The organism is Neorhizobium sp. P1_A6 (assembly GCF_056406795.1).
In genome coordinates this window covers 55,525-110,895 of the sequence record NZ_JBFTZM010000014.1, presented here as the reverse complement: position 1 = coordinate 110,895, position 55,371 = coordinate 55,525, and the positions used below count along the sequence as shown (strand labels likewise).

Here is a 55,371-nt window from a genome sequence, read left to right as displayed (position 1 = left end):
CCTCGCATCCCAGGCGCATCCTCCGTCTTGGGATAGATATTCCGGCTGAGGGCCGAGGCAAGCGCCCCGCTGTCCTTGCCTTCAAGAGCGGCGGCATAGGTCTCCACCCGGCCATAAAACATCCCGGCCAGCTTTTTCATGCGCTTCGGCACGCTCTGGTCGCCGATGCCGAGCTCGCGGATGGAGTGGTCGATATCCTGGAAAAAAGCGTCGACGATCTCCTGGGCCAGCTCCTGCCCGCTCGAATCGGACTTCGCGGTGCGCCGGAAGAACAGGATCATCACGATCGAGAGCATCTCGAAACGGCCCATGACCGTGTCCGGTACGTCCAGATCGCTATAAAAGAACGGTACACGCGCCATCGACGTCAAGGTCGAGTATTGGCGGTCAACAATCGCGTGGTTCTGGTTTTTCTTCTTGAAAAGGCCGAAGATCATCTGAATTCCCGTTATTTGCCTCCAGGAATGGGCCAGCCTGCCGCCGGCCATGTTGCATGGAAACGAAAGCTGGTTTACCGAAGCATGCACGAATTGCAATGCCGTTCCGCCGGATCAGCGAACGGGGTGGGATCTTCGCGGCCTTAACATCCAGGTCGGGATCGGTCTTATGTCCCTGAATAGCCACAATGGTAGGGTCAGCAGGGGCAGGTTGAGTTTGGGGGATGCCGTTGAACAAGCGGGTTTTCGGATACGAGATGACATTCTTGAGTAAAACCGCGATGGCAATGGTCGTCGCATCCATCACCGTCTCGGGTTGCACGTCCATGCATATCGGCGACACCATGTATAACGGCTACGTGGTCGACCAGAAATCGCTGGAACTCATTCCGGTCGGGTCGAGCCGCGAGCAGGTGCTGCTGACGATGGGCACGCCCTCGACGACGGCCACCTTCGATACCGAGGTGTTCTATTACATCTCGCAGAAACGCGAGCGTGCGGCGGCCTTCATGAAGCCGAAGATCGTCGACCAGACGGTACTCGCCATCTATTTCGACAAGGACGGCGTCGTCGCCCGTCGCGCCAACTATGCGATGCAGGACGGCAAGGTGTTCGACACGATTTCGCGCACGACACCGACCGGCGGCCGCGACCTCACCTTCCTGCAGCAGCTGCTTTCCGGCGGCGGCTCCGGCGCAGGCGGGGCAGCAGCCCGCAGCATCCTGTCCGGCTTCGGCAAGTAAGCACCAGAAAACGGATACAAAAATCCAAAAAGCCCGCGAGGATCACTCCTCGCGGGCTTTTTTGTCTGGCTTGGTTCAGAGATCAGCCGGCAAGCACCGCCAGTAGCAGAAGTGCCACGATATTGGTGATCTTGATCGCCGGGTTGACGGCCGGGCCCGCCGTATCCTTGTAAGGATCGCCGACGGTATCGCCGGTAACGGATGCCTTGTGGGCTTCCGAACCCTTCATATGGCGGGTGCCGTCCTTGTCGACGAAACCGTCCTCGAAGCTCTTCTTGGCATTGTCCCAGGCGCCGCCGCCCGAGGTCATGGAGATCGCCACGAACAGGCCGTTGACGATAACGCCGAGCAGCGATGCCCCGAGGGCAGCAAAGGCAGAAGCCTTGTCGCCGCCGGAGATCAGCAGAACGCCGAAATAGACGACAATCGGCGCCAGAACCGGCAACAGAGACGGAATGATCATCTCGCGAATCGCAGCCCGGGTCAGGATGTCGACGGCGCGGCCATAATCCGGCTTTTCAGTCCCCGCCATGATGCCCGGCTTTTCGCGGAACTGCTTGCGCACTTCCTCAACGATCGAGCCCGCGGCGCGGCCGACGGCGGTCATCGCGATGCCGCCGAACAGGTAGGGGATCAGGCCGCCGAAGATCAGGCCGGCAACGACATAAGGGTTGGAGAGGCTGAAGGAGATTTCGCCGATGCCCTGGAAGTATGGATATTGGGCGGGGTTGGCGGCGAAATATTGCAGGTCGTTGGAATAGGCGGCAAACAGAACCAGAGCACCAAGGCCCGCGGAACCGATCGCGTACCCCTTGGTGACGGCCTTGGTCGTGTTACCGACCGCATCGAGCGCGTCGGTCGACTTGCGCACTTCCGGCGGCAGGTGCGCCATTTCGGCGATGCCGCCGGCATTGTCGGTGACCGGACCGAAAGCGTCGAGCGCCACGATCATGCCGGCCAGGCCGAGCATGGTGGTGACGGCGATGCCGGTGCCGAACAGACCGGCGAACTGGTAGGTGGCGATGATACCACCGACGATGACGATCGCCGGAAGAGCGGTCGATTCGAGCGAGACCGCAAGGCCCTGGATGACGTTGGTGCCGTGACCGGTCACAGATGCCTGAGCGATCGAGTTCACCGGGCGCTTGTTGGTGCCGGTGTAGTATTCGGTGATGACGACGATCAGCGCCGTCACCACGAGACCGAGAAGGCCGCAGATGAAGAGGTTCGTACCGGTGATCGGCTTGCCGGCGACGGTGCCGATCGTGCCCCAGCCGATGGTGATCGAGGTGGCGATGGCAAGACCGACGATCGACAGCAGGCCGGTGACGATGAGGCCCTTGTAGAGCGCGCCCATGATCGAGCCGTTGGAGCCGAGCTTGACGAAAAAGGTGCCGATGATCGAGGTGATGATGCAGGCGCCGCAGATCGCCAGCGGGTAGACCATGACGGTTGCGAGGATCGGCGCGCCGGCGAAGAAGATTGCCGCAAGCACCATGGTGGCGACGACGGAGACCGCATAGGTTTCGAAGAGGTCGGCGGCCATGCCGGCGCAGTCGCCGACGTTATCGCCGACGTTATCGGCAATCGTCGCCGGATTGCGTGGATCGTCTTCCGGAATGCCGGCTTCCACCTTGCCGACGAGATCGCCGCCGACGTCGGCGCCCTTGGTGAAGATGCCGCCGCCGAGACGGGCGAAGATCGAGATCAGCGAAGCGCCGAAGCCGAGCGAGACGAGCGCGTCGATGACTTCACGCGAGCCGGTCGGATGGCCGAGGCCGGCGGTCAGAATCCAGTAATAAATCGAGACGCCGAGGAGAGCGAGGCCTGCCACCAGCATGCCGGTGATGGCGCCGGATTTGAAAGCGATGTCGAGACCGGCCGCAAGGCTTTGGGAAGAAGCCTGGGCGGTGCGCACGTTGGCGCGGACCGAGACGTGCATGCCGATGAAGCCGGCAGCGCCCGAAAGCACGGCGCCGATGACGAAGCCGACCGCAGCGGTGCCGGACAACAGAACCCAGGCAAGGATCGCCACGACGACGCCGACAATGGCAATGGTCATGTACTGACGCGTCAGATAGGCCTGTGCGCCTTCACGGATATATCCGGCGATCTCCTGCATGCGGATACTGCCCTGATCGGCAGCCAGCACGGAACGCGTCGCCCAAACGGCATAAATGATCGATAGCAACCCGCACACGATCACACCCAGAATTACAGTCATTCGCTTTTCCTCTCCCTTAGCGCCGGGTGGTCCATACCCTCCGGCCGTGCACCCCTGCAGCGGCGCACATCCACGGGATGAGCAAAGACCGCCGCAATACTCCACAGTGCGCATTCCCGCGCAGCCGACCGCTCCCCTCCCAAGGAATCCGGGATCGCCTGCGCGGACGGGAGATTGCGGTGGAGATGAATTGGCGTCAAGCCCCGAAGGGACAAGACTCTAGGCGGATTTCACGGAAGAGCGTTTGAACATCAGCGCCAGCACCAGACCGAGGCAGACGATCGTGACCGGCCAGATGATCAGATTCATGAACGACCAGCCATAGGCGGTGAAGATCTTGCCCGAGGAGAAGGAGGACAACGCGACGGTGGTGAACAGGATGATATCGTGAAAACCCTGCACCTTGTCGGCCTCGTGCGGACGGTAGCTGGAGGCGACGATCGCAGTCGAGCCGATGAAGGCGAAATTCCAGCCGATGCCGAGCAGCACCAGAGCGCCCCAGAAGTTCCAGAGCTCGATGCCCATATGGGCGATCACGGCGCACCCCATCAGGATCACCAGCCCGGCGGCGACGATCTTTTCGACGCCGAAGCGGGAAATCAGCATGCCGGTGAAAAAGCTCGGCGCGAACATGGCGAGCACATGCCACTGGATGCCGAGGGTGGCCATTTCCGACGGGAAACCGCAGCCGATCACCATGGCAAGCGGCGCGCCGGTCATCATGAAGGTCATCAGTGCGTAGGAGGAGATGCCGCAGATCATGCCGGTCAGGAACCGCTGGGTGACGACGATCTCGCCGAGCGGGCGCGCAGGCACCGAAGCAGTGTGACTGCCGCTCATCTGCGGCAGTTTCAGCGGCGACAGCATCACCAGCGCGATCAGATAGAGCGGAATGACGGCCACGAAGGCGCCGGCGAACAGCACTGGCGACAGCAGGTCCTTGGTCCAGATCGCAAGTTGCGGTCCGAGAACCGCCGAGACGATGCCGGCCGCGAGAATCCAGGAGATCGCCTTCGGCTTGTAGAATGAAGGCGACGCGTCGGCAGCGGCAAAGCGGATCTTCTGACTGAAGCCGTTGCAGAGGCCGATCAGAAGCAGGCCGGTCGCAAAGAGCCAGAAGTTCGCATGGAAGAGCGCGATCGCCGCGGTCGCGGCACCGAGCGCTCCGAGGACCGAGCCCAGCATGAAGCTCGTCTTGCGGCCGAGGAACCGCGAAGCGATGGCAACCGCGATAGCGCCCGCCGCCATGCCGATATTGAAACCGGTCAGCGGCGCCGTCGCCAGCGACTTGTCGTCGCCGAGCAACTGGTACCCGACGAGGCCGCCAAGCGCGAAGACCAGAGGCGGCGCCGAACCGAGGACTGCCTGGGCCCCGGCCAGCAGGGCGACGCTGCGCCGGGCGGTGTTCATCTGTGTCTGAAGACCGTTCACCGCACCGTCCATGCCTGTCCCATCCCGACTTGTTTTTTTAGTTTGTTATTTCTTGGTTTCGCCGCGTACCTGCTTGGCAATGCGATCGAGGACGGCGTTGACAATGCGGGGCTCTTCCTCTCCGAAGARGGCGTGAGCGATCTCGACATATTCGGTAACGATGACGGCTACCGGCACGTCCTTGCGCTCGAGGATTTCGAACGTACCGGCGCGCAGGATGGCCCGCAACGTCGAATCGAGACGCGACAGCGGCCAGTCTTCCTGCAGCGAGGCGCGGATCAGCGGATCGATCTTCACCTGGTCGCGCACGACGCCGGCAACGATCGAGCGGAACCAGGAGGCGTCGGCCTTCAGATAGGTGTCGCCGTCGAGTTCCTGGCCGAGGCGGTGCGCCTCATATTCGGCAACGACCTCCAGCACGCCGGTCCCACCGACATCCATCTGGTAGAGCGCCTGCACAGCCGCCAGGCGGGCGGCGCCGCGCTGGTTTGCCGGCTTGACCGGGTGTTCGCCTTCCTTTGCCATCAATCAACCACCGTTCAGCTTGTCACGCAGCGCGATCATGGTCAGCGCCGCACGGGCGGCGAAGCCGCCCTTGTCCTTGTCCGAACGGCGGGCACGCGCCCATGCCTGTTCGTCGTTCTCGCAGGTGAGGATGCCGTTGCCGATCGCCAGCGATTCCGACACGGCGAGGTCCATCAGGGCACGGGAGGATTCGTTCGAGACGATGTCGAAATGGTAGGTCTCGCCGCGGATGACCATGCCGAGTGCGACGAAACCGTCGTAATCGGTGCCGCCCTCTTCCGACGCATCGAGCGCCATGGCGATTGCCGGCGGGATTTCGAGCGCACCCGGAACGGTGACCACGTCATAGGTCGCCCCGGCCGCCTTCAGCGCATGGGTCGCACCGTCGAGCAGCGCATCGGACATATCGTCGTAGAAACGCGCCTCGACGACGAGGAGGTGTGGAGCGGTTTCGCGTGACATGATTCACCTTTGTTCAAATCGGCCCAGCATGAGATCGATATCGCCTTCAAAGCGGGCCGATATTCATATGGGTCTCGGGCAGGTGGCGGTCAAAACACGCTCTGAGGGGAATGGCAAGCAATTTTCGCTGAACGCAGCGATGCGAATCGGGAATACCTGAGCGAGCAGCGATAAAGATCGGTGCCATCCCGCACCATGGAGCCCGCCATGACCACCATCCCGACCCTCGAAACCGAACGGCTGATCCTGCGTCCTCATCGACTGGAGGAGTTCGAGACCTATGCGGAATTCTGGGCCGAGCCGGACGTGGTCCGCTATATTTCCGGTATCCCCTCGTCCCGCGAAACCAGCTGGAGCCGTATGCTGCGTGTCAACGGCATGTGGCACCTGATGGGTTTCGGGTTCCTGGCGATCGAAGAGAAGGCAACCGGGCGTTTTCTCGGCGAAGCGGGCTTCCAGGATATGCGCCGCGAATTTCAGCCCTCGATCGAGGGGACGCTCGAGACCGGCTGGGCACTCATCCCTTCCGTCCATGGCCGCGGTTACGCGACCGAGGCGGTGGGCGCGATGATCTCCTGGGGCGAAGCACATTTCCCCGATCGCAGGATGACCTGCATCATCAGCCCTGAAAACGGCGCGTCGCTGAGGGTCGCTGCGAAGCTCAGCTTTCGCGAGTTCGCCCGCGCCGACTACCATGGCCCGATCGTGGTGATGGCGCGCGAAAACTGAGCGGCCGGCAAGCCGTCAGCTTTTCGCCGGGAATTCCGCAAGCCGTGCTGCGTAACGCGCCATCGTGTCGACTTCGAAATTGACGAAATCACCCGCCTTGCGATCACCCCAGGTGGTGACGGCGAGCGTGTGGCGGATCAGCAGAACGTCGAAATCGGTGCCCTCGACGGCGTTGACGGTCAGCGAGGTGCCATCCAGCGCTACCGAGCCCTTCGGAGCCACAAATCGGGCAAGCGCTTCGGGTGCCCGAAGACGGATGCGGACCGCCTCGCCTTCATGTTCAATGCCGAGAATTTCCGCCTTGCCGTCGACATGACCGGAGACGATATGGCCGCCGAGCTCGTCGCCGATCTTCAGCGCCCGCTCGAGATTGACGCGCGTGCCCTCGGTCCATTCAGCGATCGTCGTCAGCCGCAGCGCCTCTTCCCAGGCCTCGACCTCGAACCAGCGCTCGTTGCTGCCTTCGTCCGGCAGGTTTGTCACCGTCAGGCAGACGCCGCCATGGGAAATCGAGGCGCCCATGTCGATGGTTTTCGGATCGTAGTTGGTGGCGATCCTGAGCTTGACGCCTTCGTCCATGGGCGTCGTTGCCGCGACCGTGCCGACATCGGTGACAATTCCGGTGAACATCAGAAACCTCTTTCGTATTCGAAGCAGCGATCCGGCCCGAAGCTTTCCTCGCGCACGAGCTTAAATCCTGCCGGCATATCGGATGGCGTCAGCGGCGATTCAAGCCCGCCCTCGCCGACAATGCCGGGCCCCTGGAACAGGAGGATGCGGTCGACGAGATTTGCTTCGAGGAATGTCTTTGCGATGGTTGCGCCGCCCTCGACCAGAAGCGAGGACATGCCGCGAACCGCAAGGATCGCCAGGAGGATGTCGAGTTCGGTGGCGTCCATGATCTCGACGCCGGCGGATTGGAGGGCCGCGGCCTTCGAGGTCAGATCACCTTTGGCGATGGAGCGCGGAGCCCCCCCCCCCTCTGCCCTGCCGGGCATCTCCCCCTCAAGGGGGGAGATCGGCAAGGAGCCTGCACCCTGCGCAATTCCAGGCGGCTCCTCTGCCGCCCCGATATCGGAGCTTGAATGGGACGGATGAGCCTGCCGCTGATCGATCTCCCCCCCTGAGGGGGAGATGCCCGGCAGGGCAGAGGGGGGTGTCGCCCCAGTCTCCAAGGAAGAAGGCGCCGCCACGACAATCACCGGCACGTCCCGCGCACTCTTCACCAGCTTGGAATCCAGCGGCAGTTCAAGCCGACGATCCAGCACGATGCGGATCGGAGAGCGTTTCTCCAGCCCCGAAATGCGCACCGTCAACTCCGGATCATCCGACAGCACCGTGCCAATGCCGACCAGAATCGCGTCGGCTTCGGCCCGCAGCCGGTGCACTTGCGCCCGCGCCTCGGGGCCGGTGATCGACACTTCCTCGCCGCGGCGGCCGAGCATGCCGTCGGCGGAAACGGCAAGCTTCAGAGTCACATGCGGGCGGCCCTTCGTCTGGCGGGTAAGGTAGGCGGCGAGCGCCCGGCGCCCCTCCTCCTCCATCAGGCCGGTTTCCACGACAATCCCGGCATCGCGCAAAATGGCGATCCCGCGGCCGGAGACGCGCGGATCGGGATCGGTCAGCGAGATGACGACGCGAGCGACGCCCGCCTCGACGAGCGCGTTGGCGCAAGGTGGGGTACGGCCATAATGCGAGCAGGGTTCGAGCGTGACATAGACGGTCGCTCCCCTCGCCTTCTCTCCGGCAATATCGAGCGCCTGGGTTTCCGCATGCGGCCGCCCGCCGGGCGCGGTGACGGCAGAGCCGACCACCTCGCCGTCCTTGACGATCACGCAGCCGACCGAAGGATTGGTGCCTGTCTGGCCGGTATGAAGCCGCGATAGGCGCAGTGCCGACGCCATGAACCACCGGTCTTCGGCAGCGCTCGTCATGGCTACGGCTCGATGCCGGGATCGCGGGCGATCTTGGCGTTGATCTCCTGGATCACCTTTTCGAAATCCTCTGCATGGGAGAAATCGCGATAGACAGAGGCGTAGCGCACGAAGGCGACGTCATCGAGGCTTTTCAATGCTTCCAGCACCTGCAGCCCGATCTCTTCCGACGAAATCTCGTTCTCGCCCGAGCTTTCGAGCCGGCGCACGATGCCGGAAACCGCCCGTTCGATACGGTCATTGTCGACCGGGCGCTTGCGCAGCGCGATCTGGAAGGACCGTACCAGCTTGTTGCGGTCGAACGGCACCTTGCGGCCGGTCTTCTTGGTGACCATCAATTCGCGAAGCTGCACGCGCTCGAACGTCGTGAAGCGACCGCCGCAATCCGGGCAGATACGCCGCCGGCGGATGGAGGTGTAATCCTCCGCCGGACGACTATCCTTGACCTGCGTGTCTTCCGAACCGCAATAGGGGCAGCGCATCGCCTCTCCTTAGGCTTGCAAGAGGGACCGCGAAATGCGGCCCCCATTGGTACCAGTTGGGATCACATGTAGGGATACATGGGGAAGCGGCCGGTGAGCGCCACGACCTTGTCGCGCACGGCGGCTTCGACGCCGGCATTGCCTTCGTCGGAATTGGCGACCTTCAGGCCGTCGAGAACCTCGATGATGAGATTGCCGATCTCCTTGAATTCCGCTTCCTTGAAACCACGCGTCGTGCCAGCCGGGGTGCCGAGACGGATACCGGAGGTGACGAAGGGCTTTTCCGGGTCGAAGGGAATGCCGTTCTTGTTGGTGGTGATGTAGCCACGGCCGAGAGCCGCTTCGGCGCGTTTGCCGGTGGCGTTCTTCTTGCGCAGGTCGACGAGCATCAGGTGGTTGTCGGTGCCACCGGAAACGATGTCGAGGCCGCCGGCCATCAGCGTTTCGGACAGCGCCTTGGCATTCTTGACGATCTGCGCGGCATAGTCCTTGAAGTCCGGCTGCAGCGCTTCGCCAAAGGCGACGGCCTTGGCGGCAATAATGTGCATCAGCGGACCGCCCTGCAGGCCCGGGAAAACGGCGGAATTGAACTTCTTGGCCAGTTCTTCGTCATTGGTCAGGATGACGCCGCCGCGCGGACCGCGGAGCGATTTGTGGGTGGTGGTGGTGGCGACGTGGCAATGCGGGAACGGCGACGGATGCTGGCCGCCGGCAACCAGACCGGCGATGTGAGCCATGTCCACCATCAGATAGGCGCCGACCGAATCGGCGATCTCGCGGAAACGCTTCCAGTCCCAGATGCGGGAATAGGCGGTGCCGCCGGCGATGATCAGTTTCGGCTTGGTTTCCTCGGCCTTGCGCTGCACCTCGTCCATGTCGAGCAGGTTGTCGCCTTCGCGCACGCCGTAGGAGACGACGTTGAACCACTTGCCAGACATGTTGACCGGCGAACCATGCGTCAGGTGGCCGCCCGAGTTGAGGTCGAGGCCCATGAACGTATCACCCGGCTGCAGCAGCGCGAGGAACACCGCCTGGTTCATCTGGGAACCGGAATTCGGCTGGACGTTGACGAAATTGACGCCGAACAGCTTTTTGGCGCGCTCGATGGCGAGTTCCTCGGCGATGTCGACGAACTGGCAACCGCCGTAATAACGCTTGCCCGGATAACCCTCGGCATACTTGTTGGTCATGATCGAACCCTGCGCCTCAAGCACAGCGCGGGAAACGATGTTCTCCGAAGCGATCAGCTCGATTTCGTGGCGCTGGCGACCCAGTTCCTTCTCGATCGCGCCAAAGATTTCCGGATCGGATTCTGCGAGCGGGCGGGAGAAGAAGACGTCGGTGTTCGACATGTGCGAGGCTCCTCAAAGGGGTGGGCATTGCAATGTCGCGTCTTAGCCTTACGCCTTGCGCAGAGCAATACGGGGAACGACATTTGCTCGCCGGAAGACGCGGAGATACTCTTAGAAAACGAAAAAGCCGCACCCTTGGCGGATGCGGCTTCTCATGGACGGAAAAAGAAGCAGATCTTATTGCGGCAGCAGATCGTCGTCGGCAGCGCCGGCCGGCTTTTCGATGCCGGTGGTCGTCTGCAGCGCCAGTTCCTGGTTGCCGTCACGCTCGTAGATGTCGTCGCGGAACTGCACGACGCGGTCCTTCGCAGACCAGGCGGTGATGTAGACGATATAGACCGGCACTTCGACGGCAAGCTTAATCGGGTTGTTCTGGCGCGTCGAGATCACCCGCTCGATCTCCTGGCGCGACCAGCCGGTTGTGTCGCGCAGCAACCAGGTGATGAGGTCGCGGACGTTCTGAACACGCATGCAGCCGGAGGACTCAAAGCGCATCAGCTTGTTGAACAGGCCCTGCTGGGGCGTGTCATGCATGTATTCATTGTTCGGATTGTGGAAGTTGATCTTCGTTGAGGCCATGGCGTTGATCTTGCCGGGGTCCTGCCGGAACATCAGATTCGGCGCCTTCGGCGCGAACCAATCAACCGTTTCCGGCGCCACTTCGTTACCCTTGCCATCGATCAGGCGGATGTTGTTGCGGGTGAGATAGGTCGGGTCCTTGCGCATCAGCGGCACGATGTCCTTCTCGACGATCGAGCGCGGCGCGGTCCAATAGGGGTTGAGGATGACCTCGTAGATCTTCGAGTTGATGGCGTGCGTCGGACGGTCGATGCGCCCGACGACGGCATTGGTTCGCAGCGCCACACGGTCGTTCTCCACCGCCTCGATATAGGCGGCCGGAATATTGACCATGACGTAGCGGGGGCCGAGATCGCCCGACATGGACTGCAGGCGCACCAGATTGGTACCGAGTTGGCGCAGGCGCACGTCGGCCGATATGTTCATCGCCTTGACGGTAAATTCGCCCATCACGCCATCGGCGGGCAGGCCATGACGGGCCTGAAAACGCTTCACAGCTCCGTCGACATAGCTGTCGAACGAGGAAGACATGCCCGCCTCGCGCGGCAGGTCGCCCGAAATCATCAGGCGCTGGCGCAACTGCTGCACGGACGGATCAACGACGCCTAGGCGCAGGCGCTGCTGGCCGGGATTGACCTCGGGCCAGCCGCCGTTTGCAACGATCTGCTGGTAGTCAACCATCGCCTGCTGGATGTTCGCCGGTCCGCCGGCGCCGAGCACCGGATTGTTGGAGACGACATTGACGGCGGTTCTGGATGCGGCCTTGGCGTCGAACTGGTCGTCCCAGGTGCCGCGGCGAGGCGCATTGATCAAATCATCCATCGCCGTCTGGGCGAATGCCGGCGCTGCAAGTGCGGCAACACCGGCAGAGACGGCCGTGCGAAGCAAGGCACGGCGGGAAAGAGCTTCAGATCCGATCTTCTTCGACATCATAGTACCCATCTGGTCCCGAGCAGCATCAAAGACGCCTACAGGGATATGGTTAAGAACGCGCAAAAAATTAGCGCAGCCGCAAAGGGCTTCGTCGTCATCGCAATGTTATGAAAGCGCGAATTCCCGCCAGCCCGTTGCATCCAGCCGGTCCCATAGCAATATGGCCAATTCGTGTCAGGTACTTGCGCGTCACAAAGCCGTGTTGGCACGTGATTTTTTCAAGCGGCATATGCGCCACACCCTGCGAGTGCAAGCGACCCCGGAAGTTCTCCCGGACCGTCGATCCGGGACCTGCTTTTTTTTAAGAAACCGGCCAAGCATTCCGGACACAAAACCCCCGTTTGAAAACGTAAAAGCCGTAAGCCTCGGACAAGCGGCTTGGCTAAAAGTTGCCCGTCAAAGTAAGGAATATGAGAATTGAACTGGTACCCGATCGAAGCCCTTGAGCCTGGAAAGCTGGCTGTCCTGCATTTTCGCGACGAAACCGCGCCGCAATGTGTCGGCTATGTCGGACAGGACGGCGTCTGCGGATGGCCCGAAAAGGTGACGGGCCGCAGGCCGGACGGGTGGCTCGACCTTTCCTCACTGTTTGCGGGCATGACAACCGAAATACGCCGGGCCCCGGCGGCCACGTTGTAGGCAGACATTACGCCGCAAACGGACGTAACGGCATGTATTCCGACGCCCACGGCAGAATACGGCTATCAACCCGGCCCCCATACTGGTAGGCACCCCATACATCACCCATTGGAGAGCTACCGTGACCCTGGACGAAAAATACCAAATTATTGTCAATGCTTTCCAGAACAACAAGTTTGGCGTCTCGCCGACCTCCACACGCGGGGCCGTCCAGAATTATTGCAAAAAGCACGGTCTCCAGGGCGAAGACTATACCGAGACCCTCGCCTCAGCGATGACTGCCGGCTTGATTGCCCAGATGGCGGATTCGGCCCTCACCATCCGAAACGCCGGCCGAGCCCTGCTGGCCCAGCGATAGGCTGCATCTGCCAGAAGGCGGCTTGGCTAGCACGCAAACAAGCGTAACGGCGCGTCTTCCGACACCCCGTTACGCTTTTGCGTAGCACCGCATGACTGGAGGTAATGGAGTGTTTCGCAAGCCCCCGGTGGATTAAAGGCGGTAAAGGATCTGGTCGTTCCAGAAGCGGTCGAGGCGCTGGAGCAGCTTGTTCATCTGAGAGAATTCGCCCTCGCCGATGCCGCCGACCTTTTCGATCGAGCCGATATGGCGCTCGTAGAGCTTGCCGACGGTTTCTGCGATCGCCTGGCCTTCCGGCGTCAGGCTGATGCGGACCGAGCGGCGGTCGATGCGCGAGCGCTGGTGGTTGATGAAGCCGAGGTCGACCAGCTTCTTGACGTTATAGGAGACGTTCGAGCCGAGATAATAACCGCGGGAGCGCAGTTCGCCGGCTGTCAGTTCCGAATTGCCGATGTTGAAAAGCAGGAGCGCCTGGACGGCGTTGACGTCGTCACGACCCTGGCGGTCGAACTCGTCCTTGATCACATCGAGAAGGCGGCGGTGGAGGCGCTCGACCAGATGCAGCGATTCCATGTAGAGGGCGCGAATGGTGTCTTCATGCGGATCTGCTACTGCCGGTGCCGCCTGCGGCTTCAGTTTCGTGTTCATCATGACTGCCTCATCCTGTTTTGTTTGGCGGTGTTTGTTTCTTCCCGCCTTGAGACAGACACTATCCAATACGCATAAAATTCGACTTAAAACATAGGCTTAACAAGCGCTTAACGCGTTCGTTCGAATCCCGGCCCGCCCTTGCCGGCCTGGGATGTGATCATTCAGATTTAAAATAAATCAATCACTTAGCGGCGATTTTCTGGTCAATTCAGGCCGTCAAAGCTTTAATTTCAAGGTGAATCAATTCTTACCCGCTCCGCCTTGCGGCGCGCCTCGACCCATAGTGAGAGCCGAAATACGACATAGAGCGCTGCGACGAGGCCGTGCATGAGGGGCACGAGCCGGTTGTGTCCGAAAATCTCCGGCCAGACGATATACATCGACACCTGCGAGATTGCAGCGATCGTCCAGAGCACAGGCCCCCAGGAAACGGTGAGCCACAGACCGAGCGAGGCAACTGGAAACAGCACGGCAAGCGAAGACGCCGCTACCTTCCAGGGAAGCGTCAGCAGATCGAAGCGGGCCATGCCCTTCAGCGAATAACCGACCAGCATCGCCCAATATTGCAGGCCAAACCAGAAACAGGCGATCGCGATCAGCCTGAGGAAGGCCACGTAGAGAATTTCGGTCAGCGTGCGCTTCGGCACCGTGAGTGAATCGGGTTCCATGGGACTACATTAGCCGCCACGGTCGCCGCCCGCCAGTACCAGCCTGTCGTCTGCACGATCGTTCAAGAGCCCTGCGCCTTGTCCTGATAGGGTTTGCCGCCAATCAAAGGAGAAGGCATGACCCAGCGGAACTTTTCACATACGCCGATAAACCTCGCTGAGAAGCTGGAACGGATACCCGATCTCTGGCAGCAGCGCGTCGTCGCCGAAATGAACGATTACCAGTTCAAGCTCGTCCGCATCGAAGGCGATTTCATATGGCACGATCACCCGGAGACGGATGAAGCCTTCATCGTTATCGAAGGCCATTTGCGGATCGACTTCCGCGACGGCAGCGTTGAGATCGGCCCGGGCGAAATGCTCGTGGTGCCGAAGGGCGTGCAGCACAAGCCGTTCGCTGAAAAGGAGGTGAAGATGATGGTGATCGAGCCGCGTGGCGTTTTGAACACCGGCAACGAGGGCGGCGAACGTACGGCTCAAAACGATCTCTGGATCTAGCCCGGGCCTCAACTGCGGCGATCGTTCCCATTCGCAAATGGCGTGCTGCATGATAATGACGCGCGCACGGGAAGAGAAGTTGGAGACTTTGCCATGGACAAGACGCATCTGGTCGACGAGATCACCGGCCACCGCCGCATGCGGCGCAACCGCAAGGCCGACTGGACGCGTCGGCTGGTGCAGGAGAACCGGCTGACGGTCGACGATCTGATCTGGCCGATCTTCATCGTTCCCGGCACCGGCATCGTCGATCCGATCGCCGCCATGCCGGGCGTCAGCCGCATGAGCGTCGACAAGGCGGTCGAGGCGGTGAAGGAAGCGGCCGATCTCGGTATTCCGGCGATCGCCACTTTCCCCGATATCGAGATGGAACTGCGCGACGAGACCGGTTCCAACAGCCTGGTCGCCAACAACCTGATCAACCAGGCGACCGCCGCTTTCAAGAAAGCCGTGCCGAATATCGGCATCATTACCGACGTGGCGCTCGATCCGTTCACCAGCCACGGCCATGACGGGATCCTCCGGGACGGCGTGATCGTCAACGACGAGACGGTCGACCAGATCGTCCGCGCCGCCGTCATGCAGGCGGATGCCGGCGCCGACATCATCGCGCCTTCGGAAATGATGGATGGCCGCATCGGCGCCATCCGCCGCGGGCTGGATGCAAGCGGTCACCAGGATGTCGGCATCATGTCCTACGCGACGAAATTTTCGTCCGGCTTCTACGGCCCCTATCGCGAGGCGATCAACACCAGCGGTCTCCTGAAGGGCGACAAGAACAGCTATTACATCTCGCCGGCCAACGGCACCGAAGCAGTGCGGGACGCCGCCCTCGACGTCGAGGAAGGCGCCGATATGCTGATGGTCAAGCCCGGCATCGCCTATCTCGACATCTGCTGGCGCATCAAGGAAGCGTTCGGCCTTCCCGTCTTCGCCTACCAGGTCTCCGGCGAATACACGCAGATCAAGGCGGCGGCCATGAACGGCTGGATCGACGGCGACCGGATCATGATGGAGACACTGCTCTGCTTCAAACGCGCCGGCTGCGACGGGATTCTTTCGTATTTTGCGATGGACGTGGCCAGGAAGCTGGCGAAAAACGGATAAGCCTTGTTGCCGCGGCGGTCTCTTCCCATATCATCGGGGAGAAACAGGAGATGTTGAAACGATGAGCCTCGACCCGAACCCGGCCTATGCCGCACCGGACGACTGGCGCGCCTATAGCGGCGTTCTTTCTCGCCGGGTGTTCGCCTTCATCATCGACTATGTGATCGTGCTCTTGCTGTGCATTCCGGCTGCCGTCGTGGTGTTTTTCCTCGGCATCATCACGCTCGGCCTCGGCTTCATGCTCTATCCGGTGTTGTTCGTGATCGTCGCGCTTCTCTATTTCGGGATGACGCTCGGCGGCTCGGCTCAAGCTTCGCCCGGCATGCGCGCCATGGGGCTCGCCATGGTGCGGCTCGACGGCCGGCGGATGGATTTCCTCACCGCTATGGCCCACACCGTGATCTTCTGGATCATCAATTCGGTGCTGACCCCGCTCATTCTGCTCGCGGGCCTGTTCATCGAGCGTTCGCGCCTCGTGCACGACCTGCTGCTCGGCACTGTCGTGGTGCGTACGTCGTAACGATTACGCTACTGGCCGAAAGTTTATGGCACTAGCCTGCCGCCTGCCGCAGCATATGGTTGACGTTTTACTTTTATGCGCCATGGTATGACATTACGACCCTAAAGACCGGACTGCCACGACGCAATGAATACCCAGGCAACGCCCTCACCGCAGTTCTACCTGACGGCCCCGGCAGTTTGTCCCTATCTCCCGGGTGAAATGGAGCGAAAGGTCTTCACTCACCTGGTAGGCGCTCGCGCCGCCGAGATGAACGACCTACTGACCCAGGGCGGTTTCCGCCGTTCGCAGAACATCGCCTATCGGCCGGCCTGCGAATCATGCCGCGCGTGCATTTCCGTGCGCATCCTCGCTCACGAGTTCGAGCCCGTGCGCTCGATGAAACGGGTCCTTGCCACCAATCGCGACGTGATCGCGACGGTCTACCCCGCGCAACCCTCCACCGAACAGTTCTCGCTCTTCCGTCGTTATCTCGACGACCGCCATCAGCGGGGCGGCATGTCCGACATGTCGGCGCTCGACTATGCGATCATGGTCGAGGACACGCATGTCAACACCCGCATCATCGAGTACCGGCGCCGCGAGCCGGGCTCCGGCATCAGCGTCGAGCCGAAGGGGGAATTGCTTGCCGTCGCGCTTACCGACATGATGAGCGACGGCCTGTCGATGGTCTATTCCTTCTTCAATCCCGAGTATGAAAAGCGCTCGCTCGGTACGTTCATGATCCTCGACCATATCGCCCGCACCAGGACGCTCGGCCTGCCGCATGTCTATCTCGGCTATTGGGTGAAGGGTTCGGCGAAGATGGGCTACAAGACCCGGTTCCAGCCCCAGGAACACCTGACCCCGCGCGGCTGGGAAATCTTCGATCCCGCCACGGACATCTGAAATCATCCCATGAACGATCATAAAAAGGGCCTCGTGCTCACCGCAATCGGCGGCCTTGCGCTCTCCTTCGACGTGCCGCTGGTGCGGCTCGGGCATGGCGAAATGTGGTCGACTGTCGTGCTGCGCAGCACCGCGACCTTCGCCGCCGCCATCATCCTGTGGCTGCTCGTCCGGCGCTTCGGCTCGACCCGTCCGGTGCTGATCCCCGGAAAGGCGGGTCTTGCCGCCGGCTTCTGCTACGGTATTTCGACGATCGCCTTCCTCGGCGCCGTGTTCAACACGGCGACCGCCAATGTCGTCTTCATCGTCGCCTTCACGCCCATGTATGCCGCCGTTCTCGGCTGGCTGGTCCTCAAGGAGCGCCCCTCGCCTTCGACACTCGTCACCATGCTGGTGATGTTTTTCGGCGTCGGCCTGATCGTCTCGGGCGGGCTTGCCGGCGGGCATATTTTTGGCGACATCCTCGCGGCGACCGCTTCGTTCCTGCTGGCTCTGGCGATCACGCTCAGCCGGGCGGCCCGCATCGACATGGGCTTCGTGCCGCTCGTCGCGACCATCATACCGGCAACGATCGGGCTCTCGTTCGTCGGCGCGTCTTCGCTTGCCGGCACGGGCGGCTTTTCAGTGGCGGATCCCATCTGGGTGATGTTCGACGGCGCGATCATGATGCCGCTCGCCTTCTGGTGTCTTGCAACCGGCCCGAAATATCTCTCCGGCCCCGAAGTCGGGATGTTCTACCTGCTCGAAACCATCCTCGCACCGATCTGGGTCTGGCTGATCTTTTCCGAGATCCCATCCTCCCGCACGCTCTTGGGCGGCTCGATCCTCGTGCTGGCGCTAATCGGTTATTCGGCCTGGCAGATGCGGCGGGTGGAGAGGTTGCGGGCCAGGGCGGTAGCCTCGCAAGCGATTTGATATTCGCGAGCGCCCTTATATGTGGTAGCGTCTCCACACTACTATAGGTGGCTGACGATGAACGCGAAAAGCACTGTTCAGAAGATCACTATTCAGAAGATCGGCGAAGACCACGGCATCGCCTTGCCCCAGGATATCCTTGACCGTCTTGGCTGGAAGGAAGGCCAAGTATTGGAGCTTCATATCGACGATACTGGGATCGAGCTTTTCGATCCCAAGACGATATCGGATAAGGATTTCCAGCGTCAGCTCCTCGCCGCCAAAATGGCGATGAGGAAATATCACGTAGCCCTCAGCGCACTCGCCAAAAGCTGATCACCCTGCGAACTTCCCGCTCCGCGGAAAGCCCTTCGGAACGGCGCGGCCGGCGGTGGCGCGGTCGGCGATCCATTCCAGCAGTTCGTCCTTGTTGCGGGTGAACGAGCGGCCGGCGCTGTCTTCCCAGGAAAGGCCGTCGGCCATGGTGAAGCAGCGGATGTCGGAAATGCCGCCGTCCTTGTAGCGCTGCAGGCGGACGCCCTTGCCGCGGGTCATTTCCGGCAGCTGGGTCAGCGGGAAGACCAGCAGCTTGCGGTTCTCGCCGACAACGGCCACGTGATCGCCCGAAACATGCACGACCAGTTTGGTCTCGTCGGGCATGGCTACGTTCATGATCTGCTTGCCCTTGCGGGTATTGGCGATCATCTCGCTCTCGGCGACGATAAAACCGTTGCCGGCGGTGGAAGCGACGATCAGCTTGCGCTGCGGATCATGGACGAAGGCGGTCAGGATGTCCTGGTCGTTCTCCATGTCGACGATGATGCGGATCGGCTCGCCGTGGCCGCGACCGCCCGGCAGCTTGTCGGCACCGAGCGTATAGACCTTGCCGCCGGTGGTGACGAGCAACAGCTTGTCGGTCGTCTGGGCGGTAAACGCGATCTTCGGCCCGTCGCCTTCCTTGAAGGTCAGCGTCGAGGTATCCGAGATATGTCCCTTCAGCGCGCGGATCCAGCCTTTCTGCGAGACCACGACGGTGATCGGTTCCTTCTCGATCATCGCCTGGTTGATCGCGTCGATATCGGCATCCGGTGCGTCGGCGAAGGTCGTCAGGCGCGCATAGGGCTTGCCCCGGCCCTTGGCGAAATTCTTGCGGACGTCCTGGATCTCGTGCTCGATGACCCGCCACTGCTTGTCCTCGGAAGCCAGCAGCGATTCGATATCCGCCTTCTCCTTGGTGAGGTTCTCGTGCTCGGTGCGGATCTCGAATTCTTCGAGCTTGCGCAAGGCGCGCAGCCGCATGTTGAGGATCGCCTCGACCTGGATGTCGGAAAGCGACCAGCGCTCCATCATGACGGGCTTCGGCTCGTCCTCCTCGCGGATGATGCGGATCACCTCATCGATATTGAGGTAGGCGATCAGCAGGCCGCCGAGGATTTCCAGGCGCCGGTCGATCGCCGCCAGCCGGAAGCGCGAGCGGCGCACCAGCACGTCGCGGCGATGCGCCAGCCACTCCAGCAGCACTTCGTTGAGCGCCATCACCTTGGGCACCCGGCCCATGGAGAGCACGTTCATGTTGAGCGGCAGGCGGGTTTCCAGCTCGGACAGCTTGAACAGCGATTCCATCAGCAGGGTCGCATCCACCGTGCGGCTCTTCGGCACCAGCACGACGCGCACGTCTTCGGCCGATTCGTCGCGCACGTCTTCCAGCAGCGGCAGCTTGCGGGCGAGCAGCAGTTCGGCGATCTTTTCGATCAGGCGCGACTTCTGCACCTGGAACGGAATTTCGGTGACGACGATCTGATAACCGCCACGGCCGAGATCCTCGATCACCCAGCGGGCGCGGACGCGGAAACCGCCGCGACCGGTCTTGTAGGCCTCGACGATCGACTCTCGGCTGTCGATGATGATGCCGCCGGTCGGCAGGTCCGGGCCTTCGATGCCGCCCTTGGCAGGCTCGGCCGGATCCGCCATCAGGTCTTCGATGGTCGCCGACGGGTTCTTGATCAGGTGCAGCGCGGCGTCGCAAAGCTCATGGACATTGTGCGGCGGGATCGACGTTGCCATGCCGACCGCGATGCCGGACGTGCCGTTGGCCAGCAGGTTCGGGAAGGCGCCGGGCAATACGACCGGTTCGGAATTCGATTCGTCGTAGGTGTCGCGGAAATCCACCGCGTCCTGGTCGATGCCTTCGAGCAGCAGTTCGGAGACCGCCGTCATCTTGCTCTCGGTATAACGCATCGCGGCGGGGCTATCGCCGTCGATATTGCCGAAATTGCCCTGGCCGTTGACGAGCGGATAACGCTGCGAGAAATCCTGCGCAAGGCGCGCCAATGCGTCATAAATCGACTGGTCGCCGTGCGGATGGAAATTACCCATCACCTCGCCGACGATCTTGGCGCATTTGCGGAAGGCGGCGTTGGGGCGCAGGCCCATCTCGCTCATCGCATAGACGATGCGGCGGTGGACGGGTTTCAGGCCGTCGCGCACGTCCGGCAGCGCGCGGTGCATGATGGTCGAAAGCGCATAGGCGAGGTAACGCTCTTCGAGCGCTGCTTTCAGATCGACAGGCAGGATGTTGTCGCCGCCGTCGCCGCCGGGTGGTGTCAGATTTTTTCCCATGGGCCTTGACTAGCGGAAAGCCCGATTCTCGGCAAGAAAGTACCGGCGACAGCCTGTGGATGAAGGCTTTTCCCGGACTAAAATCAGTGTTTGATTTACCCTGAATCGTCAGCCGCAATTTTGACGAAAGGAATGTGGAACAAAGCCATAAACCTTTTACCCGGCTTGCCTATAAGGTGCCGCGAACAAGCAGACCGAACTATCGACAAAACCCTAACGGAACGCGGGCCGGACCATCGCCCGCCAGGAGGAACTCCGATGCAATACTCCACCAAGGCCCGGCTTCTGCTCGCCGGCGCAGCGCTTTCGATTTTCGCCGGCCCGGCATTCGCGCTCGACGGCAACGATCTCGTCGCCAAGATCAACGGCGCGCTCTCGATCCAGGGCGGCGCCGGTTTCTCGGCTGAAAAGGCCACCGTCAGCGGGTCGAACGTGACGCTCGCCAACGCCAAGCTGCTGGTCCAGGCCGGCAAGCAAAACCTGCCGCTCGGCACGGTCAAGTTCGAGGGCGTCGAAGAGAATAATGGCGGCTACACCGTCGAGAAGGTCACTTTCGACAACGTCAACACCAGCCAGGACAAGACGGTCTTCACCGCCTCGGACATCGCGATCAGCGGCCTTACCGTCCCCGGCAATCCAAGCGGCGACGGCCTTGATGCGATCATGCTCTATGACGAAGCGCATATCGGCAAGATGACCGCCGCCGTCGACGGCAAGCAGGCCTTTTCGGTCGATGGGATGAACCTCACCACCGAGGTCGCCGACGACAGCTCCTCCGTCGGCTTCGACCTTCAGATCAACGGGGTCAAGAGCGACCTTAGCCTCGTCGACGACGCCCAGGCGAAGGACACGCTGCAGCAGCTCGGCGTCACTTCGATCGACGGCAAGGTGAACATGACGGGAAGCTGGACACTGGCGGACGGAAATCTAGAGATCGACGAATACGCGATCGATTTCGCCAAGGTCGGCAAGCTCAACCTCGCCTTCAGCGTATCCGGCTACACGCTCGACTTCATCAAGTCCGCGAACGAAACGGCCAAGGCGATGGAAGCCAATCCGAACAAGGAAGAAGCGCAGCAGGCCGCGGGCCTTGCGATGCTCGGCCTGATGCAGCGTCTCACCTTCAACAGCGCCGAAATCCGCTTCGAGGATGCCGGCATTACCAAGAAGGCGCTCGACTACGCCGGCAAGAGCCAGGGCACCACAGGCGAAGCCATGGCGCAGATGCTGAAGGGCATGACGCCGATGATGCTGGCGCAGTACAACGTGCCGGAACTGCAGAACATGGTGAGCGCTGCGGTCAACGCCTATCTCGACAAGCCCGGCAGCTTCACGATCACCGCGGAACCGGCCGATGCCGTCCCCTTCCCGATGATCATGGGTGCCGCAATGGGCGCGCCGAACACGCTTCCGAACGTTCTCGGCGTCAAGGTCACCGCCAACGACTGAGGACCATGCGTCCGCCAACAAAAAAACCGGCGATCGCTCGCCGGGTTTTTTGTTGCTCGAAAAGAGCCGGATGAAATTATTCCAGAACCTGGATGACGGTCCTGGTCTGTGGATTGACGACGACGCGGCGGTCATTGACGACCGTATAGGCGTAGTTGTCGTAGCCATCGACCGGATGCACCTCGACGGTATCCGGAAGGGCGGTCCCGACGGTGATGTCGCCCTGATAGGAAACCGACGGAACGCTCTGCTCCATGACATAGGTGCGAACTTCGCCCGGCAGAACGACCGCCGAATTGGTGGTGACCGGATCCTGGGTGATGATCGTCGTCTGGGCGTAAGCTGCACCGGAGAGTGCGATCAGGACCGCCGACGCGGCCAATAGGGTCTTGTGCATGTCGTAACTCCTATGCTTCTGCCTGCCCTAACAACAAAAGCGCACGGATATGGTTCCCCTATTCGCCCGACGCTCGGGAAAGCCAGGGGGCGGCGTCTTGACGCCACGGGCAGGCGCAAGCGACAAGATTGCGGTGATGAGACAGGGACAGCCCGACTTGCTGCCTAGGTCCATTTGATCGGCTCCCGGCTGGCGGCTGATCGAGAATATGAAACTGAACAGTTCCGTCGTCCGCGATCGCCTGCAGCATGTCGCCCAATGTTTTTTGTGGCCGACCGGATCGCCCCCTCGCCGAGGCGACCCTAGATAAAAGCGTCTTTAGCGAAGGTTTTGTCCCATGAATTTGCCAATCCATCCATCAGCCCAGATACCCTTCCCCACGATCGAGGCCGCGATCGACAGCGCGCTCGCCTCCAGGCGTCTCGTCGGTGCTGTGGTGATGATCGCCAGGGACGGCGAGATCGTCTACCGCCGCGCTGCCGGATTGGCGGACCGGGAAGCGGGCCTCATGACCCAAGAGAACACGATCTTCCGGCTTGCCTCGATAACCAAGCCGATCGTCACCATCGCCGCCATGCGGCTGATCGAACAGGGCCGCATCGGCCTCGACGATCCGGTGACGAAATGGCTGCCGGACTTCCGGCCGCGCCTTGAGGACGGCTCAGAACCGGTGATCCTCATCCGGCATCTTCTCACCCACACGTCCGGCCTCAGCTATTGTTTCCACCTGGAAGAAGGACCTTACGTCCGCGCCGGCGTCTCCGACGGTGTCGACCGGCCGGGCCTTTCGCTCGACGAGAACCTGCGCCGCATCGCCTCTGTGCCGCTGCTCTTCGCCCCCGGCACTGGCTGGCAATATTCGGTGTCGATGGACGTGCTCGGTGGCGTCATCGAAAAAGAGACCGGCAAACGCCTCGGCGAGGCGGTCACTGAACTGGTGATGCGGCCGCTCGGCCTTTCCGATACCGGCTTCACCGTTGTCGACCGCAGCCGGCTCGCGGCGCCTTACGTGGACGGTTCGCCCGAACCGAAACGCATGGGCGAGACGGAAAAGGTCCGTGCGCTCGACGGATCGGTGACGTTCGCGCAGGATCGGATCTTCGATCCCGCCTCCTTCCATTCCGGCGGCGGCGGCATGGCCGGCACCGCCTCCGACGTGCTGACCGTGCTCGAAACCATCGCCAAGGGCGGCGCACCGCTACTGTCGGAAAAGACGATTCGGCAGATGACGACCAACCAGATCGGCGATCTGCTGGAGCCGACGCGGCCCGGTTTCGGGTTCGGCTTCGGCTGGGCGATCATACTCGATCCAGCAAAGGCCGGATTGCCGGTTTCCCCCGGCTCGCTGCAATGGGGCGGCGTCTACGGCCACCATTGGTTCATGGACCTTGCGAAGAAGATCACGCTGGTGGGGCTGACCAATACCACGCTCGAAGGCATGTGGGGCCAGTTCACGCTGGACCTGAAAAAGGCCGTCGCTGCCGACCTTTAGGCCGGTCATCCTCCGAGATTGAATCAAAAAGCCCGGCGCTTGGCCGGGCTTTTCTGTTGTTCAGAGAACTCAGTCCTTCTTCGGCGTCGGCACGACGCGGATGGCGAGTTCGCGCAGCTGTTGCGGGGTGGCCGGCGACGGGGCGCCCATAAGCAAGTCCTGTGCCTGCTGGTTCATCGGGAACAGCGTCACTTCGCGCAGGTTCTTGGCGCCGACAAGCAGCATGACGATTCGGTCGATGCCGAAGGCAGCGCCGCCATGCGGAGGCGCGCCGTACTGGAAGGCGCGGTACATACCGCCGAAGCGATCCTCGACATCCGCCTGGCTGAGGCCGACCTTTTCGAAGGCCTTGACCATCAGTTCGGGCGACTGGTTGCGGATCGAACCCGAAGCGATTTCGAAGCCGTTGCATACCGCGTCATACTGGAATGCCTTGATCGTCAGCGGATCCTGGTTTTCCAGCGCCTCTATGCCGCCCTGAGGCATGGAGAACGGGTTATGGGCGAAATCGAGCTTCTTGTCTTCCTCGCTCCATTCGTAGAACGGGAAGTCGACGATCCAGCACATGTCAAAACGGTCGCGGTCGACCAGGTTCAGTTCCTCGCCGGCGCGGGTGCGGGCTTCGCCTGCAAACTTGTAGAACTTGGCCGGATCGCCGGCGACGAAGAAGCAGGCGTCGCCGTCATCGAGGCCGAGTTGGGTGCGGATGGCTTCGGTGCGCTCCTCGCCGATGTTCTTGGCAAGCGGGCCGGCGCCTTCGAGCTTGTCGCCTTCCTTGCGCCAGAAGATGTAGCCGAGGCCCGGCTGGCCGGTCGACTGCGCCCAGGCGTTCATGCGGTCGCAGAAGGCTCTGGAACCGCCAGTCTTGGCCGGGATCGCCCAGACTTCGACCTTCGGGTTCGAAGCGATCATGCCGGCGAACACCTTGAAGCCGGAGCCGGCGAAATGTTCGGTGACGGCCTGCATCTCGATCGGGTTGCGCAGGTCCGGCTTATCGGAGCCGTACTTGCGGATCGCCACGTCGTAGGGAATGCGCGGCCAGTCCTTGGTGACCGGCTTGCCTTCCGCGAACTGTTCGAACACGCCGGTCATCACCGGACCCATCGTGTCCCAGACGTCTTCCTGGGTGACGAAGCTCATTTCGAGGTCGAGCTGGTAGAATTCGCCCGGCAAGCGGTCGGCGCGCGGGTCTTCGTCGCGGAAGCAGGGGGCGATCTGGAAATAACGGTCGAAACCGGCGACCATCAACAGCTGCTTGTATTGCTGCGGCGCCTGCGGCAGGGCGAAGAACTTGCCCTCATGGATGCGGCTCGGCACCAGGAAGTCGCGTGCGCCTTCCGGCGAAGATGCGGTCAGGATCGGCGTCGAATATTCGGCAAAACCGATCTCGCCCATGCGGCGGCGCATGTCGGAGATGATCTGTGTGCGCTTGACGATGTTCCGGTGCAGGGTTTCGCGGCGCAGGTCGAGGAAGCGGTACTTGAGGCGCACGTCTTCCGGATAGTCCGGCTCACCGAACACCGGCAGCGGCAGTTCCTTGGCGGCGGAGAGCACTTCGATCTCCTGGGCGTAGAGTTCGATCTCGCCGGTCGCCATGCCCTTGTTGACGGTGTCTTCCGAGCGCGCCTTGACGAGGCCGTCGATGCGGATCACCCACTCGCCGCGGACGATCTCGGCGGTCTTGAAGGCGGGGCTGTCCGGATCGGCGACGACCTGCGTCATGCCGTAATGGTCGCGAAGGTCGATGAACAGCACGCCGCCGTGATCTCGCACGCGATGCACCCAGCCGGACAGGCGGACGGTCGATCCGACGTCGGACTTCTTGAGGGCGGCACAGGTATGGCTGCGGTAACGGTGCATTTCAGTATCCTGGACTGGTAGGTTTTGCGGTCTTTTGGCGTGCATGGCACGGCCTGCCGGCTTTATGGAAAATCGGCGGGAAAAGCGCATGATGGACATGCTTTGTCAAGGTAGAACCGACCTTGGCCGCAAAACGCCGTGAAGGATCGGGGGGATTCCGGGCGGCAGGTCAGGACGCCGAGGCGGTTCCGAACAGGCCGCGCATCGCCCTCTCCTCCTGGACGATGCGGACGATCAGGATCACCAGATAGACCGGTAGCCCGGTCATAAGCGTGAGCCAGGCATGGAAGATCAGCGCGTAACCGACGAGTTCCGGCAGGATGTTCAGAAAATAGTTCGGATGCCGAAGGTTACGGAAAAGCCAGTGCCGGCTGACCGGATGGTTCCTGGCGATCATGATCTTCACCGTCCAGACAGGGCCGAGCAGCCGGACGATCCAGACAAGCATCGCCAAGGCGGCAACAAAGATCGCGAGGCCGATCGCGGACAGGCCGTCGAATTCGGCGTGCCTTACCCAGCCTTCGCCGAATGCCGCGAGATAGAACAGGCCGTGGGCAAGTGCCAGCAGCCGGGTGTTCAACGCACCATGCTCGACGGCGCCCTCATCGCGCAAAATCCGCTCGTGGCGTTTCGAGACGACGACGCTCGCGATTCGAGCCGCCGCTGCCGCGAGAAAGATGACGATGAGGATGGGACTCATGTTCTGGCGCCTCCGTTTCCCTCCGATTAGGGCAACAGCGGCGGCAAGGCCAGAGCCGGTGAGCTAGTCGGCAGGCTTCAATACCTGCGCGACCTCCCAGACATGCCCCGAAGGATCGGCAAAGGCCGCGGTCCGGCGCCCCCAGGGCCGATCTGTCGGCCCATTCAGCAGGGAGACGCCAAGGTCCCCCAGCCTTGCGCAGACCTCGTCGGCATCGTCTACCCGTATGGTGAGGAGGAAGCTCGCGCCGGTACGGAGCGATGCAACCGGCATCGGCTCGACCAGCTCAGGCGCTTGCGTCACCTGCAGCAGATTGATCATCAGGTTCGAAAATTCAAGAACGGAGGAAACCGCGTCCTCATAGACGATCCTCGGCGAAAAGACCTTTCGATAGAAGGTCCTCGCCTCATCGATATCGTCGACGAAAAGGGTAATGACTTCGAGCGTATCGGGCAGCATGGGCATCCTTTCAGGTCAGACGAACAACGGTGGCACGAAATTGACGTTTGAGGCTGCACCGTTCCGACAGTCGCCGACGAGAAAATTGCAGAAGGCACCGCATTTTGCGGCCTGCCCTCTATAAAATTCGTAGGTGTCGCTTATCGCTGTGCCCCACCGGCCGTTCGGGATATAGAACGGGTAGAACCGCCCAAAACCGTTCCCGATTCCCGCGCAAAGCCCTCCCCCGATGAGCCATATCCGTCCGTTGATCCCCCTCCTCGTCACCGCAGGCATTTTGATCGGCGGCAACGGGTTGCAGGGCACCTATATCGCGCTGCGCGGCTCGGCTGAGGGCTTTTCGCCCTCGACGATCGGCATGATCGGCGCGGGCTACAGCATCGGGTTTGCCTTCGGCTGCATGTACGTGACGCGGCTCTTGCGCCAGATCGGCCATATCCGCACCTTCTCGGCGATGGCCGCGGTGACGGCGTCCGCGTCGATCGGCATGTCGATGATCGTCGACCCGACCTTCTGGTTCGCGATGCGCTTCGTGACCGGCATCGCGGTCGCCAGCCTGTTTGCGACGGTCGAGAGCTGGATCAACGCCAAGGTCACCAACGCCAACCGGGCCCGCACGCTCTCCATCTACCGTTTCGTCGATCTCGGCTCGGTGACGGTGGCGCAATACATCATCCCGACCGTCGGCATCGAAGGCCCCTTCATCTTCAACATCATCACAATCGCGCTGATCCTGTCGCTGGTGCCAATCTCGATCGCCGACAAATCCAGCCCTGCGCCGCCGCAGGCAATCGCCTTCGACCTCAAGGCCGTCTGGCGGATTTCGCCGCTCGCGGTGGTGGGCGTCACCTCGGTCGGCCTGTCGATGGCGGCCTTCCGCAATATCGGGCCGATCTATGCGGCGGAGATCGGCATGAGCATCACCTCGATCGCCACCTTCATGAGCGCCGGCATCATCGGTGGCGTCGTGCTGCAATATCCGCTCGGCATCTATTCCGACCGGCTCGACCGGCGCCGCGTCATCCTGTGGACCACGATCGGCTCGATCATAACCGGCGCCTACCTCTCCTTTGGGGCGGGCACCAGCGAGACCGCCAATATCGTCAGTGTCTTCCTGTTCGGCGCCTTTTCGATGCCGCTCTATTCGCTGTGCTCGGCGCATGGCAACGACTACGCCAAACCGGGAGAGCATGCGCTGGTTTCGGCCGGCCTGCTGTTTTATTGGTCGGTCGGTGCGACGATCGGGCCGCTGCTCGCCTCGATCCTGCTGCAATATTACGGACCCCGCGCCTTTTTCGCCTACACCTCGTTCATTTTCCTGGGCTTCATGATCTTCACGCTGAGGCGGATGCGGGCGCGCGCCTCAGTGCCGCCATCGGAGCGTTCCTGGCGTTTCCGCTCGCTGCTTCGGACGTCTGCCTATTTCAACAGGCTTGCCGGCCCGCCCGAGAAAGACGAGCGCCAGTAAAGGTTAAGCACCGTTCCGTATTGACATATGCGGCCGGAAGGAGAAGGAAGGTTGATCACCCTCACGTGAATGAAACGATGATCCAAACGACCGCCGCACTCGAAGAAGCCTGCATCCAGCTGGCCCAATCGGACTTCATCACCATCGACACCGAGTTCCTCAGGGAAACGACCTTCTGGCCCGAGCTGTGCCTCATCCAGATGGCGAGCCCGACTGTCGAAGTCCTTGTCGATCCGCTCGCCAAGGGCTTGAACCTGAAACCCTTCTTCGAGCTGATGGCCAATCCCGCCGTCACCAAGGTGTTTCACGCCGCCCGCCAGGATATCGAAATCGTCTACCATCTCGGCAATCTGGTGCCGCATCCGATCTTCGATACCCAGGTCGCCGCCATGGTCTGCGGCTTCGGGGATTCGGTCTCCTACGACCAGCTCGTCAGCCGCATCAAGGACGTCCATATCGACAAGTCGTCGCGCTTCACCGACTGGAGCCGCCGGCCGCTTTCCGAAAAGCAGCTCGAATACGCGCTGGCCGACGTTACCCATCTGCGCGACGTCTATCTCTTCCTCAAGACCCAGCTCGAACGGGAAGGCCGGGCGCTGTGGCTGACCGAGGAAATGGCCGTGCTGGAATCGCCCGGCACCTATGACCTGCATCCGGACGACGCCTGGGCGCGCCTCAAGTCGCGCCTGCGCAAGCCGACCGAACTCGCCGTTCTGAAATTTGTCGCTGCCTGGCGCGAGCGCGAAGCGCGCAGCCGCAACGTGCCGCGTTCTCGCGTGCTGAAGGACGATGCGATCTACGAGATCGCCCAGCAGCAGCCGAAGGACGTGGAAGCCATGTCGCGGCTCCGCACCATTCCCAAAGGCTGGGAGCGCTCCGCCTCCGGCGCCGCCATCATCGAAGCGGTCAACGCCGCGCTCGCCCTGCCGAAGACCGAGATGCCGCATGCGCCGAAACATGTGCATGTCCCGGAAGGCACCGCCGCCGCCGTCGAGCTGCTCAAGGTTCTTCTGAAGCTGATCTCCGACAAGCAGGGCGTCGCCGCCAAGATCATCGCCAATACCGACGATCTCGAAAGGATCGCCGCCGAGGGTGAGGCCGCCAATGTCGGCGCCCTTTCCGGCTGGCGCCGCGATCTCTTCGGTGAAACAGCGCTCAAACTGATCAACGGCGGCGTGGCACTGCGCTTCGTCAACAAAAAGGTCGAGGCGGTGGAGCTTTAAGGGTATGCGACGATCGCTTGCCCCAATCTTCGCGACGCTGGGGGCCTGAGCGACTGATGCGCTATCCGACATCGAATGTCCTCATCGCAGTCGTCGTCCTGCTCTCGCTATTGCTCGTCCTCCTCATGGAAGCGCCGGGCCTTGGAGCCTTTTCGCCGCTCTGGGTCCGCCCGATCATCCGGGTGATCTGCACCGCTAACCTGCTCGTCGCCTTGCCGGGCCTGATGACGCCGAAGCACGTCGGCTGGCTGAACTACCTGCTCCTCAGCATCACCGCCTATGTGGTGGCGTCGACCACGCCGATCGCGGCGCTATGGGTTATTCCGAGGACCATGTTCTTCGCCGTCAGGTATGCATTTTCGAGCCTTTGGTGATCTTGTCGACGATCTTTTTCCCGGCCCGGAGTGCAATGCCCACCAGCTTCGCATCCTCCGGCGCAAACTGCGCGAACACCTCGCGGTTGGCCGCGTCATGGCCGGTCGAGAACATTTCCTCGATATAGGCCGATGTCGTCACCTCCCGTTCCAGCGATCGCCGGTGAATGGTGCGCAGCGTCTCCTGGTTGGCGGTCAGCACAACGATCGGCTGGATGCTCATCGGATTATAGACATGACCTGCCGCATCCCGATATGCTTCACCGATGATCGCGGGATTTTGCGCGATGATGCCGCTCGTCAGAAACGCGGTCACGTTGAGCTCCTGCCAGGGGGCGAGGTCATCGCGAAGCACGATCGCGATCTTGGTATCGAACATGAAAAACAACTCCGTCGAAGGTTATGCCAAAGGCCATGCAAGGACCGACGAGATAGCGGCAGCGGATGCGGCCGGTCTTGAACGTTCGTGCAACTCGGGAGCCACAGCCGACGGCAGCGCAAGATGCGCGCCCGACGGCAGCGCAAGCGGCGCTCCTGACGGCATCGTCCAGGCGCCCTCCTCGCGCGGCATCGAGCGGATCGAGGCCCGCTTCCATGGGCTCGGTTTCGAGCCGCATCGCCACGACACCTATGCGATCGGGCTGACGCTTTCCGGCGTGCAGACCTTCCAGTATCGCGGCGCCGCCCGCGCCAGCCTGCCCGGCAACGTCATCGTGCTGCATCCGGACGAGGTGCATGACGGGGCGGCCGGCACCGATGCCGGGCTGCGCTACCGCATGCTCTACCTGCCGCCGGAACGGCTGATCGAGGCGGCAGGCGGTTCGCGCGGCCTGCCCTTCGTGCCGGATCCCATCATAGCGGATGCGGAATTCCAGCAGTGTCTTACCGAAGCCCTGGACGATCTCGAAGCCGAGCCGCAGGACCTGCTGCTCGACGACCTGATCGGCCGCATAGCCACAAGTCTCTGGCACCATGCCGACGGCAAGGGCAGCGTTGCCGGCACGCCGCGGGCACAACAGGCGGTTCTGCGCTGCCGCGATTACCTGCAGGCGAACGCCGACCGGACGGTTTCTTCGGAGGAACTGGAGGAAGTCAGCGGTTTCGATCGCTACACGACCGCAAGGCAGTTCCGAAAGCTTCTCGGCACCAGTCCGCACCGCTATCTCGTCATGCGCCGGCTCGACCGAGCGAAGGTCCTGCTGTCACAAGGCGGCAGCCTGGCGGATATCGCGGCCGATACGGGCTTTGCCGACCAGGCGCATTTCACCCGTCATTTCAAGAAGACGTTCGGCATGACGCCGGGCCGCTGGATGGCGCTTCGCAGGAGCGCCTGAGGCCGCCGGCCTTTGTGAAATTTCAGTCATCAAAGCTTCATCGAAGCGTCAATCTTCCATCACCTCACCGTCATGCACTCACCTTAACCGGTTGGCGTCTTTGACACGCCAACCAACAGGTGATCCCATGACCAAAATTCTGTTCGCCACCGTAGCGCTTGCCGCGCTGATCGGCGGCTCCGCTTCTGCTGACGACAAGGTTTTTCCGGCCAAGCTCACCGGCCAGGCAATCCTCCCCGCCAACACGGTCGTTCCGGCTCCGGCCGATGCGCCGGCGTTCCTCAAGACCTCCGGCAAGTTCACCACCGCCGACCGTAAGCGCACCAACGCCCTCGGCAGCCTGCCGGGCAAGGACGGCGCCCGCATCACCGACGTCAAGCTGCCGCTCGACGGCCAGCCGATCCAGGGCTTTTCCGGCATCAAGACGATGGCTGACGGCACCTTCTGGACGCTGTCGGACAATGGTTTCGGCTCAAAGTTCAACTCGTCCGACTCGATGCTTTTCCTGCACCAGATGAAGTTCGACTGGGCCGCTAACAAGGCTGAAGTCGTCAAGAACGTCTTCCTCTCCGATCCGAACAAGATCGCTCCGTTTCCGATCGTCACCGAAGCCACCGAAACCCGTTACCTGACCGGCGCAGATTTCGACATCGAGTCCGTGCAGCCGGTCGCCGACGGCTTCTGGCTCGGCGACGAATTCGGCCCCTACCTGCTCAAGTTTGATACCCAGGGCCGCCTGACTGACGCCATCGCCACCACCGTCGACGGCAAGCCGGTGCTTTCGCCGGACAACCCGCTCATCCAGCTGCCGGGCAACCCCGCTGCCAAGATGCCGGTCTTCAACTTGAAGCGTTCCGGAGGCTTCGAAGGCCTCGCCATGGCGAAGGATGGCTCCAAGCTCTACGGCCTGCTCGAAGGCCCGCTCTACAAGGACGACGGCCAGGTCGAGCAGGCTGACGGCAAGACCGCCATCCGCGTCATCGAATTCGACGTCGCCTCCAAGAAGTGGACCGGCCGTTCGTGGCTGTATCCGTTCGCCGATAAGGGCGCCGCGATCGGCGATTTCAATATGATCGACGCCTCGACCGCCCTCGTCATCGAGCGCGACAACGGCGCCGGCACCAAGGACAAGGCCTGCGCCGATCCGAAACAGCCGAAGCCGGATTGCTTCGACGTTCCGGCCGAGTTGAAGCGCGTCTACAAGATCGAGTTCAACGACGCCAATGTCGGCAAGGCCGTCCGCAAGATCGGTTATATCGACCTGATGAACATCCAGGACCCGGACAACAAGAAGAAGGCCGGCAACGTCGCGGGCGTCTACGACATGCCGTTCGTGACGATCGAGAATGTCGACGTGACCGACGCCACCCACATCATCATCGGCAACGACAATAACCTGCCCTTCTCGGCAGGCCGCGCCGTCGACAAGGCCGACAACAACGAGTTCAGCGTGCTCGAAGTCGGCGAATTCCTGTCTGCCAAGTAAGCAGCAGGCGTCCCAACAGCGAAGAGCGTCCGGCGAAAGCCGGGCGCTCTTTTTGTTTGGGAGACGGGATAGAGCAATGGCTCACCGGCGACCATTCATCCATTAAATGGCATTATGTTATGCATTTCGCACATCTACAGCAATAAATCGTGTTGAGATAGGATCTCCGTCATTGAAGTGGCGGCATGGGCTGACAGCTCTTGCCGCAACGTGAGCTTGCCTGCGTAGTTCGCAGCCAGTGACTGGAAAGGTTTAAACTCAAAGATGTCCACAAACGAAAAGCCACTTATCGCGATTGTCGGGGCAACGAGCAAACAGGGGCGAAGCGTAGCCGCGGCACTCCTTCGTAGCGAACGGTTCCGTGTCCGCGCTTTAACCCGGAAAAAGGACTCAGCTGCGGCTTTAAGCCTGGAGAAACTTGGCGCCGAAATCGTGACAGTCCCTCTTGAACCTGGCTTTCAGAAGGATCTCATTGCTGCATTCAAGGGCGCGGATGGCGCATTTCTGATGACGCCACCCATCGCCCCACCGCAGACAACCGAGGCTCCTCTCGGCCGTGAACTGGCGGATGCCGCAGTTGAGGCAGGCGTGGGGCATATTGTTTTCAGCACCCTTGAGAATGTCGACAAGATCTCCGGCGGGACGAAGTATGCCCCGCACTTTACCGATAAGGCGTGCGTTGCAGACTACATTCGTGGCCTGCCGATCTCTCATTCCTTCATAATGCCGGCATTCTTTTACACGAACCTTCTCGAATATTATGTGCCGCGCTTGGAGGGGGATACTCTGCTCTTGCCGGTTTATCTTCCTGAGGATTTCCCGGCGCCTTTTGTCGATCCGCTCACGGCGACAGGACCGGTTGTCCTCGACATTTTTTCAGATTCCGGGCGTTACAATGGGAAAACTCTGCCGATCGTTGGCGATATCATTTCTCCGCGCGAGATGATCGAAACTTTTCAGCGCGTGACCGGCCTTAAAGCTGAGTATCGAAACGCGTTCACCAGGGATGGCCTTCTGCAATATTTTCCGGAGTTTGCCGCTAACGAACTTCTCGTGCGAGAGATTCTGGGGATGGTCGAGTACGCTGTCGAATACGGTTATTTCGGCAAAGAGCATGATCTCGAATGGAGCCGTCGTCTGAACCCCGACACGCTCAACTGGGAGCAGTATCTGCGGACGACGGGGTGGCGTGGCTATAGGCGATCTTTCGGCCTCTAGTTCACGATGGCCGGATTCCCGGTACTTCAGAAACCTTGGCGACAAGAAAGTCGGCGAGAAGCCGGACGCGTGCAATGGCTGCACGCTCTGGAACGATCAGCAAGCTCACCGGGACCGGTGGAGGACGATAGTCCCCAAGCACGATCTCGAGCTGACCGTCGTCCAGAAGATCGTGGACCAGCCAGAGATGTGCAGGACCAATGCCGCGTCCGGCGGCAAAGGCTTGGCGCGCCGCAAGCCCGTGATCGACGCGCAACGTCCCACCGACCGGTATCATCAGACTTGTGCCATCGTCAGAGAAAAGAACGATCTGATCGCTCCCCGCAACATTCGACATCACGACCGTTTCGAACCGTGACAGATCGGCCGGGTGCTCAGGCCGTCCGTGAACGGACAAATAATTCGGAGCCCCCACCAGCAGCCGATGACTGTTTCCGAGCGCATGAAGCTTCATCGAGCTGTCGGTGAGAGGCCCAAGACGGAGCGCGATGTCAACGCCTTCGCGAACCAGGTCGATACGCTCGTCGGTCAGGTTCAGATCGATCCTGATGTCCGGATGCTTATCCTGGAATTCAAAGATGAGGCGGGTGATATGCATCACGCCGAGCGCTGCAGTACAGGAAAGCCGAACTGTACCCGCCGAGGCCTGACGGGCATTTCTTACCTCTTCGGCAGCCTGTTCGACCAGGCGCAATATCTGACGGCAATTCGTATAATAACGGCTACCTTCGTCCGTAAGGATTACGCGACGCGTGGTTCGGCTGAGCAGAGAGACGCCGACTGCGTCCTCAAGCTCATTCAGGTGTCGTGTCACGGTCGATTGACCGACACCGAGTTCTCTTGCGACCATCGACAGGTTGCCGCGTTCGGCGACGCGAACAAAGGTGCGCATCCTCTCAAGAGACAGTCCCGCGTTATCCATTTTTCAGCACAGCGATCCTCATTCTGCCCCTATAAGGAATAATCTCGCCTGTGCCTAGTTCGAAGCGCAAAACCGGCCTTTTCGAACACAGCGCGTTCACAGCTCTCCCACTCACCCCTAAGTGAGCCGAGCGTCTCGCCGAAGTCTGGATATCGCGTCGGCATCGATGGCCCTTATCTGATCTGCGATATCCGATGAAGCTTCCAACGCCTTCACTGTCGCGGGGTCGGCGGTCATGGGCGATCCGGCGAATGGAGGTTCAGGCGCATATTCCATCATCAACTGGATTTTCCGCGCGACATCTTCACCTGCCAGTTTGGCGGCCATGACCAAGCCAAGGTCGATACCCGCCGTCACGCCGCCGCCGGTGGCTCGCGTCCGGTCAAACACGACCCGCCGATTTACCGGCATTGCTCCGAAAGCTGAAAGCCTATGCAGCGCCGTCCAGTGAGTGGTGCACTCGTAGCCCTGAAGCAGACCAGCGGCGGCAAGCACCAGCGTGCCTGTGCAGGCGGCCATCAGGAACTGACAGCCGGGCTCCTGGCGCTGTAGAAACGAGAGAAGACGTTCGTCCTGCATCGCATCGAGATGACCGGGCCCGCCCGGAACAACAACGATGTCGAGTTGACCGCATTCTTCAAGCAACATGCTTGGGACGATACTCAGTCCGCTCGCACTTCGAACGGGAGCGCGTCCCTCGGCCAGCAGATGGCAACGCGTATTCGGCAGCCGCGTCAGAACTTCCCAAGGCCCGGTCAAATCAAGCTGGGTCAGCCCGGCAAACAGGACAAAGCCGATCTCACGAGGGGGTGCGCTCACAGACATCCAAGCTTGCTCAGCCAGTTGGCGGATAATATCGGTTTCGCGAGCATGCACATGAAAATGCCGGTGGACGCAACCGAAAAATCCACCGCCGCTCCAATCGCGAGCGATTGTTTATGGCAGGTTGGAAATCTACTTCGAGGTTCGCCGCAGGCAGGCGCGGGCCTCCAGCAATTCGCTACTTTGCTCGATGCGAAGGACGCTGGACATCTCCTTACCCGACAATGTGATCTTGAATTGTATATGGAAACATGCGCGACTGACTGATGACCTAGCCCTCGTCGCCGAGGTGGGCAATTACAGGTGTTTTTGGTTGTGCGGAGAGAGACGTGCGCCTCGCTTTTAAACTGATTTCGTTCGCTTTCTTTGCTTTATTATCTTCGCAAGAAGTGAGGTCGCAGGAAGTCCAGCTCTCCGGCCGATGGCAGCAGATTCCTCCGACGCGGGATCATGCGCAACTTGTTTTGTTGGGATCGTGAGGCAGGGCACAGTTCTTATCGTCAGCGCAAACAACGGTTGGTCTGCAACAGTACAAGCGGATCGAAACGGCCCTGCACACTTCGCCACCGGCCGGGGGCGGTGGAAAATGCGGCCCGGCACGATCTACAGCAACAAGGTTTTCGATGTTCTTTTCGCCCTTCGTGACGAGCAGCTGATGATGTTCATGGTCGTTGATCTCGGGAATGGTTCGAAACGGACCATTACAGCTGTTTTCGCCAGACCGGTCCCGAAACTCCCCGTGACCAGGGCCTAATGCACGTCTCCGGCTCCTCACCCGCGATAATTGAACAGCCATTTGATGAATGCGGCCGATATCGTCACGAAGGCCATCAGTCCCGCCCAGGTTTCCAGATAGAAGGGCGGCGGGGCGAGCAGCTTTCCTTCGATATTGAAGTAACCCAGCGTCATCAGCGTTGCGCAGACGACGAACGCGAGCGTGGCCCAGATCCAGATATGCAGATATGACATCCATCTCCTCCCTTTTGGCGGCCCGTAAAATAAATCAACGGCGTCGCCAGGGAAGTCGTCCAATCGGAGTATGCTCTCAGGTCGGATGAGGGTGCTGAAGGCGGCCGGCATGGTGACGGCACTTGCCTGGTCCCAGTTCCATGCGTCCCTGCCCGGCCTACTCGAACCGGAACGCCAGCCGTTTGCCCGTCAGCCTCGCCAGCTGCTGCAGGCGGCCGTCCAGACGCTCGCCGGCGAAATCGCGGTAGGCGGAGGGCACGACGAATTCGAGATCAAGATCCGGTTCGAAGGACGGGCGGAAGGTCAGGTGGTGGACGAGACCCGGCATCGAGGCCGAGAAGAGGTAGACGACCCGGAGCAGACCGCCGAGCAGCTTTGCAAGATCGAGCAGCCGTGGCGTCGCGATCGTCGCGAGCGGGCCGGTTTCGCCGTCGTCGTGCAGGCCTTCGAAACGGTAGTAGTTGGCGAGCGCCAAATAGGCCCGGCCGGCATGGGTGATGCCGACGAAGGAGGAGTGGGCGATCAGGTTCAGCGCCTGCAGGCCACGATAATCCGGATGGGCGCGCCAGCTGATATCGGCGAGCAGGCAGGCGGCCTGGCGATAGCGGCTTTCCTCTTCCGTCTCGACGATCCCGAAGGCCGGCACCATGCGGCCGGTCCAGTCGGCAAGCTCGCGGGCGTGTTCGGGCGATCGGGCGCGCAGGATCGCGAGCTGGTCGGCGGCAACCAGCAGCGGATCGCTTGCCTTCTCTTCGTCGGAAAGCAACGAATAGAGATAGCCTTCACGAACGCCCTGCGCCGAAAAGCTCACCCTGGCGGGCTTCATCACCGCCAGCACTTCCTGCATGGCGATCGCACCGAAGGGCAGCAGCGAACGGCGGCTCTTCGAGACGGCCTGCCAGGCTGGGTCCTTGCTGTCCTTGGCCGCGATCACCTCGTCGAGGAATTTCTGCATGTCCTCGAGAGACAGTTCGTAGCCCTGCATCATGTGCAGCGGATACTTGCTCATTTCCATGTGCAGCTTGGCGATGTTGCGCCAGGTGCCGCCGACGGCATAGAAGGTGCGGCCCGCGCCGTTTTCCAGGAACCGCGCGGTGTTCACCTGCTTGCGGGCGAAGGTGCGCGCCTTGGAAAGCGAATTGCCGGAGGATTCCGACAGCCGCAGCCCCCCGAGCGGCAGGGTGATGCCCTTGCCGAACTCCTTGCCCTTGATGTCGATCAGTTCCAGTGAACCGCCGCCGAGGTCGCCGGCGATGCCGTCGGGATCATGGAAGCCGCTGATGACGCCGAGCGCCGAATACCGCGCCTCCTCCTCGCCGGAGAGAAGCTGCACCTGCTGGCCGAGGATCTCCTCCGCCTGGCGGATGAAATCCGGCCCATTGGACGCTTCGCGAGCAGCAGCGGTCGCCAGCACATAGACTTCGGTGGCGCGGGCCTGGGTGGAAAGCGCGCGAAACCGCTTCAGCGACAACAGGGCGCGCGCGACACCCTCGTCGTCCATGCGGCCGTTCGAACCCAATCCCTTGCCGAGGCCGCACAGCACCTTCTCGTTGAAGAGGACGGTCGGCGCGCGGGATAGGCCTTCGTAGATAACGACGCGGACGGAGTTCGAGCCGATGTCGATGACGGAGACAGGAGCGATCCCCGGAAGGCGCCCCTGGGCTTCTGATCGTACCATATTGCCTATTTCTTGCGTCCCGACACAAGGCCGGCGATAAGTTTCGGAGCGCTGGACTTCAGGGCTTCACCGCGCCCCGAGAGGCTCGGATTGGTCATGAAATAGTGCTGCGCGTTAAAAGGTTCCTCGCCCTTGCGCACTTCCATGCGCCGCGACGTGCCGTCGGCCAATATCTCGTAGCTCTGCTGGTTGTCAATCAGGTTGCCGAGCATGATCTGGGATAAAACCTGCTCGTGCACGGTCGGATTGAGGAGCGGCACCAGCGTCTCGACCCGGCGGTCGAGGTTGCGCGGCATCATGTCGGCGGAGCCGATATAGACCAGCGCCTTGTCGGACGGCAGGCCGAAACCGTTGCCGAAGCAGAAGATCCGGCTGTGTTCCAGGAAACGGCCGACGATCGACTTGACGCGGATATTGTCGGAGAGGCCGGTCACCCGCGGGCGCAGGCAGCAGATGCCGCGCACGACGAGATCGATCTCGACGCCGGCGCGGCTGGCGCGATAGAGCGCGTCGATGATCTCCGGGTCGACCAGCGAATTCATCTTCATCCAGATCGCCGCCGGCTTGCCTTCCTGGGCGTGGCAGATCTCTTCCTCGATATGGCGCAGGATGCGCGGACGGAGCGTATAGGGCGAAACCGCCAGCTTCATGCTTTCCGCCGGCTCGCCGTAACCGGTGATGAAGTTGAAGATGTTCGCCATGTCGTGGGCGATCTTCGGGTTGCAGGTGAAGAAGGACAGGTCCGTATAGATCTTGGCGGTGATCGGGTGGTAGTTGCCGGTGCCGAGATGGCAGTAGGTCCTGAGCTTGCCGTCCTCGCGGCGCACAACCATCGACATCTTGGCGTGGGTTTTCAATTCGATGAAACCGAAGACCACCTGCACGCCGGCGCGCTCCAGGTCGCGGGCCCAGCGGATGTTTGCCTCTTCGTCGAACCGGGCCTTGAGCTCGACCAGTGCCGTCACCGACTTGCCCATTTCGGCCGCGTCGATCAGCGCCCGGACGATCGGACTGTCGTTCGAGGTGCGGTAGAGCGTCTGCTTGATGGCGAGCACGTCCGGATCACGCGCCGCCTGCAGAAGGAACTGCACAACCACGTCAAAGGATTCGTAAGGATGATGGACCACCATGTCCTTTTCGCGGATGGCTGCAAGGCAGTCGCCAGCGTGTTCGCGAACCCGCTCGGGAAATCGGGCGTTGTGGGTCTCGAAGCGCAGGTCGTCGCGCGGCGCCTTGGTGATTTCGGACATGGTGTTGAGCGCCAAAAGGCCCGGCAGAACCGCGACGCGGTTTTCCGGCACGCCGAGTTCCTGCACCACGAACTGACGGAGCGACGCCGGCATTTCCGAATCGGTCTCGATGCGGATGACCTTGCCGCGGCGGCGGCGCTTCAGCGCCGTCTCGAAGAAGCGCACCAGGTCTTCTGCCTCTTCCTCGACTTCGATATCGCTGTCTCGAATGATGCGGAACGTGCCGGCGCCCTTGACCTCGTAGCCGGGGAAGAGCCGGTCGGTGAACATGCCGACCACATCCTCCAGCGTGATATAGCGGATCGCGTTGTTGAGGTCCGGCAGGCGGATGAAGCGGTCGAGCGTGGTCGGCAGGCGCAAGAGCCCGGTCATCGGCTCCTTGCCGTGCTTGCTGTGCAGCTGCAGGCCCATCGAGAAGCCGAGGTTGGGGATGAACGGGAACGGATGGGCCGGGTCGATCGACAGCGGCGTCAGGACCGGGAAAAGTTCGTCGTCGAAGGAGTTCGCCAGCCAGTTGCGATCCTCGGCGGACAGTGCCGCGGGCCTGACGATCAGGATGTCTTCCTTGGCGAGATACTGCTGCAGCACGGCGAGCGAGGCCTGCTGCTCCATCTGCAGGTTGTCGATCTCCTGCAGGATATTGTCGAGCTGTTCGGCCGGCGTCTTGCCATCCGGCGAGCGGATGACGATGCCCTGGCGCACCTGGCCTTCGAGGCCGGCGACGCGCACCATGAAGAATTCATCGAGATTGGCCGCCGAGATCGACAGGAAGCGGACCCGCTCCAGAAGCGGATGGGCGGTATTCAGCGTTTCCTCGAGAACGCGGCGGTTGAACTGCAGCCAGGAGAATTCACGATTGATGAACCGGTCCGGACTGCTCATCAGGTCGAAATCGGTATTGGCCGCTTCCAGACCAGGCTCGCGCGTTTCAGTCGTGATCGAATCCATCTCATCCATCCCATGCTACCCCTTAGGGCCGAATACAGTTTGACGAGGGAACTGTCACAGTCAATCGTCAGCGCCGGCAGCGGTCCCGGAATTCCCAAAATCGTTCAGCACTTCCGCCGCCAGCGGACGGGTTATCCTGGTACCGCGCGCCAGCGCCAGGCGGTCCAGCCGCTCGACGATCGTCTGCGCCGCACCGAGCGACCGTTCCATCCGGTTGACGATGTAGCCTACCAGTTTGTCGTCGATATAAAGCTGGCGGTCGGCGAACAGTTTAACGATCACCTGGGCCAAAAGGTCCTCGTCAGGCTCGCCGATTTCCACGACGGTCGCCGCCTTCAGCCGGGACTTGAGGTCCGGCAAGGTAACGCCCCAGGAGACCGGCCACAGGCGGGAGGTCATCAGCAGGCTATGGCCGTTCTCGCGCACGCTGTTAATGACGTGGAAAAGTTCGGTTTCGTCGAAACCACGGCGTTCGGCATCCTCGAACAGGACAGGTCCCGCTGCGGCAACCGCCGCGGCATTCGAACCGGCGACCGGATGGATCTCGACGGCGCATGCCTTTTCCCGCCAGATATGCGCCAGGTGCGATTTTCCCGACCCTACCGGACCCGCCAGCACCACGACCGGCGACGGCCAGGCCGGCCATTCGTCGACGATCGCCACGGCCGCAGCCAGGCGTTCGGAAACCAGGAGGTCGTCCCGGGTTCTCGCCGCATCATGAGTGAATTGCAGCGGCAGCTGCTCTTGTCTGCGCCGCTCGCGCTCGCTGGTCTCGGTCATTGGTCTTTCAAATGCTCTTCTGAGAGTCATTCGCTTGAGGATCATCCGGCGCTTGAGAATTATCCGGCGCGTGAGGATCATTCGGGGCGGTTATCTCTGCGCCGTTTTCGGCATGTTCCAGCACATGCCGCGGTTCGGCCTCCTCCCAGGGAAGAGCGGCCGCTCGGCCGTAATAGATGTCGCTGTCAAGATACCGCGACAGCACGAAACGAACAAGCACGCCGACAACGGCCGCAGCGGGCACGGCGATCAGCAGGCCGACGAAGCCGAATATGGCACCGAAGGCAAACAGCGCGAACATCAGCCAGACCGGATGCAGGCCGACGCTTTCGCCGACAAGCTTCGGCTGCAGGATGTTGCCCTCGATGAACTGGCCGACGAAGAAGACGCCGGCAACGGCCATGATCCACGGATAATCCGGCCAGAACTGCACCAGCGCCACGCCGACAGAGAGCACCAGGCCGATCAGCGAGCCTATATAAGGAACGAAACTGATCATGCCGGCGATGAAGCCGATCAGAAGCCCGAAATTCAGGCCGACAACGGACAAACCGACCGCATAGAAGATGCCGAGGATGAGGCAGAGCGAGCCCTGGCCGCGAATGAAACCGGCGACCGATTCATCCATTTCCCGGGCGATCTCGCGCACCGTCGCCACCTGGTCGCGCGGCACCCAACTATCGACCTTGGCAACCATGCGGTCCCAGTCGAGCAGGATATAGAAGGCGACGACGGGCGTGACGATCAAAAGCGACACGACGTCGATGATCGCCTTGCCGGAATTCCAGATCTGGGTGAGCAGCGAACCGACGAAGCCGGCGCCCTGGCTCAGCACTTCGGAGAAATTCTGCTTGACCGTCTCGATCTGGGCGCTGATCCAATGCGGCAGGAACGAGCTTTCCGGGCTTGATATGATCTGCTGCAGCTGGGAAATATAGCCGGGCAGCGCGGCGGCGAACTCGGTGAACTGGTTGATGATGATCGGGATCACCAGCATCAGCGACAGGGCGAAGACCAGCACGAAACAGACGAGGATCACCACCGTCGCCATCAGCCGGCTCAAGCCCCGTCTTTCCAGCCAGTCGGCCACCGGATCGAGGAAATAGGCGAGCGCCATCCCGGCCACGAAAGGCAGGAGAATGGAGCGGAAGAACCACAGAAACACCACGAAGACGACAAGAACGCCGACCCAGAAGAAGATGTAGCGCTTCAGGCTCGCGCCGCTGATATGATATGCCATCGCCGCTTCCTCTGAATTGCCCGGGCGAAAAAGGGATAGGGAAGCCGGTAACGCAGGTCAAGGGTTTGGAAGCGGTGCAGCAAGACCTGTGAAAAGCCTTCAAAACCGCGTCCAACGCTTGCATCCGGCGTCATGTCGTGCAATTGCGGGCCGCTACAACGATCATTGGAGATGAACGATGAGCGAGGCGGGCAAGAACGGTCTCACCTATAGCGATGCCGGCGTCGATATCGACGCGGGCAACCTCATGGTCGAGAAGATCAAGCCGGCCGTGCGCTCGACCCGCCGCCCCGGCGCAGACGGCGAAATCGGCGGCTTCGGCGGCCTCTTCGACCTGAAGGCCGCTGGCTTCACCGATCCGATCCTGGTTGCCGCCAATGACGGCGTCGGCACCAAACTGAAAATCGCCATCGACGCCAATTTCCACGACACCGTCGGGATCGACCTCGTAGCCATGTGCGTCAACGATCTCGTCGTCCAGGGCGCCGAGCCGCTGCTCTTCCTCGACTATTTCGCCACCGGCAAGCTCGACCCGAACCAGGGCGCGGCGATCGTTTCCGGCATCGCCGCCGGCTGCCGCGAGGCGGGCTGCGCGCTGATCGGCGGCGAGACCGCCGAAATGCCCGGCATGTATTCCGACGGCGATTACGACCTAGCGGGTTTTGCAGTCGGTGCGGCCGAGCGCGGCCAGTTGCTGCCGGTCGGCGATATCGCGTCCGGCGACGTCATTCTCGGCCTCACCTCCTCCGGCGTTCATTCGAACGGCTTTTCGCTGGTCCGCAAGATCGTGACGCTTTCCGGCCTCGCCTGGGACGCACCCGCTCCCTTCCGTGAAGGCATGACTCTGGGTGAGGCGCTTCTGACGCCAACCCGCATCTACGTGAAGCCGCTGCTGAAGGCGATCCGCGAGACCGGCGCCCTGAAGGCCCTCGCCCACATTACCGGCGGTGGTTTTCCGGAAAACATTCCGCGCGTGCTGCCGAAAAACCTGGCGGCCGAAATCGATCTCGACTCCATTCCCGTCCCGCCCGTCTTCTCGTGGCTCGCCAAAACCGGCGGCGTCGAGGCGAAGGAAATGCTGCGCACCTTCAACTGCGGTATCGGCATGATCGTCATGGTCGCGCCCGAGAACGCCCAGGCGGTCGCCGATATCCTTACCGGTGAGGGCGAGATCGTCGTGCCGCTCGGCCGCATGGTCGAGCGCGCCGAAGGCGGCCCCGGCGTGATCTACCAGGGCACGCTCGGACTATGAGCGCACCGGCGGCAGAAACGGCGCGCAGAAAGCGCGTCGCCGTGTTCATATCCGGTGGCGGCTCCAACATGCTGGCGCTCGCCGATGCCTGCGCCGCGCCGGATTTCCCGGCCGAAATCGTCGCAGTCTTCTCCGACAAACCCTCGGCGGGCGGCATCGAGAAGGCGCAGGCGCGCGGCATCAAAACCTTCGTCTTCGAACGCAAGGGTTTTGCCGGCAAGGCCGAACACGAGGCGGCGATCCTCGCGGCCCTCGACGAGGTCCAGCCGGACATCCTCTGCCTCGCCGGCTACATGCGGCTCTTCTCCGCCGAATTCATCAGCCGCTACGAAGGCAGCATCCTCAATATCCACCCTGCCCTTCTGCCGCTCTTCCCGGGTCTTCACACCCATGAACGCGCCATCGAGGCCGGCGTCAAGATCGCCGGCTGCACCGTACATTTCGTCACCGAAGGCATGGACGAAGGCCCGATCGTCGCCCAGGGCGCCGTCCCCGTGCTTGCCGACGACGCCCCCGAGACCCTGGCCGRCCGCGTGCTGACCGTCGAACACAAGCTTTACCCGCTGGCCCTGAAGCTGCTGGCGGAAGGCATGGTGCGGATGGAGGGCGGCCGGACGATCACCTCGCCCGGCACAACGACCGATATCGCGGATCAGCGGATCTTCTCGGCGGGCAGATAGAGCCGGGACTCGACATGGAGCGCCAAACGTCCTACATTCTGTACGTAATCTTCGTACAGGAGACCGGACATGGTTGGTAAAACTCAGCGAATTCTCGATTTAGGGATGCCGTCGATGGAAGCCGAAGCCGTCTCTATCCGCCTTGGAATTTCGAAACGCGAACTGGCTGAGACGGCCGGGCTTTCCGCCAACACGCTCCAGCGCAAGGAGCGAGCGCAGTCTCCTGCAGCGACCACCCGTATCGGTGAAATGGCGGAGATCATCCACCGCGTCAGCGAATGGGCAGGAAGCGAACGGCAAGCCTTCGCCTGGTATCGTGCCGAGCCCATTCCGGCCTTTGGCGGCCGGACAGCAGAGAGCATCGTCAAGAACGGCAAGGCAGCCGCCTTGCGCGACTATCTCGATCATCTGGCGATCGGCGGCTTTGCTTGAGGTTCCAGGGCGTCTGCTACCGCGCCCATGATCCGCGCTGGACGATCAGCCCGATCTCCGGCGAAGGTGCTGCCATTCGCGGTGCCCGCTTCAATCCCAAGGGCATACCGGCACTCTATCTCTCTACTTCGATCGAAGGTGCGATCACCGAAGCAAGCCAAGGGTTTGGACACAGGATCCATCCGTTGACGATCTGCTCCTACGATATCGATTGCGACGATATCGCCGACCTTACGGACGAGGTTTCGCAAAATGCGTTTGGCATATCGCTTGATGTCATGGCGTCCGCCTGGGCGTCCGCACTCTCGGAAAGCAGGCGACCGGGATCGTGGGTAATTTATGACAATCTTTCCCGTACTTATGCCGGCATCCTCGTCCCCTCCTTCGCCCACCGGGCCGCAACCTCGGTCAGCAATCTCGTGCTGTGGGACTGGGGAGCCGACCTGCCGCATCGCGTCCACGTCATCGACCCGACAGGCAGGTTGCCGAAGAATCAGAAGTCCTGGGAGGAGTAACCTCCGAGCCTTACGCCGCCAGTGCCCGCAGCGGATGCAGCGTACCGTCGCTATAGACGAAGCGGCCGGCGCGGAAGGTGGCGCGGATGCGGTGCACGTCGCCCTTTTCCACCACCACCAGATCGGCGCGCTGACCGATGGCGATTTCGCCTCGGTCCGTCAGGCCGGCGGAGCGGGCGGCATTGCCGGTCGCCATGGCGACGGCTGCCGGCAGGCCGCCTGCCGATGCCTCCGCCAGTTTGAAGATGCCCGGCACGAAGGCGGCCGGATGGTAATCGGCGGCAATCACCGTCAACAGACCGGCTTTGGCGGCGTCGAGCGCGCTCAGATTGCCGGACATCGACTGGCCGCGCAGGGCGTTCGGCGCGCCCATTAGCGTCCATAGCCCGCGTCGGCGCGCCTCCTCGGCGGCCGGCAGCGTCACCGGAAATTCGCTGATCGTCACGCCGAGATCGAACATCTCGGCCACCTTCTCGACGCTGTCGTCGTCATGGGAGGCGAGCGACAGGCCGTGTTGCAAGGAGAGCGAAACAATTTCCTTCAGCTTCACCTCGATCTGCGGATCTTCTCGCATGGCAATGCGCTTCTGAACAATCTCGGCGGCCATTTCCTGTGAAATCGCCCGGCGTTCCGAAATGCTGGCAACGTAGGCTGCGATGTTGTTGTACTGGCCCTGGCCCGGCGTGTGGTCGGTCAGCGATACCATGTCGATTTCGTCGGCCTTCAGCAGCCGTTCCAGAGCGGGCGCCGCGCCGACATTGGTGATCTCGTAGCGGGCGTGGACGCGGTGGTCGATCAGCAGGTTGTCGCCCAGGCGGTTGATGCCCTCGATGATGGCCGAGGTCGTCTCCAGCGAGCGGACATGCCCGTAGACGCTTTCGGTGGCGAAGGAAACCGCCGCATAGGCCGTGGTGACGCCGGCTGCGGCAAGCTTCTTGTCCAGTTCGTGGATGCCGAAATCGATCGGCATCTGGGCGTTCGGTCGCGGCGCGATCTCGCGCTCGATCATGTCGCCATGCAGATCGACAAAGCCCGGCATCAGCAGTCGCCCGCCGCCGTCGATCACGGCGCCGGCGACCGGTTCGGGGCGGATCTCGGCGATCACGCCATCTTCAATCCGCACAGAACCTGAGTTCACCACCTCGTTCGGCAGAACGAGGGTGAAATTGCCGAGCCACATGGCTTTCTCCTGACCATATAAGGATGATTATCAAGAGGCAGCGCTTAGCCGCCATTCGTGACATTCATGTGAAATCCAGGCGGCTCGAGGTCAAATCACAATCACGCGGCGTCTGAAACAACAGGCGAACGCACTGATCGGCGTTTCGAGCCTGCGCGGCGACATCGTCCAGACATCAGGCTGTGAATGATGCCCGATTGATCACCGCCCATTGCAGCATCATGATCGTCTTCGCATCGATGATTTCGCCATTGGCGATCATCGCGAACGCCTCGTCGAGCGGCAGTTCGAGAACCTCGATATCCTCGTGCTCCTCGGCAAGCCCGCCGCCACCGTTCACCCGGTCGGAGAGATCGATCGGCGCATGGAAGAAATGCACGAGTTCGGTGATCGCGCCGGGCGACATGAATGCCTTGAAAACAAACCGCACATCCCGCAGGCGGTAGCCGGTTTCCTCCATCGCTTCGCGCCGGATCGCCTCTTCCGGGTGGTCCTCGTCGAGCAGCCCGGCCGGCACTTCGACCATCCATGCCGGCTTGCCGGTCAGATAGGCGGGCAATCGGAACTGCTTCACCAGCACGACCATGTCGCGCTTCGCATCGTAGAGAAGGATGCAGGCGGCCTCGGACTTGTGGTAGATTTCGCGATGCAGGCGGTGCGTCTCGCCACTGCGATCGGCGTAGTCGAGTTCGTAGCTCGAAAGCCGCGTCCAGCCGTCCGACAACGTCTTCTCGCTGACGAGCTTCACCCGATCATTCCGCCCGGTCATGCTGCGTCCTTGCGGAGCCATACCTTGTTGTCGTGGAAGGCCGCCCCGCCATAGGGCGCCACGGCGTCGGCGCCGGTCAGCACGTTGATACCCTCGCCGTCGAGGTGTTTGCGGTTCGGCCACAGCCCCTCGGCGATCAGCACGCCCGGCCTCGCGCCAGCCACCAGCCTTGCATGTAGGCGGATTTCGCCGCGGGTGTTGCCGAGCCGGACGATATCGCCGTCGACGATGCCGAGGCGCTCCGCATCGGTCGGCTCGATCATCACTTCCGGCCGCCCTTCCCGCTCGTACGAGCTCTTGGTCTCGGTGAAGGAGGAGTTGAGGAAGCTGCGAGCCGGCGAAGTCGCCAGCCGGAAGGGATGCGCCTCGTCCGCCACTTCGATGACATCGACCTGGTCGGGGAAGACCGGCAGTTCGCCGATCGGTCCCAGCGGCCCGACATTTTTCGGCGGCTTGTCCGGCGACGGGCCGTTCGCCCAGTCCGGCCTGAAGCGGAATTTTCCGTCCGGATAACCAAACCCCTTGATGTAATGGGCGGTTTCGAAATCCGGCTGCGCATCGATCCATTTGGTCCGCGCCAGATCCTCGTAGGCGCCCCAGTGGCTGGCCTTCAGAATGCGGTCGATATGCTGGCGTTCGTCGAGGCCGAAACCAGGAAAATGATCGACGCCGAGGCGCTTGGCCAGTTCCTCGATGACGAAGAGGTTGGTGCGCACCGTCGACGGCGGCTCGACCAGCTTTGGCCCGAGCAGGATATGCTGCTGGCCACCGGAGCGGTAAAGATCGTCATGCTCGACGAACATGGTGGCTGGCAGGACGATATCGGCGACCTCAGCCGTATCGGTCATGAACTGCTCGTGCACCGCGACGAACAAGTCGTCGCGCAAGAAGCCCTGGCGGACGAGGCGCTGTTCTGGGGCGACGTTCATCGGATTGGTGTTCTGGATCAGCATGGCCGTCACCGGCCCACGGTCACGCAGCGCTTCCGCGTCGCCGGTTAGCACCCGGCCGATCTGCGACTGGTCGAGCTGGCGGATATCGGGATCGGCATAGGCCGTGCCCATCAGCTCGGACTTGTTGAGCCTAAAGATCTCGCCGTTGTTGTGAAAAGCGCCGCCGCCCTCGTATTGCCAGCAGCCGAGCACGGTCGCGATCGACAGCGCCGCATGCATGGCGACGGTGCCGTTGCGCTGGCGGGCAAAACCGTAGCCCAGCCGGAAGAAGGTCTTTTGGGTCGTGCCGACGAGGCGGGCGAAGGTCTCGATCTCTTCGACCGACAGGCCGGTGATGGCGGAGGCCCATTCCGGCGTCTTCGCCTTCAGATGGACTTCGAGACCGACCGGATCGTCGGCATATTGCGCCATGTAGGCGCGGTCGGCATATCCGTCGCGGAAGGCGATGTGCATGACGGCGCAGGCAAGTGCTGCATCGGTGCCGGGGCGCACGGTCAGCGCCATATCGGCCTGTTTCATCGTCGGGTTGTCGTAGATGTCGATGACGACGATCTTGGCGCCGCGCTCCTTGCGCGCCTTCACCGCGTGGGTCATGACGTTGACCTGCGTGGAGACGGCGTTGGTGCCCCAGATCACCACGCAATCGGACTTTGCCATCTCACGCGGATCGGGACCGCGCAGAGCGCCGGTTCCCATCACGTAACCGGTCCAGGCCATGTTGGTGCAGATCGTGCCGAAGAAGCCGGAGTATTTTTTCGCATGCCGCAGGCGCTCGATCGAGTCGCGCTGCACCTGGCCCATCGTGCCGGCATAAAAATAGGGCCAGATCGCTTCCGATCCGTATCTCGCCTCCGCCTTGACGAAGGCGTTAGCGATCTCGTCGAGTGCGGCCTCCCAGGACAGCTCCTGCCAGTTCCCCTCGCCCTTGGCGCCCAAGCGGCGCTTCGGGTGCATCAGCCGGCCGGGATGGTAGAGCCGCTCGGAATAGCGGGCGACCTTGGCGCAGATGACGCCGGCCGTATAGCTGTTGTCGGCAGCCCCGCGCACGCGGCCGATGCGGCCGTCGGCGGTGAGATCTATGTCCAGTGCGCAGGCCGACGGACAGTCGTGCGGACAGACGGTGTGTCCGACGGAATTGTGGCCGGACTTTTCTGGGGCGATTGGGGTTTTCGCGGTAATCGGGGTCGCAACGTTCATGGCTTTTCTATATTGCAAGCTGACGTCCGCAAAAAGCGTGATTTGCAGCCCATCAATTTAATTCAAGCGAGACACCAGCAACGATGAACTACCGGCACATCTATCACGCGGGCAATTTTGCCGATGTCCTCAAACACGCGGTTTTGGCGCGGTTGATCCGCTATGCGCAGAACAAGGACAAGGCTTTTCGCCTGCTGGATACCCATGCCGGCATCGGGCTTTACGACCTTTCCTCCGACGAGGCGCAGAAGACCGGCGAATGGCGCGACGGCATCGGCCGGCTGATGGACGCGGAACTGCCGTCAAAGGTCGCGGACCTGCTGGATCCCTATCTGACGGCGGTCAGGGAGTTGAACCCGACCGGCGCGCTCAAACTTTATCCCGGCTCGCCGAAACTTGCCCGTATGCTGTTCCGCCCTCAGGACCGGTTGTCGGCAATGGAACTGCATCCGGAAGACTTCAATCGCCTGCACAATCTGTTCGAGGGCGATTTTCAGGTACGCGCCACCGAACTCGACGGCTGGCTGGCGCTCGGCGCGCATCTGCCGCCGAAGGAAAAGCGCGGAATTGTGCTCGTCGATCCGCCTTTCGAGGAAGAAGGCGAATACAGGCGCCTGGTGAAAGGCCTGTCGACCGGCTGGCGCCGCTTTCAAGGCGGCACCTTCTGCCTCTGGTATCCGATCAAGAAGGGCGCGCCGCTCAGGGCCTTTCACGATGAGCTGAAGGCGCTGGACATCCCGAAAATGCTGTGCGCCGAGTTGACCGTTCAAAGCGACCGCGAGACGACCGGGTTGTCCGGCTCCGGCCTCATCATCGTCAACCCGCCCTTCACGCTAAAGGAGGAGTTGCACACGCTTCTGCCGACGTTGAAAACCATCCTGGCGCAGGATCGGTTCGCCTCGCAGCGAGCCTTCTGGCTGACCGGCGAGACCGTCGACAACGACCTCGATTCGGAGTCTTGACCAGGCGTGGCTTCCCGCCCATGGTGCCGCGCATTGCAGGGGGCCGGCCGATGACCAACCGTTTTATCGCTTTCCTTTTTCTCGCGCTTTTCGCATCCACCGCCTCCGCCCAGGAGCGCCGATCGGACAATCGGCAGGATCACGCGGGACAGTTCGATTTCTACGTCCTGTCGCTTTCCTGGTCGCCAACCTTCTGCGCTTCGCAGAGCGGCGGCAAAAACGACCAGCAATGCAGCACGGACAAGGACTTCCGCTTCATCGTCCACGGGCTGTGGCCGCAATATGAAAAAGGCTATCCGGATTTCTGCGAAACGAAGGAACCGGGCCGCGTGCCGCAGTCGCTCGGCAAACCGCTGTTCGACATCATGCCGTCGATGGGCCTGATCGGGCATCAGTGGCGCAAGCACGGAAGCTGCACCGGGCTCAGCCAGGGTGACTATTTCGAGAAGGTCCGCGAGGCCTTTTCGCGGATCAAACTGCCCGCCGACCTGTCCCGCGGCGATTCGGCCCTGACGCTGTCAGCCGACCAGATCGAAGAGAAATTCGTTGCCGCCAATCCGGGCATGAGCCACCGCGGCATCTCGACGAGCTGCGAGGGCCGTCAGCTGGAAGAGGTGCGCATCTGTTTCACCAAGGATCTGCAATTCCGCGATTGCGCCGAGGTCGACCGCGACAGCTGCAAGGTCAGCCAGATCACCCTGCCGCCCGCGAAATGACGGCGCGCTGAAGTTCGTCGAGAAGGAAAGATCATGAAGCTGCTTTATTCCCCGGCCTCGCCCTATTCCGCCAAGGTGCGCATGGCGGCGCGCCATCTCGGCATCGGGATCACCGAGGTGAAGACCGACACCAATGCGGCGCCGCCAGAACTGGTGAGCAACAACCCGCTCGGCAAGATCCCTGTCCTGCTCCGTGAAGGCGAGCCGCCGATCTACGACAGCATCGCGATCATGCACTGGCTCGATCGTCAGTCGGGCGGCAAGCTCTATCCGAAGAAAGATGCAAAGCGCACCGAGGCGGAAGTGCTGGAAGCGCTCTGCGACGGCATCACGGATTGCCTTCTGGCAATCGTCTACGAGCGCCGCTCGCGCGACGAGGACAAGGTCCACCAGCCATGGATCGACAAACAGTGGGGCAAGGTCGTGCGCGGGCTCGATCACCTCGAGAATAACCTGCCGAAAACCGGCAAGAAACTGCATGGCGGCCATTTCGCGCTGGCTGCGTTGATCGGTTACCTCGATCTGCGCTTCAACGGGCAATGGGCCGCGGGCCGGCCGGAACTTGCCTCCTGGCCGGACGTCTTCACCAAGCGCTTCGCTTCCTATACCGCGATGAAATCGGCAGCCTAAAAACAAAAAAAGCCCGGACCGAAGCCCGGGCTTTCCCCAGCCTGTTAAGGCTATTGAACTTAGAACTTCACGCCGATACCGACCTTGACGCTGTGGTCGTCGAAGCCCTTCGAGACCGAACCGGAATCGAGCGAGTAGCTGTCCGAACCGTAATCCGTGTAGCGATATTCGACACGAGCGGTGACGTTGTTGGTGATGAAGGCTTCGGCACCGGCACCGACCGTGTAACCCACGCCGGTCTTGCTGTCGGACGAGGTCGCGTCACGCAGTTCGTTGTCCTGCAGAGCGACACCGGCCGTACCGTAGATCAGGAAGGGGTTGAGGTCATAGCCGACGCGGCCACGAACCGAGCCGTTCCAGCCAGCCTTGCCTTCAAAGCCATCGTCCGTGGTGCTCTTCGTGCCGTTGTAACCGACGTCTGCTTCGACACCGTAAACGATCGAGCCGCTCTGGAAGTTGTAGCCCGTATAAGCACCGCCGCCGAACTGGCCGTCGCGGTCGCCGCTACCGAAGCGACCCCAGTCATACTGACCATAACCACCGAGATAGAAACCCTGCCAGCTGGCAGCCGGGGCCGGCTCTTCGGTTGCAACCGGGGCCTGCGGAATTTGTTCGACGGCATCAGCGGCATTGGCCGCGGAGATGGCGATGAAGCTGACTGCCGAGGCCATCAGAGTTGCGATGAGAGTACGCATACATTTTCTCCTTTTACTGCTGCGCCGGGAATTCGCCGCGACAACATGGTTGGCGACACATTTGTTCCCTGCCCGCTGAAACGGAATGTGGAGGGCAATTGAGGAATAGAAAGAGCCGAAATGTGAATTGATTGTGGCGCACAGAAGGCCAAAATTTGATGTTGCTGTATCGCAACACACGTTTGATTAACCTTAAGCAATGCTTACTTTAAATATAAATATTTTTACATTTATAAATTACTCCTTAAATCCAAAGCACAACTCAGTCAATACACTTGTCAGCGCGAACCGGCGCGGGCGCCACTCGCCAAGTTCGACTTGTATTCGCAGCAAAACCGGATCGGCCGCTTGTAGAAATCAAAACTTGAGCAGAAACACGGACGTATTTCGCCTCTCCGCAGGCGGACGGCCGGCGCCGGCCGCCGGATTTCTGCCTTAAATATTCCACCGCGGGAACGGCCATTTCGGCCTTCGTCAAGAGCATGGGCGGAATTTTTGCCAGCGCTTTCAAAATCTGCCCCGAGACACTATTTCTCCGGCAGCGGCCTTTGCGCAAGGAATCGGGCCGCTTCAGCGCAATATTTTGACAAGCTGCCGTCGTCGGCACATGTCATGGACGCATGGTTCGAATCGGTGATGGCCGGATGCCGACATCCGGCGGAGACTAGGAATGAACGGAACGAAGCTGCCCGACGGCGGCGTTCTCTACGACGAGACGGAAGAAGACGACGACGACGTGCTGGTGGCCGAGCCGGCCCAGAGCCCCGCTGCGTCGATCGACTGGAACGAAGGCTGGAAGAACGACAGCGGCCTGAAGGGCGCCGACCTGATCGCCGAATTCGTCAAGCACCTGCCGAACGCGCCGGGCGTCTACCGGATGTTCAACGATGCGCAGGACGTGCTTTACGTCGGCAAGGCGCGCAGCCTCAAGAAACGCGTTGGCAATTATGCGCAGGGCCGCGTCCATTCCAACCGCATCGCCAAGATGGTGCGCGAAACCACCCATATGGAATTCGTCACGACGCGGACGGAAACCGAGGCGCTGCTGCTCGAGGCCAATCTCATCAAGCGCCTGCGGCCGCGCTTCAACGTTCTTCTGCGCGACGACAAATCCTTTCCCTATATCATGATCACCGGCGACCACCGGGCTCCGGCGATCTTCAAGCATCGCGGCGCGCGGGCGCGCAAAGGCGATTATTTCGGCCCCTTCGCGTCGGCGGCCGCCGTCGGTCGCACCATCAATTCCCTGCAGCGCGCCTTCCTGCTTCGCACCTGCACCGACAGCGTCTTCGAGACCCGTACCCGCCCGTGCCTGCTGTTCCAGATCAAGCGCTGTTCGGGCCCCTGCACCCGCGAGATCAGCGACGAGGGTTATGCGGCGCTGGTCGAGGAAGCCAAGGATTTCCTTTCCGGCAAGAGCCAGAACGTCAAGTCGGCGATCGCCCGCCAGATGACGGAAGCCTCCGAGGACCTGGATTTCGAGCGCGCCGCGATCTATCGCGACCGGTTGGCGGCGCTCAGCCACGTCCAGAGCCACCAGGGCATCAACCCGGCCGGCGTCGAGGAGGCGGATGTCTTCGCAATCTACAACGAGGGCGGCATGTCTTGCATCCAGGTGTTCTTCTTCAGGACCGGCCAGAACTGGGGCAATCGCGCCTATTTCCCCAAGGCCGACCCGCAGCTTTCCGGCCCGGAAGTGCTCAACGCCTTCCTCGCCCAGTTCTATGACGACAAGCCGGTGCCGAAGCAGATCCTGCTCTCGGAAACCGTCGAGGAACAGGATTTGCTCGCCCAGGCTTTTTCTGAAAAGGCCGGCCACAAGGTGACGATTTCCGTGCCCCAGCGTGGCGAGAAGAAGGACCTGACCGACCACGTGCTGGCCAATGCCCGCGAGGCGCATGGCCGCCGGCTCGCCGAAACCTCGTCGCAGGCCCGCCTGCTGCAGGGGCTCGCCGAAACCTTCAGCCTGTCCTCCGTGCCGCGCCGCATCGAGATCTACGACAACTCGCATATCATGGGCACCAATGCCGTCGGCGGCATGGTGGTGGCGGGGCCGGAAGGCTTCGTGAAGAGCCAGTACCGCAAGTTCAACATCAAATCGACCGACATCACCCCCGGCGACGACTTCGGCATGATGCGGGAAGTGATGACCCGCCGCTTCTCGCGCCTCCTCAAGGAAGAGGGCATTCCCGACCGCACCGCCATTGCCGGCGCCAGCGCCGAGGATGCGGCCGATGCCGCCTTCCCCGCTTGGCCGGACGTGATCCTCATCGACGGCGGCCAGGGGCAGATGAGCGCGGTACACGCCATTCTCGACGAACTCGGCATCCGCGACGTGGTGACCGCGATCGGCGTCGCCAAGGGCGTCGACCGGGACGCCGGCCGCGAGCGGTTCTTCGCCGACGGCCGATCCGATTTCTCGCTGCCGCCGCGTGATCCGGTCCTCTATTTCATCCAGCGCATGCGCGACGAGGCGCATCGTTTTGCAATCGGCTCGCACCGGGCAAGGCGCAAGAAGGAGATGGTCAAGAACCCGCTCGACGAGATTTCAGGGATCGGACCCGGTCGCAAGCGCAAGCTTCTGCAGCACTTCGGCACGGCGAAGGCGGTGTCGCGGGCGGGCCTGACCGACCTCATGGCGGTCGAGG

At 61.7% G+C, this 55,371-nt stretch carries 56 protein-coding genes (2 of these 56 cut by a window edge); 26 read left to right on the top strand and 30 right to left on the bottom strand.

Annotation, left to right across the window (positions count from 1 at the left end; genetic code table 11):
• Together AC1D3C_RS24260 and AC1D3C_RS24255 are read right to left on the bottom strand one after the other, a co-directional pair.
• Positions 1-437, bottom strand: partial view of a ubiquinol-cytochrome C chaperone family protein gene (locus AC1D3C_RS24260; protein WP_477484656.1) — the 5' portion only. 115 nt of this gene lie to the left of the window's left edge; 437 of the gene's 552 nt are visible here — the first part of the coding sequence; its start codon is at positions 435-437; the stop codon falls past the left edge of the window.
• On the bottom strand, positions 388-741 hold the full coding sequence (locus AC1D3C_RS24255) for a hypothetical protein (protein ID WP_477484658.1): 354 nt from the start codon (positions 739-741) through the stop codon (positions 388-390). Before AC1D3C_RS24255 ends, AC1D3C_RS24260 begins: the two co-directional genes overlap by 50 nt.
• On the opposite strand from AC1D3C_RS24255, the gene AC1D3C_RS24250 reads away from it, so the two are divergent.
• On the top strand, positions 662-1,180 hold the full coding sequence (locus AC1D3C_RS24250) for an outer membrane protein assembly factor BamE (protein ID WP_477484655.1): 519 nt from the start codon (positions 662-664) through the stop codon (positions 1,178-1,180). The two genes, AC1D3C_RS24255 and AC1D3C_RS24250, sit on opposite strands and share 80 nt — an antisense overlap.
• A gap of 82 nt (positions 1,181-1,262) precedes the next feature.
• Here AC1D3C_RS24250 and AC1D3C_RS24245 read toward each other — a convergent pair whose 3' ends face one another.
• The 4 genes from AC1D3C_RS24245 to ribH form a co-directional block, all read right to left on the bottom strand.
• Entirely contained in the window at positions 1,263-3,404 is a 2,142-nt protein-coding gene (locus AC1D3C_RS24245) for a sodium-translocating pyrophosphatase (protein ID WP_477484654.1), read from the bottom strand.
• A gap of 219 nt (positions 3,405-3,623) precedes the next feature.
• Complete coding sequence (locus tag AC1D3C_RS24240) at positions 3,624-4,847, bottom strand: MFS transporter (protein WP_477484653.1); 1,224 nt, start codon at positions 4,845-4,847, stop codon at positions 3,624-3,626.
• Between the two features lie 33 nt (positions 4,848-4,880).
• Positions 4,881-5,360, bottom strand: coding sequence for a transcription antitermination factor NusB (gene nusB, locus AC1D3C_RS24235; protein WP_477484652.1), 480 nt, complete (start codon positions 5,358-5,360; stop codon positions 4,881-4,883).
• A gap of 3 nt (positions 5,361-5,363) precedes the next feature.
• Positions 5,364-5,822 carry a 6,7-dimethyl-8-ribityllumazine synthase gene (gene ribH, locus AC1D3C_RS24230; protein WP_038541855.1) on the bottom strand — a complete coding sequence of 153 codons (459 nt, stop codon included), beginning with the start codon at positions 5,820-5,822 and terminating at the stop codon, positions 5,364-5,366.
• A gap of 207 nt (positions 5,823-6,029) precedes the next feature.
• Between ribH and AC1D3C_RS24225 the strand changes: the two genes are divergently transcribed.
• Positions 6,030-6,551, top strand: a complete 522-nt coding sequence (locus AC1D3C_RS24225; protein ID WP_247137298.1) for a GNAT family N-acetyltransferase — start codon at positions 6,030-6,032, stop codon at positions 6,549-6,551.
• Positions 6,552-6,566: 15 nt separating this feature from the next.
• Here the strand turns inward: AC1D3C_RS24225 and AC1D3C_RS24220 are convergent, their stop codons facing one another.
• From AC1D3C_RS24220 to AC1D3C_RS24200, 5 genes are all read right to left on the bottom strand, one after another.
• A complete protein-coding gene (locus AC1D3C_RS24220; protein ID WP_247137299.1) occupies positions 6,567-7,181 on the bottom strand; it encodes a riboflavin synthase in 615 nt (204 codons plus the stop codon).
• On the bottom strand, positions 7,181-8,485 hold the full coding sequence (ribD, locus tag AC1D3C_RS24215; protein ID WP_477484651.1) for a bifunctional diaminohydroxyphosphoribosylaminopyrimidine deaminase/5-amino-6-(5-phosphoribosylamino)uracil reductase RibD: 1,305 nt from the start codon (positions 8,483-8,485) through the stop codon (positions 7,181-7,183). Before ribD ends, AC1D3C_RS24220 begins: the two co-directional genes overlap by 1 nt.
• Positions 8,486-8,487: 2 nt before the next feature.
• Positions 8,488-8,967 (bottom strand): transcriptional regulator NrdR, encoded by a 480-nt coding sequence (nrdR, locus tag AC1D3C_RS24210; protein ID WP_007771094.1) that lies wholly within the window; start codon positions 8,965-8,967, stop codon positions 8,488-8,490.
• 62 nt (positions 8,968-9,029) lie between these two features.
• Positions 9,030-10,319, bottom strand: a complete 1,290-nt coding sequence (gene glyA, locus AC1D3C_RS24205; protein ID WP_038541848.1) for a serine hydroxymethyltransferase — start codon at positions 10,317-10,319, stop codon at positions 9,030-9,032.
• Positions 10,320-10,496: 177 nt separating this feature from the next.
• Positions 10,497-11,828 carry a L,D-transpeptidase family protein gene (locus tag AC1D3C_RS24200; protein WP_038549005.1) on the bottom strand — a complete coding sequence of 444 codons (1,332 nt, stop codon included), beginning with the start codon at positions 11,826-11,828 and terminating at the stop codon, positions 10,497-10,499.
• 420 nt (positions 11,829-12,248) lie between these two features.
• Here AC1D3C_RS24200 and AC1D3C_RS24195 point away from each other — a divergent pair, with 420 nt between their 5' ends.
• The gene (locus AC1D3C_RS24195) at positions 12,249-12,470 is read left to right on the top strand and encodes a hypothetical protein (RefSeq protein WP_038541847.1); all 222 of its coding nucleotides are present in this window, start codon (positions 12,249-12,251) and stop codon (positions 12,468-12,470) included.
• A gap of 121 nt (positions 12,471-12,591) precedes the next feature.
• The gene (locus tag AC1D3C_RS24190; protein WP_038541845.1) at positions 12,592-12,828 is read left to right on the top strand and encodes a hypothetical protein; all 237 of its coding nucleotides are present in this window, start codon (positions 12,592-12,594) and stop codon (positions 12,826-12,828) included.
• Between the two features lie 132 nt (positions 12,829-12,960).
• Here the strand turns inward: AC1D3C_RS24190 and ldtR are convergent, their stop codons facing one another.
• A complete protein-coding gene (gene ldtR, locus AC1D3C_RS24185; protein WP_038549003.1) occupies positions 12,961-13,476 on the bottom strand; it encodes a transcriptional regulator LdtR in 516 nt (171 codons plus the stop codon).
• Positions 13,477-13,709: 233 nt separating this feature from the next.
• Complete coding sequence (locus AC1D3C_RS24180) at positions 13,710-14,147, bottom strand: DUF6163 family protein (RefSeq protein WP_038585526.1); 438 nt, start codon at positions 14,145-14,147, stop codon at positions 13,710-13,712.
• A 117-nt stretch (positions 14,148-14,264) separates the two neighbouring features.
• Here AC1D3C_RS24180 and AC1D3C_RS24175 point away from each other — a divergent pair, with 117 nt between their 5' ends.
• From AC1D3C_RS24175 to AC1D3C_RS24150, 6 genes are all read left to right on the top strand, one after another.
• Positions 14,265-14,645 carry a cupin domain-containing protein gene (locus AC1D3C_RS24175; protein ID WP_477484650.1) on the top strand — a complete coding sequence of 127 codons (381 nt, stop codon included), beginning with the start codon at positions 14,265-14,267 and terminating at the stop codon, positions 14,643-14,645.
• Between the two features lie 93 nt (positions 14,646-14,738).
• Positions 14,739-15,752 (top strand): porphobilinogen synthase, encoded by a 1,014-nt coding sequence (hemB, locus tag AC1D3C_RS24170; protein WP_477484649.1) that lies wholly within the window; start codon positions 14,739-14,741, stop codon positions 15,750-15,752.
• A 61-nt stretch (positions 15,753-15,813) separates the two neighbouring features.
• Positions 15,814-16,272: an RDD family protein gene (locus AC1D3C_RS24165; RefSeq protein ID WP_247137304.1), complete on the top strand. Its 459-nt coding sequence runs from the start codon at positions 15,814-15,816 to the stop codon at positions 16,270-16,272.
• A 126-nt stretch (positions 16,273-16,398) separates the two neighbouring features.
• Positions 16,399-17,160, top strand: coding sequence for an arginyltransferase (locus tag AC1D3C_RS24160; RefSeq protein WP_038541835.1), 762 nt, complete (start codon positions 16,399-16,401; stop codon positions 17,158-17,160).
• Between the two features lie 9 nt (positions 17,161-17,169).
• Complete coding sequence (locus AC1D3C_RS24155; protein ID WP_247032087.1) at positions 17,170-18,075, top strand: DMT family transporter; 906 nt, start codon at positions 17,170-17,172, stop codon at positions 18,073-18,075.
• Between the two features lie 57 nt (positions 18,076-18,132).
• The gene (locus AC1D3C_RS24150) at positions 18,133-18,390 is read left to right on the top strand and encodes an AbrB/MazE/SpoVT family DNA-binding domain-containing protein (RefSeq protein ID WP_477484648.1); all 258 of its coding nucleotides are present in this window, start codon (positions 18,133-18,135) and stop codon (positions 18,388-18,390) included.
• Here the strand turns inward: AC1D3C_RS24150 and parC are convergent, their stop codons facing one another.
• Complete coding sequence (gene parC, locus AC1D3C_RS24145) at positions 18,391-20,673, bottom strand: DNA topoisomerase IV subunit A (protein WP_038541829.1); 2,283 nt, start codon at positions 20,671-20,673, stop codon at positions 18,391-18,393.
• A gap of 258 nt (positions 20,674-20,931) precedes the next feature.
• Here parC and AC1D3C_RS24140 point away from each other — a divergent pair, with 258 nt between their 5' ends.
• Positions 20,932-22,122, top strand: coding sequence for a hypothetical protein (locus AC1D3C_RS24140; RefSeq protein WP_477484647.1), 1,191 nt, complete (start codon positions 20,932-20,934; stop codon positions 22,120-22,122).
• Between the two features lie 76 nt (positions 22,123-22,198).
• Here AC1D3C_RS24140 and AC1D3C_RS24135 read toward each other — a convergent pair whose 3' ends face one another.
• Positions 22,199-22,519 carry a DUF1236 domain-containing protein gene (locus AC1D3C_RS24135; RefSeq protein ID WP_477484646.1) on the bottom strand — a complete coding sequence of 107 codons (321 nt, stop codon included), beginning with the start codon at positions 22,517-22,519 and terminating at the stop codon, positions 22,199-22,201.
• 337 nt (positions 22,520-22,856) lie between these two features.
• Between AC1D3C_RS24135 and AC1D3C_RS24130 the strand changes: the two genes are divergently transcribed.
• On the top strand, positions 22,857-24,011 hold the full coding sequence (locus AC1D3C_RS24130; protein WP_477484645.1) for a serine hydrolase domain-containing protein: 1,155 nt from the start codon (positions 22,857-22,859) through the stop codon (positions 24,009-24,011).
• Positions 24,012-24,080: 69 nt separating this feature from the next.
• Here the strand turns inward: AC1D3C_RS24130 and aspS are convergent, their stop codons facing one another.
• The 3 genes from aspS to AC1D3C_RS24115 all read right to left on the bottom strand — a co-directional run bounded on the left by aspS (position 24,081) and on the right by AC1D3C_RS24115 (position 27,036).
• Entirely contained in the window at positions 24,081-25,871 is a 1,791-nt protein-coding gene (gene aspS, locus AC1D3C_RS24125; RefSeq protein WP_477484644.1) for an aspartate--tRNA ligase, read from the bottom strand.
• A 169-nt stretch (positions 25,872-26,040) separates the two neighbouring features.
• The gene (locus tag AC1D3C_RS24120; RefSeq protein WP_477484643.1) at positions 26,041-26,571 is read right to left on the bottom strand and encodes an isoprenylcysteine carboxyl methyltransferase family protein; all 531 of its coding nucleotides are present in this window, start codon (positions 26,569-26,571) and stop codon (positions 26,041-26,043) included.
• A 63-nt stretch (positions 26,572-26,634) separates the two neighbouring features.
• Positions 26,635-27,036 (bottom strand): VOC family protein, encoded by a 402-nt coding sequence (locus tag AC1D3C_RS24115; RefSeq protein WP_038541817.1) that lies wholly within the window; start codon positions 27,034-27,036, stop codon positions 26,635-26,637.
• A gap of 223 nt (positions 27,037-27,259) precedes the next feature.
• Between AC1D3C_RS24115 and AC1D3C_RS24110 the strand changes: the two genes are divergently transcribed.
• From AC1D3C_RS24110 to AC1D3C_RS24100, 3 genes are all read left to right on the top strand, one after another.
• A complete protein-coding gene (locus AC1D3C_RS24110) occupies positions 27,260-28,498 on the top strand; it encodes an MFS transporter (RefSeq protein ID WP_477484642.1) in 1,239 nt (412 codons plus the stop codon).
• A 77-nt stretch (positions 28,499-28,575) separates the two neighbouring features.
• A complete protein-coding gene (gene rnd, locus AC1D3C_RS24105) occupies positions 28,576-29,721 on the top strand; it encodes a ribonuclease D (protein WP_477484641.1) in 1,146 nt (381 codons plus the stop codon).
• Positions 29,722-29,777: 56 nt separating this feature from the next.
• Entirely contained in the window at positions 29,778-30,095 is a 318-nt protein-coding gene (locus tag AC1D3C_RS24100) for a hypothetical protein (RefSeq protein ID WP_477484640.1), read from the top strand.
• Here the strand turns inward: AC1D3C_RS24100 and AC1D3C_RS24095 are convergent.
• Entirely contained in the window at positions 30,067-30,474 is a 408-nt protein-coding gene (locus AC1D3C_RS24095; protein WP_477484639.1) for a DUF2000 family protein, read from the bottom strand. The two genes, AC1D3C_RS24100 and AC1D3C_RS24095, sit on opposite strands and share 29 nt — an antisense overlap.
• Here AC1D3C_RS24095 and AC1D3C_RS24090 point away from each other — a divergent pair.
• From AC1D3C_RS24090 to AC1D3C_RS24080, 3 genes are all read left to right on the top strand, one after another.
• A complete protein-coding gene (locus AC1D3C_RS24090; RefSeq protein ID WP_477484638.1) occupies positions 30,473-31,429 on the top strand; it encodes an AraC family transcriptional regulator in 957 nt (318 codons plus the stop codon). The genes AC1D3C_RS24095 and AC1D3C_RS24090 overlap by 2 nt on opposite strands.
• 127 nt (positions 31,430-31,556) lie before the next feature.
• A complete protein-coding gene (locus AC1D3C_RS24085; protein WP_477484637.1) occupies positions 31,557-32,915 on the top strand; it encodes an esterase-like activity of phytase family protein in 1,359 nt (452 codons plus the stop codon).
• Positions 32,916-33,179: 264 nt separating this feature from the next.
• Positions 33,180-34,133, top strand: coding sequence for an NmrA/HSCARG family protein (locus tag AC1D3C_RS24080; protein ID WP_477484636.1), 954 nt, complete (start codon positions 33,180-33,182; stop codon positions 34,131-34,133).
• Between the two features lies 1 nt (position 34,134).
• Here the strand turns inward: AC1D3C_RS24080 and AC1D3C_RS24075 are convergent, their stop codons facing one another.
• The 7 genes from AC1D3C_RS24075 to AC1D3C_RS24045 all read right to left on the bottom strand — a co-directional run bounded on the left by AC1D3C_RS24075 (position 34,135) and on the right by AC1D3C_RS24045 (position 42,742).
• The gene (locus AC1D3C_RS24075) at positions 34,135-35,055 is read right to left on the bottom strand and encodes a LysR family transcriptional regulator (RefSeq protein WP_477484635.1); all 921 of its coding nucleotides are present in this window, start codon (positions 35,053-35,055) and stop codon (positions 34,135-34,137) included.
• A gap of 117 nt (positions 35,056-35,172) precedes the next feature.
• A complete protein-coding gene (locus AC1D3C_RS24070) occupies positions 35,173-35,880 on the bottom strand; it encodes a DJ-1/PfpI family protein (RefSeq protein WP_477484634.1) in 708 nt (235 codons plus the stop codon).
• 768 nt (positions 35,881-36,648) lie between these two features.
• Positions 36,649-36,846, bottom strand: a complete 198-nt coding sequence (locus AC1D3C_RS24065; protein ID WP_038541799.1) for a hypothetical protein — start codon at positions 36,844-36,846, stop codon at positions 36,649-36,651.
• A 157-nt stretch (positions 36,847-37,003) separates the two neighbouring features.
• The gene (gene ppx / locus AC1D3C_RS24060) at positions 37,004-38,524 is read right to left on the bottom strand and encodes an exopolyphosphatase (protein WP_477484633.1); all 1,521 of its coding nucleotides are present in this window, start codon (positions 38,522-38,524) and stop codon (positions 37,004-37,006) included.
• Positions 38,525-38,529: 5 nt separating this feature from the next.
• Entirely contained in the window at positions 38,530-40,731 is a 2,202-nt protein-coding gene (locus AC1D3C_RS24055; protein ID WP_408962415.1) for an RNA degradosome polyphosphate kinase, read from the bottom strand.
• 51 nt (positions 40,732-40,782) lie between these two features.
• The gene (gene hdaA, locus AC1D3C_RS24050; protein ID WP_477484632.1) at positions 40,783-41,502 is read right to left on the bottom strand and encodes a DnaA regulatory inactivator HdaA; all 720 of its coding nucleotides are present in this window, start codon (positions 41,500-41,502) and stop codon (positions 40,783-40,785) included.
• A 7-nt stretch (positions 41,503-41,509) separates the two neighbouring features.
• Positions 41,510-42,742 (bottom strand): AI-2E family transporter, encoded by a 1,233-nt coding sequence (locus AC1D3C_RS24045; RefSeq protein ID WP_477484631.1) that lies wholly within the window; start codon positions 42,740-42,742, stop codon positions 41,510-41,512.
• A gap of 178 nt (positions 42,743-42,920) precedes the next feature.
• Between AC1D3C_RS24045 and purM the strand changes: the two genes are divergently transcribed.
• From purM to AC1D3C_RS24025, 4 genes are all read left to right on the top strand, one after another.
• Entirely contained in the window at positions 42,921-43,994 is a 1,074-nt protein-coding gene (gene purM / locus AC1D3C_RS24040) for a phosphoribosylformylglycinamidine cyclo-ligase (protein ID WP_477484630.1), read from the top strand.
• Positions 43,991-44,674 carry a phosphoribosylglycinamide formyltransferase gene (gene purN / locus AC1D3C_RS24035; protein ID WP_477484629.1) on the top strand — a complete coding sequence of 228 codons (684 nt, stop codon included), beginning with the start codon at positions 43,991-43,993 and terminating at the stop codon, positions 44,672-44,674. Before purM ends, purN begins: the two co-directional genes overlap by 4 nt.
• 105 nt (positions 44,675-44,779) lie before the next feature.
• Positions 44,780-45,106 carry an antitoxin Xre/MbcA/ParS toxin-binding domain-containing protein gene (locus AC1D3C_RS24030; RefSeq protein WP_172724457.1) on the top strand — a complete coding sequence of 109 codons (327 nt, stop codon included), beginning with the start codon at positions 44,780-44,782 and terminating at the stop codon, positions 45,104-45,106.
• Entirely contained in the window at positions 45,103-45,621 is a 519-nt protein-coding gene (locus AC1D3C_RS24025) for an RES family NAD+ phosphorylase (protein WP_477484628.1), read from the top strand. The genes AC1D3C_RS24030 and AC1D3C_RS24025 overlap by 4 nt, the downstream gene beginning before the upstream one ends.
• A 10-nt stretch (positions 45,622-45,631) precedes the next feature.
• On the opposite strand, the gene AC1D3C_RS24020 is transcribed toward AC1D3C_RS24025, so the two are convergent.
• The 3 genes from AC1D3C_RS24020 to AC1D3C_RS24010 all read right to left on the bottom strand — a co-directional run bounded on the left by AC1D3C_RS24020 (position 45,632) and on the right by AC1D3C_RS24010 (position 49,720).
• Positions 45,632-46,801 carry an alpha-D-ribose 1-methylphosphonate 5-triphosphate diphosphatase gene (locus AC1D3C_RS24020; RefSeq protein WP_477484627.1) on the bottom strand — a complete coding sequence of 390 codons (1,170 nt, stop codon included), beginning with the start codon at positions 46,799-46,801 and terminating at the stop codon, positions 45,632-45,634.
• 175 nt (positions 46,802-46,976) lie between these two features.
• Complete coding sequence (locus AC1D3C_RS24015) at positions 46,977-47,570, bottom strand: NUDIX domain-containing protein (protein WP_477484626.1); 594 nt, start codon at positions 47,568-47,570, stop codon at positions 46,977-46,979.
• Positions 47,567-49,720, bottom strand: a complete 2,154-nt coding sequence (locus AC1D3C_RS24010; protein ID WP_477484625.1) for a molybdopterin-containing oxidoreductase family protein — start codon at positions 49,718-49,720, stop codon at positions 47,567-47,569. Before AC1D3C_RS24010 ends, AC1D3C_RS24015 begins: the two co-directional genes overlap by 4 nt.
• 83 nt (positions 49,721-49,803) lie before the next feature.
• On the opposite strand from AC1D3C_RS24010, the gene AC1D3C_RS24005 reads away from it, so the two are divergent.
• The 3 genes from AC1D3C_RS24005 to AC1D3C_RS23995 are packed head-to-tail and all read left to right on the top strand — an operon-like array spanning position 49,804 to position 52,028.
• Positions 49,804-50,682 carry a 23S rRNA (adenine(2030)-N(6))-methyltransferase RlmJ gene (locus AC1D3C_RS24005; protein ID WP_247032040.1) on the top strand — a complete coding sequence of 293 codons (879 nt, stop codon included), beginning with the start codon at positions 49,804-49,806 and terminating at the stop codon, positions 50,680-50,682.
• Between the two features lie 50 nt (positions 50,683-50,732).
• The gene (locus AC1D3C_RS24000) at positions 50,733-51,398 is read left to right on the top strand and encodes a ribonuclease T2 family protein (RefSeq protein WP_477484624.1); all 666 of its coding nucleotides are present in this window, start codon (positions 50,733-50,735) and stop codon (positions 51,396-51,398) included.
• Between the two features lie 33 nt (positions 51,399-51,431).
• Positions 51,432-52,028 carry a glutathione S-transferase gene (locus AC1D3C_RS23995; RefSeq protein WP_247136526.1) on the top strand — a complete coding sequence of 199 codons (597 nt, stop codon included), beginning with the start codon at positions 51,432-51,434 and terminating at the stop codon, positions 52,026-52,028.
• Between the two features lie 59 nt (positions 52,029-52,087).
• Here the strand turns inward: AC1D3C_RS23995 and AC1D3C_RS23990 are convergent, their stop codons facing one another.
• The gene (locus AC1D3C_RS23990; RefSeq protein ID WP_038541761.1) at positions 52,088-52,723 is read right to left on the bottom strand and encodes an outer membrane protein; all 636 of its coding nucleotides are present in this window, start codon (positions 52,721-52,723) and stop codon (positions 52,088-52,090) included.
• Positions 52,724-53,393: 670 nt separating this feature from the next.
• On the opposite strand from AC1D3C_RS23990, the gene uvrC reads away from it, so the two are divergent.
• Positions 53,394-55,371 carry the 5' portion of an excinuclease ABC subunit UvrC gene (gene uvrC, locus AC1D3C_RS23985; protein WP_477484623.1) on the top strand. The gene runs 62 nt beyond the window's last position, so only the first 1,978 of its 2,040 coding nucleotides appear in the window; its start codon is at positions 53,394-53,396; the stop codon falls past the right edge of the window.

Excerpts from the sequence above, each read along its gene's own strand:
- nrdR (WP_007771094.1), bottom strand. The coding sequence starts at position 8,967 with ATGCGCTGCCCCTATTGCGGTTCGGAAGACACGCAGGTCAAGGATAGT.
- AC1D3C_RS23995 (WP_247136526.1), top strand. The coding sequence starts at position 51,432 with ATGAAGCTGCTTTATTCCCCGGCCTCGCCCTATTCCGCCAAGGTGCGC.
- AC1D3C_RS24240 (WP_477484653.1), bottom strand. The coding sequence starts at position 4,847 with ATGGACGGTGCGGTGAACGGTCTTCAGACACAGATGAACACCGCCCGG.
- AC1D3C_RS24030 (WP_172724457.1), top strand. The coding sequence starts at position 44,780 with ATGCCGTCGATGGAAGCCGAAGCCGTCTCTATCCGCCTTGGAATTTCG.
- AC1D3C_RS24165 (WP_247137304.1), top strand. The coding sequence starts at position 15,814 with ATGAGCCTCGACCCGAACCCGGCCTATGCCGCACCGGACGACTGGCGC.
- parC (WP_038541829.1), bottom strand. The coding sequence starts at position 20,673 with ATGGGAAAAAATCTGACACCACCCGGCGGCGACGGCGGCGACAACATC.
- AC1D3C_RS24120 (WP_477484643.1), bottom strand. The coding sequence starts at position 26,571 with ATGAGTCCCATCCTCATCGTCATCTTTCTCGCGGCAGCGGCGGCTCGA.
- AC1D3C_RS24220 (WP_247137299.1), bottom strand. The coding sequence starts at position 7,181 with ATGTTCACCGGAATTGTCACCGATGTCGGCACGGTCGCGGCAACGACG.
- AC1D3C_RS24055 (WP_408962415.1), bottom strand. The coding sequence starts at position 40,731 with ATGGATGAGATGGATTCGATCACGACTGAAACGCGCGAGCCTGGTCTG.
- ribH (WP_038541855.1), bottom strand. The coding sequence starts at position 5,822 with ATGTCACGCGAAACCGCTCCACACCTCCTCGTCGTCGAGGCGCGTTTC.
- ldtR (WP_038549003.1), bottom strand. The coding sequence starts at position 13,476 with ATGAACACGAAACTGAAGCCGCAGGCGGCACCGGCAGTAGCAGATCCG.
- AC1D3C_RS24225 (WP_247137298.1), top strand. The coding sequence starts at position 6,030 with ATGACCACCATCCCGACCCTCGAAACCGAACGGCTGATCCTGCGTCCT.
- AC1D3C_RS24090 (WP_477484638.1), top strand. The coding sequence starts at position 30,473 with ATGAAAAACAACTCCGTCGAAGGTTATGCCAAAGGCCATGCAAGGACC.
- AC1D3C_RS24255 (WP_477484658.1), bottom strand. The coding sequence starts at position 741 with ATGGATGCGACGACCATTGCCATCGCGGTTTTACTCAAGAATGTCATC.
- AC1D3C_RS24020 (WP_477484627.1), bottom strand. The coding sequence starts at position 46,801 with ATGTGGCTCGGCAATTTCACCCTCGTTCTGCCGAACGAGGTGGTGAAC.
- AC1D3C_RS24110 (WP_477484642.1), top strand. The coding sequence starts at position 27,260 with ATGAGCCATATCCGTCCGTTGATCCCCCTCCTCGTCACCGCAGGCATT.
- AC1D3C_RS24095 (WP_477484639.1), bottom strand. The coding sequence starts at position 30,474 with ATGTTCGATACCAAGATCGCGATCGTGCTTCGCGATGACCTCGCCCCC.
- AC1D3C_RS24000 (WP_477484624.1), top strand. The coding sequence starts at position 50,733 with ATGACCAACCGTTTTATCGCTTTCCTTTTTCTCGCGCTTTTCGCATCC.
- AC1D3C_RS24075 (WP_477484635.1), bottom strand. The coding sequence starts at position 35,055 with ATGGATAACGCGGGACTGTCTCTTGAGAGGATGCGCACCTTTGTTCGC.
- AC1D3C_RS24115 (WP_038541817.1), bottom strand. The coding sequence starts at position 27,036 with ATGCCCATGCTGCCCGATACGCTCGAAGTCATTACCCTTTTCGTCGAC.
- AC1D3C_RS24200 (WP_038549005.1), bottom strand. The coding sequence starts at position 11,828 with ATGTCGAAGAAGATCGGATCTGAAGCTCTTTCCCGCCGTGCCTTGCTT.
- AC1D3C_RS24045 (WP_477484631.1), bottom strand. The coding sequence starts at position 42,742 with ATGGCATATCATATCAGCGGCGCGAGCCTGAAGCGCTACATCTTCTTC.
- ppx (WP_477484633.1), bottom strand. The coding sequence starts at position 38,524 with ATGGTACGATCAGAAGCCCAGGGGCGCCTTCCGGGGATCGCTCCTGTC.
- AC1D3C_RS24010 (WP_477484625.1), bottom strand. The coding sequence starts at position 49,720 with ATGAACGTTGCGACCCCGATTACCGCGAAAACCCCAATCGCCCCAGAA.
- AC1D3C_RS24140 (WP_477484647.1), top strand. The coding sequence starts at position 20,932 with ATGCAATACTCCACCAAGGCCCGGCTTCTGCTCGCCGGCGCAGCGCTT.
- AC1D3C_RS24155 (WP_247032087.1), top strand. The coding sequence starts at position 17,170 with ATGAACGATCATAAAAAGGGCCTCGTGCTCACCGCAATCGGCGGCCTT.
- AC1D3C_RS24065 (WP_038541799.1), bottom strand. The coding sequence starts at position 36,846 with ATGTCATATCTGCATATCTGGATCTGGGCCACGCTCGCGTTCGTCGTC.
- AC1D3C_RS24245 (WP_477484654.1), bottom strand. The coding sequence starts at position 3,404 with ATGACTGTAATTCTGGGTGTGATCGTGTGCGGGTTGCTATCGATCATT.
- AC1D3C_RS24180 (WP_038585526.1), bottom strand. The coding sequence starts at position 14,147 with ATGGAACCCGATTCACTCACGGTGCCGAAGCGCACGCTGACCGAAATT.
- AC1D3C_RS24015 (WP_477484626.1), bottom strand. The coding sequence starts at position 47,570 with ATGACCGGGCGGAATGATCGGGTGAAGCTCGTCAGCGAGAAGACGTTG.
- AC1D3C_RS24130 (WP_477484645.1), top strand. The coding sequence starts at position 22,857 with ATGAATTTGCCAATCCATCCATCAGCCCAGATACCCTTCCCCACGATC.
- AC1D3C_RS24080 (WP_477484636.1), top strand. The coding sequence starts at position 33,180 with ATGTCCACAAACGAAAAGCCACTTATCGCGATTGTCGGGGCAACGAGC.
- hdaA (WP_477484632.1), bottom strand. The coding sequence starts at position 41,502 with ATGACCGAGACCAGCGAGCGCGAGCGGCGCAGACAAGAGCAGCTGCCG.
- AC1D3C_RS24085 (WP_477484637.1), top strand. The coding sequence starts at position 31,557 with ATGACCAAAATTCTGTTCGCCACCGTAGCGCTTGCCGCGCTGATCGGC.
- purM (WP_477484630.1), top strand. The coding sequence starts at position 42,921 with ATGAGCGAGGCGGGCAAGAACGGTCTCACCTATAGCGATGCCGGCGTC.
- AC1D3C_RS24070 (WP_477484634.1), bottom strand. The coding sequence starts at position 35,880 with ATGTCTGTGAGCGCACCCCCTCGTGAGATCGGCTTTGTCCTGTTTGCC.
- glyA (WP_038541848.1), bottom strand. The coding sequence starts at position 10,319 with ATGTCGAACACCGACGTCTTCTTCTCCCGCCCGCTCGCAGAATCCGAT.
- AC1D3C_RS24175 (WP_477484650.1), top strand. The coding sequence starts at position 14,265 with ATGACCCAGCGGAACTTTTCACATACGCCGATAAACCTCGCTGAGAAG.
- AC1D3C_RS24135 (WP_477484646.1), bottom strand. The coding sequence starts at position 22,519 with ATGCACAAGACCCTATTGGCCGCGTCGGCGGTCCTGATCGCACTCTCC.
- rnd (WP_477484641.1), top strand. The coding sequence starts at position 28,576 with ATGATCCAAACGACCGCCGCACTCGAAGAAGCCTGCATCCAGCTGGCC.
- AC1D3C_RS24150 (WP_477484648.1), top strand. The coding sequence starts at position 18,133 with ATGAACGCGAAAAGCACTGTTCAGAAGATCACTATTCAGAAGATCGGC.
- ribD (WP_477484651.1), bottom strand. The coding sequence starts at position 8,485 with ATGACGAGCGCTGCCGAAGACCGGTGGTTCATGGCGTCGGCACTGCGC.
- AC1D3C_RS24160 (WP_038541835.1), top strand. The coding sequence starts at position 16,399 with ATGAATACCCAGGCAACGCCCTCACCGCAGTTCTACCTGACGGCCCCG.
- AC1D3C_RS24100 (WP_477484640.1), top strand. The coding sequence starts at position 29,778 with ATGCGCTATCCGACATCGAATGTCCTCATCGCAGTCGTCGTCCTGCTC.
- AC1D3C_RS23990 (WP_038541761.1), bottom strand. The coding sequence starts at position 52,723 with ATGCGTACTCTCATCGCAACTCTGATGGCCTCGGCAGTCAGCTTCATC.
- AC1D3C_RS24005 (WP_247032040.1), top strand. The coding sequence starts at position 49,804 with ATGAACTACCGGCACATCTATCACGCGGGCAATTTTGCCGATGTCCTC.
- hemB (WP_477484649.1), top strand. The coding sequence starts at position 14,739 with ATGGACAAGACGCATCTGGTCGACGAGATCACCGGCCACCGCCGCATG.
- AC1D3C_RS24250 (WP_477484655.1), top strand. The coding sequence starts at position 662 with ATGCCGTTGAACAAGCGGGTTTTCGGATACGAGATGACATTCTTGAGT.
- aspS (WP_477484644.1), bottom strand. The coding sequence starts at position 25,871 with ATGCACCGTTACCGCAGCCATACCTGTGCCGCCCTCAAGAAGTCCGAC.